The following is a 57671-nucleotide window of genomic DNA, read 5'->3' on the forward strand; positions in this document are numbered from 1 at the left end:
CACCTGCGGAACGCGGGGAAGAGCTTGGGGACTTGCCCTCAATAGAGGGAGGAATGAACCAAGAAGCCACTCAGTCTTTAGCTGAGTGGTAGTTCACTACTTGATACTTCAACCTTCTGTATTTGGAATAAGTAGTATTCGAAAGTATTTGGTAGTATTTCAGGCTACCAGACAGCATTTGTAATGAATACAATATTGATTTAGGCAACTAAATCGAATTATAGAGGGAATTACATTATATTAGAAGGTTTGATGCACATTATTAGAAGGTTTGATGCACATCGAAGCCACATAAGATTATTATTGGAAAGTTAATATTATATTAAGAGAATTGTATTTATAGATATATCAATAATATTATTTAGCTGTTAACTTCTACCTTTCCTCTTTCCTGCCCATTTTTCAAGCTACTCAAAATTATGAGAACCATGAATGCATTTTGATTTTTAGATCTGTGTCACCCGGAAGAGTCTGTGAAAACAAGAAATATTTACGTAATAATCCTTCATTTTTGCTTTAATGTTTTCCTCATATTAAAAATAGTTGAGTTTATATAAATCGATCTGGAAAATTATTTATAACAATAAAAGCCAATCATAATTCGTATTTCTGCGGCGCAGAAATACGTGAAAAGTTCTTCGCTGCCATTACGATCATCACTCCACCCTGGCGTTATATGAGTGAATCGTTTCATAGATGGGCGAAGGACTGCAAGAAAAAAAGGGCAATAGATGATTAGAAAGTGGTAGACTAAGGCTAAAAGCCTTATATTAGATGCGGTGGAAAGGCAAGACCGGTTTGATGAAGTCGTATCCAGATTGATGCCTCATCATGTATCGTATGATATGCCTCAACATTATGCGATACCCGGATACATACATCTTGACAGCTGTTTTTAGCCTTTCCACCATTTCCACTAAATCCTGGACTGTTTTTCAGCTTAACAAAAAGAGGATATCGCCTTTTTTATTCCATGCATAAGCACTGTATGGATCAATTTCCAATACTTTTCTATAAAATTTAATGCTTCGCTATCTCTGTCACTTGTGCGGATCCCTATCTCTGTCACTTATGCGGACCCATAACACATATTTACACTTTAGATTCAACTTTCAACTTTTTTTCGATTTACTACATCCACATAAAATTCAGCATATCCACAATCTAAACAAACATGCACTTTAAATTCGCGTATGGGACCGGTAAAATAGCATTCGCTATCAGACTCATAACCTATACGTTCTCCAATTATATGGCCTATATCGAGATTTTCGCTCCCGCATTTTGGACATTTTCCCTTTTTCATTTTGCATTACCCCACGTCATCAATGAGATCTGGTTTTGTAGAAATCCTCAAAAGTACTTTTTTTACGAAAAAGTAAAAAATCTGATTGTAAAATTTTCCCTCATTTTTTGCCCCCACAAAAAAGAATGAGCATTTCATATTCGCATTGAATAATTATATTTGTCATCGAATAATTATATTTGTCTTCAAATAAATATATTCAATTTGTTGAGGTTCCATTCTATTAGCATCTCCATACGAGTCTAAAAGCTGAAATGCAGCTTTTCTCAACCCTTTTTGTCATTGTTCATTTCCCAAGTCGTCTTCTCGACTCTTGAAGAACTGCTCTTTCCTTCAATGGTCCAGATGGGACAATAAAAGGTTCAAATGAATCTGCAGATTAAAAAAAGCATAAATAAGATATAATAGAGAAAAATAAAGGATTAATGAAGGAATAAGCAGGATATTAAAAAAATAAATTGAACCGTAAACAGAAGAAATCAACTCGGAATCAAAAACAGGAGAAGTCAATCCGGAATATAATACAGGAGAAGTCGATGAGAAAACTGAATATGCTCTTGATATTATCTGCACTAGCCCTGCTCCTTTTGGCTCCATGCCCTGCAGCAGCCGAATTGATTCCGGAAGCTGCCGAAATACCCTACCAGATTAACACTTCAGACAGAATAGTGATAGGAACCGTCAGTGGGATTGATGTACACTATGACCATACAATCTTCACAATTACAGTTGAGGAATGGCTCTATAATCCCCTGCAAGCCGAAACCATTAAAGTGAGAACCGAAATAGGCAGCAATTTTTGGACTGAAGACCAGGCAGAGTTCACCCTGAACGAATCCGTGCTCCTCATGCTCAGGGACGAAGAGTCCGATAAGCAGCTTTTTAGCGTTTCCGGAGGCTTTCCAGGAAAACACCCTGTATCAGACAGGGGTGCAGTAATTGAGGAACTGAAAGTTCAGGGAAAATGGCAGGAAGAAAATCAGATAGAAAACACAGAGACTGCAAGTGAACAGCCAGCAGATTCAAACTCACCCTCAGATACGGAAAGCACTCCTTTCACAGGTATTCTATGGGTAGTTATGGCAGTGATCGGAGCATTTGTGTGTGCAGGGAAGAAAAAGTAATATTATCCGCTTCATTCAGATTATCCATAATAAACCCGGAAGTGCCCGAATTAAGAGAAAACGAATAGTATGCATGCGTCTTCGGTTAAGTGAAGAATCTTGATAAATTGCTTCCACTTCCACAACAGTTATTAAATGTTTGGTACATGTTGTAGCTGGAACAGGGTATCGATTTGAGGAAAATAAAGTGAAATTAAAGGCAGACTTATGGTACAAAATCGATAGCCTTCAGGCAAGAAAATTCCTTAACCGATGACCAATGAAAATGAATTCCATGATCCATTAGAACTTTTTTCGGGTTATCAAAAATATTTATTGATGTTCTTAATTCAGAGTTCGGAACTTGGGTTATTCGGAACTACTGATCTAATTTAAAGCTTTAAATGCTGTGAATTGAACTAAAAAAGTGAATAAACCTTTCTATTTATACACTATGCAAATTACTTTTTTTTCTTTAGATGTATAGTTTTCTCCAACATAAAAATTTTTGGTCAATCCTTGCATGAAAAAGATTTGAACCTGTTAGTTCACTGAACCTCGACCATCCACATGGCCGTTTAGCCTTCAAATCCCTAACATTTCGATTAATTCTTTCGCCCAATTCAGCTTCTTTTTCTTAATCGGGTTCACTAAGGGATCTTCAAAATCAAATCCAGCCAGCCTGATGCTTTTAGCCCCGAACTCCCGGGCTACAAAAACGCAGCGGTCCCCATCACTGAACCCACCAAAGTTGTAAACGTTATCTAAAGGCCGGGCCTGGGTAGTTGCAATAAAGCGCCTGAACCGCGGAACGTATTTTTCCAGCTTATCCATGTTATCCCCATGGGCGTGGATAAGGACTATTGAGCCCCGTGTGCAGGCGAGAATCTCTTTTTCAATGTCAGCTTCGGAATTACCGTCAAGGTCGGTACAGATGACCTCAGGCACGCGGCCCATATCCATAAGAACGGCGGCTGCTCCGTCGGCTGCAACAATCACAAAAGAAGAAAGATCGAGCTTCAAAAGCTCGTTTCTGAGTCCCGGAGCATTCCCGCAGACTAGAAGAGGCTTTTCTGAGATCGTATCCTTAATTTCGGAAAGGCTCGCAGTGTTTTTCTCAGTCAGCTTTTGGGAAAGAAAGCGAGCTGCCTCTTCATCACCTGTGCGGTCGAACCCGAAGTCTTTAAGAATTCGTTCATAGATAGGCTCCCAGGCAGCAAAATCCATATGAATCACTCCTTTCCTGTTTTTCTTTTCTGAACTTAGATTTTCTTATCGAGTTTTGTTCTTAAACTTAATTGCAGAGTTATTTCTTTGCAATTCCCATCTTCATGGCAATGCCTTCGACATCCCAGTCCTTTACAAGGGCTCCGGAAACCTCAATACCGCTGCCTATGTCAAAGAAATCGGCTCTAACCTCTTCTGCAATCAGATCCTTCAGGGTTTCAACAAGCGTTAAGACCCTTTCGTCTTCGATCCGGACAAAGACACGGATGTTCTCGTCCACAATAAGGTCGAGTTCCTTCCGCATGTCCTGCAGCCTGCGGATGACTTCCCTTGAGTATCCTTCAGCTTCGAGTTCAGGAGTAAGGTTTGCATCCACATAAACAAGGCCTGCATCGGACTCTGCGCTGGCTGTACCTTCGGGCAGGGTTTCTTTGTAGTTCGCCATGCCCGGGGTGACTGTGACAGTAGTCCCATCGGCCAGGAGGAGCTCGAATTCCCCGGTTTCGGCAAAGGCTTTCTTTAAAGCAACGCCGTCGACTTTTTGCAGGGCAGGGATAACTTTTCCGGCATCCTTCTTGAAGACAGGACCGATCTTACCCGGGTCAGGGATAACCTCAAGCCCGAGTTCGTCCCAGCTCTTGCCTACACCTGTAAGAACAATGGCTTTGGAATTGGTCTGGTCCATAAGGACTGAACGCAGCCTGTCAACTGCCTTTGCTGCATCCTCGCTTTCAGGGGAGACAACAATTCTGGATATGGGCCACCTGAGTTTTCTTCCTGCCTTCTGGCGGGCGTTTGAGGCAGCTTCCACAATGGAACGGGCAGTGCTCATGGCTGCTTCAAGCTCGGGGTCAAGATAGGCTTCGTTAACCTTCGGCCAGTCGCACATGTGCACGGATTCGTGAGCTTTCGGATCCACATTCCGGATCAGGTTCTGGTACATCTCCTCAGCCAGGTAGGGCATGAAGGGGGAGATCAGTTTTGTGATGGTTACATAGACTTCGTAAAGCACACAGTAAGCTGCAAGCTTGTCCGGGTCGTCAGCTTCGGTCCAGGTCCTTGGGCGGATAAGCTGGATATACCAGCGCGAGAGGTCTTCCAGAGCAAACTCCAGGATCTCACGGACTGCTTTATGCAGCAGGTACCCACTCATGGCTTCATCTACAGCTTTTACCACGGACTGGGCTCTTGAGAGAATCCACCTGTCTTCTTCACGGAGGGCATCTTTTACAGAGTCCAGGCTGACCTGCATCGGGTCAAACTTGTCAAGCGCCATATACGGAAGCGGGAACCTGAAAACGTTCCAGAGGATGTTAATTGAGCGGTGGACAGTTTCTATCTCCTCCAGGTTGAACTTCAGGTCGTCCCAGGGCGCGCTTGAGGAAAGTACGTAGGCGCGAAGGGTATCTGCCCCGAACCTGTCGATGATGTCCAGCGGGGAAATTACATTTCCAAGGCTCTTTGACATCTTCTTTCCGCCGGCATCAAGAGTAAAGCCGTGCATAAGCACACTCTTATAAGGCGCCCGTCCAAAGCCGACCATGCTTGCTCCAAGCTGGGAATAGAACCAGCCTCGGGTCTGGTCATGCCCTTCGGTAATGAAGTCGGCAGGCCACCATTCATCAAACTGATCCTGCGTCTGTGGATATTTCAGGGTTGCCCAGGAAGCAACAGCCGAGTCAAACCAGACATCAAAAACGTCTTCAACACGCTTTTTGTCTCCACCGCATTCACAGGGAATGAGCACTTCATCCACGTAGGGGCGATGCAGTTCGATTTCCCCGCCAGCATTGCTGGACTTTTCAATGAGTTCTTCCCTGGTCCCTATGACTTCGAGCTTGCCGCATTTCCGGCATTTCCAGACCGGGATCGGGATTCCCCAGTAGCGCTGCCTGGAGATGCACCAGTCCCTTGCGCCTTCCACCCAGGTCCTGAAGCGGGCCGAGCCTGCCCAGTCGGGGTACCAGTCTACTGCATCGATTGCCTCGAGCATTTTTTCCTTGAGATCGGTAATTTTGAGGAACCACTGTTCGGTCGCCAGGTAGATGATAGGGGTCTTGCAGCGCCAGCAGTGCCCGTAACGGTGGGTCACGGTCCCCTCGGCAAGGAGCCTGTCGCGCTCCAGGAGGTCCTCGATGACAACAGTGTTTGCTTCCCTTATGTTCATGCCTGCATACTTGCCGGCTTCTCCGGTGTAGGAACCGTTCGGGCCTACGGGACAGAAAATCGGCAGGCCGTTTTTGACCCCTACGTTAAAGTCGTCCATCCCGTGCCCCGGGGCAATGTGCACACAGCCGGTGTTTTCTGCGGTTACGTATTCGGCCTCGTAGACATTGTGCTTGAATTCAGCCTGGCGCGGGATCAGGTCCGCAAGGGGGCTCTCGTATTCCAGGCCTGCAACGTCTTCCCCGAGCATGGTTTCAAGGATCTCGTAGTCCGTGTACCTGCCCTTCCGGAGCACGTTCTCAATAAGGGCTGTGGCTGCGATCAGGATTTCTTCCTTTCCGTCCTGGCGGACTGCCCTGAACTTCGCGTATTCGAAGGACGGGTGGACCGCAACGGCGATGTTCGAGGGGATGGTCCAGGGGGTTGTGGTCCAGATCACTATGAAGGTGTTTTCCTCTCCCCTGACCTTGAACTTGACATAGATGGACGGGTCGGCCCGGTCCGCATATTCGACTTCGGAATCGGCAATGGCGGTTTCGCAACGGGGACACCAGTTGACCACACGCTTGCCCACGTCAAGCAGGTCCTTTTCCTGAGCCTGTTTAAGGGTCCACCAGGCAGCCTCGATGTACTCGTCCTTGAGGGTCATGTAGGGGTCTTCCCACTGAAGCCAGACCCCGAGCCTCTCGAACTGCTCGGTCATTGCCTGCTTCTGGCTTATGGCAAACTCCTTACATTTCTCAATGAAATTCCCTACCCCGAAACTCTCGATGTCCTTCTTGGACTTGAAACCGAGCAAACCTTCGACCTTAACCTCGATGGGCAGCCCGTGCATATCCCAGCCGGGGCGCTCCATGATATTGCGGTTGTTCATGGAATAATAGCGGAGAATAGAATCTTTAATGATCTTATTCCAGGCAGTCCCCAGGTGGATATGTCCTGTAGTATACGGGGGGCCGTCAACAAAAAAAAGCCTTTTTCCGGTTTTACGGTGCTCCCGGGTTTTCCGGTAGGCATCGCTGTCTTCCCAGAACTGCGTTACTTTATTTTCAATTTGTTCTGCATTGTATTTGGCAGTGATTTCTTTTATCATATGGGAGTCTCCCTGATGAAAAATAAACTGAAGTAAAGGTCGTCGATTCAAGCCCTATCCTGCGGCTGACTGACAACTCTTGATAAATTGCTAATCAGTAAGTGGTGACAATACTAATATTGACAAACCGCTGCTGGCACTGATAACCAGTAAGCGCTGATTTCAGGGTAAATTACTGGTCAGCATACTATAACAAACCTCTGACCGGTAAGGTACCGAATCTACAGTAAAGTATATAATGTCCTTTACCAACCGCTTATATACTTTACTTCAGACAAATATCTTACGTACAAAATATCCTTACCCGGGAAAGCAAATCTACACCTTTCCGACGGATAAAAGGATTCACTGCACGCCAATCAGTTTATTCAGTAATTACTGTACTTAATTTAAGCTTTATTGTAACAGCAGAAAAGACAGTCCATTGTTTTCTATTCATATACTTATTCACAGTACTTACCACGATATTTTATCACGATATATTATCACGAGATTTTTACAGAACTATCCGGGTTAGAAAGTAGAGAATAAAAACTCAAAATCTACAGCAGGATTCCGGTTTTCCGGAAGAAAGAGTTTGAAACAGAAAAAATTGGGATAAAAAAGTAGAGGCTTCTTTCCCCTCCTCAAAAGCTTGAATGTAAAAGTGAACTACTCCTCTCTGCTGCTTCACATAGAGGAAGGAAACTTCCCGCCTTAAAGTTAAAACTTAGCCGTAGAGGAACTGAAAAGACTTCAGCTACCTCTACTACTGAGTTTAATTCGTATAGTACAAGCAAATTTTGAAGTGTATTATTTTACTGCGCCTGTTACAATACCATTTTGCAATATTGTTTTTAAATACCATTTTGCGATATTGTTTTACTTTGACATCTTCTTACTTTTGCTTCAGGGTTCTCCACATTGCAGCAATTCTCCCTATATCAATATGCGTGTAGCCTTCTTCTTTTATGGTCCATTTAAGGCTCAGGACTCCGTCATTACATTCTGCAACAACTCCCCTGTATGTGGTACTTCCCCCAATATCAATTTCGACTTCTTTGCCCATATAATATTTCTCGATGAACTCCTGCTTCATTATTTTCAACTCCCAAACTTTGATTTCCGAATGAGATCCGGAAAGAATATTCGCAGAATATAGTTAGTTTCAGGAAGTATATTATTATTAAAAAAACAGAGTTTCTAAACACAGGTTCTTTGTCCTGATATAAAAAAGAGGTCGGCTGTTAAAATGCTGACCTGAATATCCAGAAAACTCAGGGAGACCGACTCTAAAGTCGGTTCAAAACCCTGAATTTTCTTATATTTAACTCAAACATCAAAATTCAACTCAAAAATTAACCTCAGCTTCGCTTAAACCCTTTTCAGGCTCCTGGACAGGAGCATCAAAAAAGGGAATTTCTGCACCGACAAACCAGGTTTCAAGGAAACTTAAGAGATGGTACTTCATGAAAACGGCAAAGGGTACATTGAGGAAAAGAAGGGCTCCAAAGATCAATGCCAGCTCTATAAGTACAAAGGGAATAAGGAGTATCCAGACAAGGAAATCTGATACAAGGGCTGAAAAAAGGAAGTACAGCATCCCATCGGTAATAAGGAAAATCAGCCCTAAAAACAGCATAGTAATCCCGAAAAGAAGAATTGCAAGAATAGCTATTCCTATGCTGAGTAAGAATCTGACAAACCAGTAAACAATAACTTCCTTCCAGCTTTTCCTGAAGTTTGCAAAGACAAGCCCGAAAGCTGAAAGAATCCCGGTGTTCCGGTAAATTGAAAGAGGAATTGCGAGACTTAAAAAGGAATTTATTGCTACCCCGATCAGGGCCAATATCAGGAGCACAACAATAAACCAGAAAATCCCGCCTATAAGAACAGGCACGGAAACGTCAGAAGGCTCCTCGAGGATAGTGGGAATAAGAGGTAGAAAAGCTATTGCAAAAAACACGAGAAAAACCAGCCCGAGAGCCAGACGCACCAGCAGGAGGTAGAACCCCTTTCCCATAAACTCCCCTAAATAAGCCCAGAACTTAACCTCGTTTTTTACCAGGGACTCCACAAAAACAAACTCCATGATGCTGGAGATGTAGGATATGAGTAGAGCCAGGAGCAGAAGAAAGACTATTACTGCAATAATAGCTCCCGCTGGTTCCGGAAAGTACATATGGTAAGGATCAATTCCATTAACCCCGGAAGGAAATCCGGGGATCTGACCCGGTTCGACATAAGGTAAATTGTTTCCGAAATCTTCGGAGTCCATCCGGTAATTGGTACCCGAGCCTCCATAGTTAGAGGCTGCACCACCCAGCAAAAAGATAATGACTGCGAGTTTTACCCATTTCCAGAAATCAAAAGGTTCAAAGAGAGCTTTTTTTGTCCTTAAAAAAGCCCTGTCTACCGCATCTATTGCATACCAGCTCATAAATATAGAATTTTGCTCAGATAATATATAAGTATCCCGAAAATAAGAATTGCAGCATTATAAGGACTGAGATTTCCTGGATTAACTTCGAACCTCAATTAACTTCGAACCTTAATAGACTTCTATCTGCCTTGAAATCAGATCTTTTTTACCATTGAGATATGCTCTATGCCAGCTTCAAGGAAAGTATCTCCAAAAGCAACAAACCCAAACTTTTTGTAAAAACTTACTGCATGGGTCTGTGCATGAATATTAACCTCTGCTGCTCCAAGTTCAATAGCTTGTTCCAGAAGTTTATCTACAACGAGTTTGCCGACCTGTTTTCCCCTGTATTCTTTCAGGACGGAAATCCTTCCTATAAGCCATATTTCCCTCTCTTTTAAAAGTCTGCCTGTAGCCACTGGTCTTGAATTTGCATACACAATAACATGATAGGACCTTAAGTCTGCTTCGTCAAATTCCTCGTCCTCGGGTATGTTTTGTTCTTTTATGAAGACCTCTCTGCGGACATTGAAGGCGTCTTCCAGAGCTTCAGAGTTTTTTGCATCAATCCATTCGATTCTGAATAAAGGTTCATGTTTCTTTTCCATCCGGGGCCTCTTTGTTCAATTTCGGTGGTTTCTTTTCCTGCAGGAAAAAATCCAGATTATAAATATTTTTTGGCGCACAATGAAAGGATTTTGGTAGAAGTTTGGTAGAATTCTGGTATGCCGTGAAAAGAAAATCTTAAAACACAGAGTGAAAAAACTTTTCAGGAATAAGATTCAGCTGAAGAAAAGACTGTACAGAAGAACACTTATAGCAAAATTGAAGATGCCAGGTAAAAGAATAATTAACGGGCCCGCCGCGATTCGAACACGAGTCAATGGGTATCTTCGTAATAATATTACTTCGAAGCCCATTAGGATATCCTGGCTACCCTACGAGCCCATGGTGCAAGTGTAGTGATAGTAACTACCTATATTAAAGGTTTCTCTCAGAATTAAGAAAAATGGACAGAAAAAGAGAGCAAATTCAAAAGTTCCCCCTGATGAGAATGTTTGTCAAGTGGCACAGGCTAAATAAAATTTAGCATATTGACTGAAGAAAAGAAATTTATAGCTAAATATCAGGTCGAAATTAATAGAAACATCACTGAAATAAAAGAAACACACCACAAACATAACTTTTATATTACAAAAGTTCTTTTAATATATAGAAGTAATTTTCGGCATCATAATATTATACACAATTGAAATATAGAAACCAAATATGATCTTATCATAATCAATAAAATTAAATAGAAAGTTCTTTTATTTCAAGCTATTAAGGAATAGTGAATATGTGTTTTAAGTTAGAAAACTACTAAATAATCCCAAAACTGCTAAATAATCCTAAAACTGCTAAATTTATTTGAATATTTTCTATAACTTACAATACATTGTACAACTAATTCAATGTCACCTGATAGTGCGGGAAGTAAAAGGGGCAAAGTACACAAGAGAATGAGGGTTTACAAAAATGGAGAGGGTTTCAACAGGCATAGAAGAGCTGGACAGGAAATTGATCGGGGGCTATCCTGTGAACAAAGCAACCCTGATTACAGGAGTGGCAGGGAGTGGAAAAACTATCTTTGGAATCCATTTCATTCACAGGAACTGCGTTGAAGGAAGAAAATGCCTGATGATCGCAACTGAAGAAACTCCTGAAGATATCCTCTACCAGGCAGAAATGCTGGGGCATGATATTAAGCCTTACTATGAGAGCGGGCAACTCAGCATAGAAAACATATTTGAGAGCCGTTCAGAAAGCATAGGGCAGACAAGGTACGGATTTAAACCTGAAAGCCTTGATATTGAACTTCCAAACCTTATAGAATTAATACGTGAAGGAACAGAATGCCTTGTCATAGATAACCTGGGCACTTTTGCCCTGAGAGTTTCCCAAAAAAGGCTCAGGGACCAGTTTGACGGACTGAACTATCTCGTGAGAAAAAAAGGCTGCACTACTCTTTTAATCATGGACGAGTCAGCACACAATCTAACTCACCAGCTTGCTGAATACTCGGTCTACGGTTCTATTCGCCTGCTGGTAAAAGAGAACGCCTATCTCGGAAAAATGGAGCGCTATCTGTGCATACCCAAGATGCGCAGCACTCCTATTTCTCCCGATATGTCAATCTTTGAAATTACATCTAAAGGGATCAAGATTCATGAACCCAAGGGAGGAAGCCTTGTTGAATGAGAAAAACAAACCAAAAGTCCTGATTGTAGATGACATGAAGGAAAATATAGAACTGATGGAAGCCTACCTTGCAGTTGAACCTTATGAAGTTATCTCTGCCTATGGCGGAAATGAAGCACTTCAGAAAGTTAAGGACGAAAAACCGGATATTGTGCTTCTGGATGTTATGATGCCTGAGATCAACGGCTATGAGGTCTGCAAAATCCTCAAGGAAAATCCCGAAACCCAGTTCATTCCTGTCCTGATGCTTACAGCCCTTTCGGAACTTGAAGACCGGATCAGAGGGATTGAGGTCGGAGCTGATGATTTCCTTACAAAACCTATAAACAGGCTTGAACTCAAGACCCGAGTAAAATCTCTGCTCAGAGTCAAGTGCCTTCACGATAGATTGGTTGCCGACCGCGACAGTCTCGAAATAAAGAACAGGGTACAGAGTATCCTTACATCCGTAATTCCGACCCTTCTTCAGTCTGTCTCAAATGAGGAAAAAAAGGTTATAATAAATCAGATGACAGGCATGGTAGAAAAGACACTTTTTGATCTGTACCATTTTGAAGACAGAGAAATGGACCTGGCTTACGCAGGGAATGTCTGCGCCGAGATAATGAACCAGATGGGTGGAACCTTTTCCTCGAGCATGGGTGAAAATGAAAACCTCTGGGTAGTCAGGGGAACAAAATGTCCCTGGAAAGGAGAAGAAGCCCGCAAAAACCCCATCCTTTGCACACTGACCAGGAAGATTTTTTCAAACATAACTTTGAAAGTAGATTCGGCCTGCAGTCTCGAGGCTCTAAAAACCATAGGAAATAGGAATGACTGCTGTGAATTTATCATAAAAGCAGCATAACCTTTTTTCACATTTTTACCCAGTTTAATTAATCCTCTAAGGACAGCGGACTGTTGCACTTGCAGTGCAACTCCCGGAAAATCTCCGATTTCCTGAGATCCCGAGGCACAATTCGGGTAGCTGATCATTTGAGGGATGGTAGCTGATCATTTGAGGGATGGTAGCTGATCATTTGGGGATGGTAGCTGATCATTTGAGAGAGGGTTTCATGCCTGAGATTACTCTAATTCCCTGCGGAGTAACATCAAACAGGGAATACTTGACCGGAACTGGAGTATTTCTCATTTTTTCAATGTAGAGATACTGCTTCGTTTTTCCAGAACTGAAATTTTCCTGTGTTATGAGTCTCATCAACCCGAAAACCATGTAACCTGTAAGCTTGTGAGTCAGCTCGTAAGAGTCCTCATCCATTACAAAGAGGCCTGTACATCCATTTTTCAGGAGAATAATGCAGATCGAACTGAACTCATCTGCAAACTCCCTTATCTCGTGATGTATAGCCATTACTCCAATGTTGTCAATGACCACAACATCAACTTCCGAAGACATGGAGCTCAGATATTCGATTATATCCGCATCCACGGCACAGAGCCCTTTTCCGAATTTTGAAACGCTTTTGAGCTTGTTAATCTTGTCTTCGAATATATTCCTGATACTGAGCTGGCCGTTCTCAAGGAAAGGCTCCAGATTAAGATTGAGGCCACGGGCCTGAGTAAGTATATCTTCAGTAAGTTCTCTGGTAAGAATAAGTATGCATTTTTTGCCTTCCTGGCAACTCCTGTGAAGGAAATGAATTCCGAGGATGGTTTTTCCCGAACCCGGAGGGCCCGTGACCAGAATACTCTTTCCTTTAGGATACCCTCCCTCCATCAGCAAATCCAGCCCTTCTACTCCGGTAGACAAACTCTCCATACTATCACATACTCTCCATATTATAACATATATAAGCGTGGTAAGTTTCTTTTAAATGCGAATAATTACTCATTAATTATAAGAAGTTAATCTTTTACTTACTATAAAAAGTAAGTTTCTATTTTATTATATTCTGTTTCAACCAATATATTTGTTCCTGAAAAAAAGTAGAAAGTTATCCGAAAAGCAGGTATCTGTAAAGATTGCAGGAACAGGTAGTTACAGAAACAAATAGAGTTACAGAAACATGGAATTAGAGGAACATGGAATTAGAGGAACATGGAATTAGAGGAACATGGAATTAGAGGAACATGGAATTAGAGGAACATGGAATTAGAAGAACAAGTTCAAATTACCGGAACGGATAGAAAAGGAACTGAAAGTACAGGAACAGATAAAAAAGAGACTTTTTAGTCAAGATATTTCTCCTTAAACTCCGAGATCTGCTTGCTGCTTCCCACAAATGCAACTATGTCTCCTGCCCGGAGTACCGTCTGTTTATTAATAGTAATAGTAACAAGGCCTCCACGCTCAATGCCTATTACAGTGCACCCGATCTTTTTTTCGAGGTCCAGGTCTTCTATTGATTTTCTGTCAAAAAAAGAGCCTTTCTCAATATGGTACTTTTCAATTTCTATGCCTTCGTAAAGCATTATATCTTCATCGATCCTGCAGACTTTTCCAATACAATTTGCGCTCATTTTGGCCAGCATCTGTCCTGCAACTATGGAAAGAGACCCAACATAGTCCGCTCCTGCCTTATAGATCTTATCGATTGATTTTACGGAGTTCGCTCTTGCCACAATTGTAGCTTCGGGGTTGAGTCCCCTGGAAATAAGGGTTGCGAAAATAACATTGGTATCATCATTCAGGGCTACAAACACAAAAGATGCAGTTTTTACTCCAGCTGCAATCAGGACCTCCTCATCCGCCCCGTTGCCCACAAGATGTTCAAACTCCACATTCTCAAAAACTTTTTCATTGGAGTCCACAACTACAAAACGGAACAGTCCTCCGGAGAGTTCACTCACAATGCTCTTTCCAACGTCTCCGTATCCGAGTACCACCAGATGCCCTTTTGACTCCATTATTAATCCCTCATCTATTGAATTTATGATGCCTATAAAAACTGTATACTTCAGGCTGGCAATCAATGAGTAAGTTTCTTCAGTTTTGAGAGCTCCTCAGGAGTTCCCACAGCCAGCAGGACAGAATTGCCCCGGATGATATCATCTTCTTTAAGGTTAAAAGAGAGGGCTCCGCTTTTCCAGATTCCAACGATTCTTGCATCAGTCAACCGCTGGCTGGAAACTTCTTTAAGGGTCTTGCCTATAAGAGGGCTCTTGAGGTAGATCGGGAATTCCGTAACGTGCACTCCTTTGAAAATTTCAGTCGTCCCTGTCACCCTGCTTACAAGCCTGTCCATTGCTTTTTTTCCGATAAACTGCCCGAATATCGATTTCGGAGAAACAACCGTGTCTGCACCTGCGTATTTCAGGTATTTTGAATTGGACCTATCCTCAACGATGGCAATAATATTGAGGTGCTGGAACTCCCGAGCGGTTAGCACGATGTTTGCATTTCTTTCATCGGACTTGTTGGCAATAAGGATCCTGGCTTTTTCAATACCTGCATTCGTAAGTGCCTGCCTGTCACTTGGAGTCCCGAAAATGCAGGGGATATCCCTGTAAACAAGTTCTTTGATTATTTCTTCCTCATCCTCAATTATTATAAACGTTATCTCCTGCTCTTCCAATTCATCAATAAGGGTTTCTACCAGCTGGTTGTACCCACAGATGATGATATGCTCTTTCATGCTGGAAGGGACTTTCCTGGGCATCCTGAACTTGATCACCCTGTCCATCCAGGGAGCAATAACATAAGTTGCAAGAAAACCTGAAATCAGAATAATTCCCATGACCTGTACGACTATGGAAAAGATTCTTCCCGAAAGCGAGGCGAAGACCACATCGCCGTATCCTACCGTTGCAATGGTAGTTGTAGCCCAGTAGATAGCTGTGATAGCGTTTGCATTTTCGGGCTGGTTCTCAAGAATCATAAGATATTTGAACAGCAGAATATAGATGGAAAGCAGGAGCAAAGCTGCAAGTTTGTATGCCAGATTAGGCCGTTTGCGCATGATTTTTCGAAACTTTGATCTGTGGCTCGTCTTTTTTCTACCCGAAGAAAACATTTTTAGCGCCCTGCCTTAGTTCTTCTGCTGAACTAGGTCAAAATACCTTATAATCTTTATTAATATCTCTATGTGTTCATAGAATTTAGCTTGAAGGTTCTTTGAGAACTTATTCTCGCCCGAATTGCGTCTCGCCCGAGTTTCGCTTCGGCACCCGAGTTTCGCTTCGGGATCACAGGAAATCAGAGATTTCCTGGGAGTTGCACTGTAAGTGCAACAGCACGAGGTCCTTTTCGCTGCGCTCAAGAGGACTAATTTATGGGTTTTAGCGGTTATTTTTGGTCAAGAGGACTAAAGAAGATTAAATAACAAATTTTAACCCATAAAACATCATTATATGTATTAAGTCGTTCTTTTCACGCTCGAAGCAAGAGAGCAGTCTTTCAAAGAAAAAAATGAGACGTTGACCCAAAAGTAAAAACAGTGTCCGAAAAAAGACTCATTATTTACTTTTTTTGAAAGTTTTCCCTCCAAACTGGAGGAGATGCTTATGTTTACCTGTAAATTAAAGAGCGGCTTCCTGTGTCAAGGAAAGTATTCTTTCAGCCAGGGGGTATTTCTCAATGTATTTTTTCTCTAATTGCGGTGTCGTTTTGTCGGGAGTTTTTTTATCTGGTTGATGGGTGGCAAAATTCCTTGCTGCGCAGGGAGAGAAAAACAAAAGATCCAGTCTGAGTCTGGATATTCTGAATAATAGCAACTGATTAATCAGGGACCACCAGAATTATCAGGGGCCACCAGAATTAAAAAAGCCAAAAAACGGGAAGAGATTTTAACTTCCCGGCTTTCCAGCAGATTTCCGAATTGACGGAATTAATTTCGATGCTGTTCTCTGTTTTAGCTGTTCAGATCCACTGGCCTATGAAAGGCCCGAATATCATGAAGAGGAATGATAACAGGATCAACATCGAAAGACTTGCTGTGATCGAATTTGAGACCCTTTCCGAGACTGCTTCGTTCCGTGTAAACCGGTATATGAGCGAGTAGCTATAGTCTCTGAATACATGCCCACCATCAAGAGGCACTGCAGGCAGGCAGTTGAACAGGCCTACGTAAAAGTTCAGCCAGCCAATCCAGAGCAGGGAATTTGCAATCCAGAAAATTCCGATTCCCAGGGGCTCTGCCCAGCCAACCGGATGGTAGAACTGAGCGATTGTGCCTGAAAAGCCGCGGAATCCCTCACCTGCAAATCCGTATATCGGAAGCCCGAAAAGGATAATCCAGCCTACCGGTTCGTCCAGAAGGGAAGGGATCTGCTTTAGCGCTTCGAGATAGAATTTTGCCTGGGGCATCCAGATGGAAATTCCGAACATCGGGCACTCCAGGTTTCCTTCATTCCCGTACATCACTCCAAGGAAGCCACTTTCACCACCCGAGGGGTGAGGAGCCAGCTGGACATCAAAGATAGCTGTGCCATTTTCGGTAAGGGCACCCGTATAATTTGCAGAGGGCAACGTCTCTACCTCTATAGTCTGGTTTGCCCTTGTCCCTTCCATAAAGTCAATGAAACTTGCAATGCTTCGCATTCTTGTATCGTTAATCCGGAGCATTGTCATTCCGGTCTCGATTCCCGCAGCCTCCGCAGGACTTCCTTCTACAATCCCTCCTATAGGCACTCCACTGAAACATTTCTCCGGAGAAGAAGGAACTTTTAACTCATAGACTGAAACGACACTGTCTTTTGAGGCATGGATGCGCAAAGAGTCTCCGGGTTCAACTGTCTCGAGATAGGAGAGAAGGTCCATGCCTGTGGTTATGTTTGTGTCATTAACCTGCGTGATTACCATGTCATTTTGAAGCCCTGCAAGCTGAGCTGGAGAATTTTCGTTTACGCCTACGATCATTGCATCACTGAGAGGAGCAATTGCCCCCAGCACAGGCCCGAAAAAGAGCAGTAGAGCGACAAAAGCAACGCAGAAATTAGCCATAACTCCGGCAGCAAGGATACGGGCTCTCTGGTTTCTTGTGGCAATTACTGCTGGTGCAGGATTTGTTTCTTTGTGCCTGGAAACATCTATTTCCCCGTTTTGTTCCTCTTTTAGCTTTTGTTCTTCTTTTTCTCTCTGCTCCCACTCTTTGATTTCCTCAATCGTCGCCGTTAGCGGCAGCTCTTTTTTTATTTCCTCTTTCTTGCCAAAGAGCTGTTCATCATCAGGTTCTGCAAAACCCCCTATCGGGACAAGGGCAAACAGGATTCCCATGGATTTGACTCTGATCCCTTCAACCCTGCACAGAATTGCATGGGAAAACTCGTGCACTACAAGAGTAACTACGAGGGCAATCACTCCCCAGGTAAAGGGAATAAACTCATTTACACCCGGAATCAGCAGGATATTCCTGGGTGCATTGTACTTTCCCGGCTCCGGAACTGTATTGTTCAGAAACGAGGTATAAAGCGCAAGGTCCGAAATAGCAATGACCAGGAACATGGCAATCATGCCTGCAAACATCATAAGGATTCCAATGTTTGCGAAAATCCTCCAGTAACGTCTCGGGCGGGCAAGAATATCCAGTAGTTTAAGACCCTTTGTTGTCCTGATCATGAGGATCGGAAGAGGCCCGAAAGTGCTTATATTATACTTCTCCAGAATACCCTTTCTATCAAGAAAGGAAATAAGGAACCAGTACATTAAAAAAATACCAAGTGCAATGCTTGTGCCACTCAAGGAAATTCTCCAAAATAATTAAGCTGAACCATTTATAAGCTTTGAATTGTGAATGTTAATCGTTTAATATTGACGATTAACTGTTGATAGATTATAACTGTATATAGAACATGCCTTCAATAAAGAAGTTAGCGCCAGCAACCTTTGAATGCAGTTTCTAAATCCCGGGCTATCATTTTAAGCAATAGTCAGGGGAAATGCATACATTCAATTAATTAATGCTGTTAAACCCGGTTGTATATCTTATTATAAAAATGTTTTAGTTCGTCTTTACATAGCATGAGATCCAATTTCTTAATAACACCTTTTTTGAAAATGCCCGTCTCGAAAAATGCACAAAATAATACATCCTAATTATATAAGAACCTATATGGAATTACAGCTTTCAATTTGCCGGAAAGGTAATTTTAAAGGTAATTTTTATGGTCAAAGACAATAGATAATAATTGCACGAATAATGTTCAGTATATCCAGCATATTTGTGGTTATAATAACTTTGTATGAGGTGCCTGTTACATGCTTGGGATCGTATACATCACTGTCGGAGATATGAAGAATGCATCAGAAATCGCAAAAGAGCTGGTTTCAAGAAGGCTTGCAGCCTGCGTAAACATGTTTCCTGTATCTTCAATCTACAGATGGAACGAAAATATAGAGACGCAGAACGAGATCGCAATGCTTGTTAAAACTGACTCTTCACGCCTTGATGAAATAATCACAGTCGTGAAAATCCTTCATACGTACGACCTGCCTGCCATCGAATTCTGGGGAATTGAAGGAGAACAGGAGTACCTCAACTGGGTCCATGTAAACAGTTCGTGAGTGAAACCTGAAGGTCTCAAAACTTGAAGCCTGAAGCCGGAAAGTCTGAAACCGGAAATGAAATGAAAATATCTGCAAAACATCCCCCAGACTCAAAAATTAGCAGGATTAGTCTATTTACAGGATTAGCTTTATATGTTAGTTGTAACTTTACCTATTTGGATTCCGAAAAGCGCGGGAGTAACCAAGCGGTCAACGGTGGCAGACTCAAGATCTGTTCGTGCAGACGTTCAGGGGTTCGAATCCCTTCTCCCGCACCAAACTCATTATGATTTTCTCATTTTCTATTAAGTTCTATTAAGTTCTATTTTGCTTATTTTCTATTAAGTTCTATTAAGTTCTATTTTGCTTATTTTCTATTAAGTTCTATTTTGCTTAATTTCTCTAATCCTATCTCATTGGTCATCGGTTAAGGAATTTTCTTGCCCTAAAGCTATCGATTTTGAACCAGGAGCCGGGCTTGAATTTTGGCCTATTTACATGAAATAGATATCCTGTTCCAGCCCATAAATTTATACAATTTTGGAGAACTGTTGTGGAAACAGATGCAATATATCATGATTCTTCACTTAACCGAAGACGCATGAATCCTATTTACATTTCATCTGAGTTGCGGCAAGAAGCCAGGCCAAAGGTAATGGGTTTGGGCCTATTTTCACAGGATTCCTTGCATTCGAATCATACCTCTTACATCCGCTTTTTTGGTTCTTCACTGTTTCTAGTGGATAATTTACACAATTTCCAAAATATAGAAGGAACATACATAAATTTAGAAACATTTATCGGTATAAATCACATTCAAAGAAGGAGCCAGCCTCGGCATTCCAATCCAGGAAAAGAAGGATAAAAATGAATTTCAATGGGTAAAAAACATTCAACGGGTAAAGACATATGAATAATAACCAGACCCCGGAGCAGCAAGCCAGAGATGCCATCGATAGAAAATTATATGATTCTGGCTGGGTAGTGCAGGAAAAGAGCAGGATCGACTGGAGTGCCTCCAGAGGCATTGCAGTTAAAGAATATCTTACCGATGTGGGGCCGGCTGATTATGTACTCTTTGTTGACAAAAGGCCCGTTGGAATCATTGAGGCGAAAAGGGACGAAGAAGGCCACCGGTTAACCGTTGTTGAGGAACAATCAGCCGAGTATGCTGCAAGCAGGCTAAAGTACCTGAACAATGACCCGCTTCCTTTTGTGTACGAGAGCACCGGGGCACTTACACGCTTCACAGACTTCCGTGACCCGAAACCAAGGTCAAAACCTGTTTTTTCTTTTCTGCGGCCTGAGACTTTTGAGGAATGGCTCAGAAAGAAGCCTTTGAGGGAAAGGTTACTTGAGATACCTGAATTGCCAACCGAAAAGTTACGGGACTGCCAGATAACAGCGATTTCAAATCTTGAAAAATCCTTTAAGGACAACCGCCCGAGGGCTCTGGTCCAGATGGCAACCGGTTCCGGAAAGACCTATACTGCCATAACCTTCATCTACCGATTACTAAAATTTGCGGATGCCAGAAAAGTGCTGTTCCTTGTTGATACCAGGAATCTGGGCGAACAGGCAGAGCAGGAATTCATGGCTTATGTGCCCAATGATGATAACCGTAAATTTACCGAGCTGTACAATGTGCAGCGCTTACGTTCCAGTTATATCTCCTCGGACAGCCAGGTGTGCATTTCCACAATTCAGCGGCTTTACTCTATTCTGAAGGGCGAGGAGCTGGACGAAAAAATAGAGGAAGAGAACCCTGCCGAGAGGGGCTGGCAGCCAAAGGAACCGCTTCCTGTGGTGTATAATGAGAAGATTCCCATTGAAGAGTTTGATTTTGTAGTCATAGACGAGTGCCACCGCTCCATTTACAACCTGTGGCAGCAGGTGCTGGATTATTTCGATGCTTTTTTGATAGGCCTGACAGCAACACCTGATAAACGCACTTTTGGGTTTTTCAATGAGAACGTGGTGAGCGAGTACAGTCATGAAGAAGCTGTGGCAGACGGCGTGAATGTCGGTTATGATGTGTACACCATTGAGACCGAAATCAGCAAAAACGGAGCAAAGATAGCTGCAAAGGAGTATGTGGACAGGAGAGAGAAACTTACCCGCAAAAAACGCTGGGAACAGCTGGACGAAGATTTCACCTATACTTCCAAAAAGCTGGACAGGGACGTGGTCAACCCCAGCCAGATTCGAAATGTGATCCGGACATTTAAAGAGAAGCTGCCTGAGATCTTCCCGGGCAGAGAGGAAGTTCCAAAAACCCTGATCTTTGCCAAGAACGACAGCCATGCCGATGATATTATCAATATAGTGCGGGAAGAGTTTGCAGAAGGCAACGCTTTTTGCAAGAAAATCACGTACAAAGCTGAAGAAGACCCAAAATCAATATTGTCAGATTTTCGCAACGGTCCCCGCCTCAGAATCGCGGTTACAGTAGACATGATTGCTACGGGCACGGATGTCAAGCCGCTGGAATGCCTGCTCTTTATGAGGGATGTAAAGAGCCGTAATTATTTTGAGCAAATGAAAGGCCGGGGTACACGCACCCTGGGCTACGATGACCTTGTAAGGGTAACAGGATCGGCTGTTTCTGCCAAGACCCATTTTGTAATTGTGGACGCAGTTGGCGTTACAAAAACAATGAAAACTGACAGCCGGCCTCTGGAACGCAAGAAAAGCACATCTCTAAAAGACCTGCTGGCAGCAGTAACCTTTGGCGCTCAGGACGAAGACCTTTACGTTTCCCTGGCTTCCCGCCTGGCAAGGCTGAACAGGCAGATAAGCGATGACGAAAGAGCTACTTTTGCTGAGAAGGCTAACGGAAAAACTATCAATCAGGCTGTTAAGGACCTGCTCAGTGCATATAACCCTGATATCATTGATTCCGGAGCTTCCGAGATTAAACAACGCCAGCCGGAAATTCAGGAAGCCGATGCAAAGAAAAAGGCACAGGAAAATCTGATTGATGTTGCCAGGTCCACTTTTTCCGGCGAACTGAACGAATACATCGAAAATGTCCGCAGAGTCCATGAGCAGATAATCGATACCTTGAACATCGATACCCTTAACAGAGCCGAATGGGACAAAGACGCTGTTATACGGGCGGATGAGCTGGTTAACGACTTTAAGGCATATATGGAAGCTAACAAAGACGAAATCACAGCCCTGAGAATTTTCTACAACCAGCCCTACCAGCGCAGGGAAGTCACCTTTACGATGATAAAAGAAGTGCTGGACAAACTGAAACTGGAAAAGCCCTATTTTGCTCCTTTCAGGATATGGCAGGCTTATGAGCAGCTGGAAAAGGTAAACGGAAATTCCCCGAAGAATGAACTCACAGCCCTGGTTTCCCTGATCCGCAGGATAACCGAAATCGACCCTGTGCTGACCTCCTATGACCAGACCGTAAACCGGAACTTCCAGGACTGGGTATTCAAAAAACAGGCGGGAACCCTGAAATTCAATGATGACCAGATGAACTGGCTCCGCATGATAAAGGATTACGTTGCCACGAGCTTCCATCTGGAAATAGACGATCTTGCCTACTATCCCTTTGACGTTCATGGCGGAAGCGGCAGGATGTACCAGCTTTTCGGGGACGAGATGAATATGGTTATTAGTGAATTGAATGAGGCGCTGGCGGCATGAGTTCGGAGAAAAGTTCGGAGAAAGGTTCGGAGAAAACTGTGGGGAAACTGTGGGGAAAAGTTGGGAGAAAAGTGGGGTGAAAACTAGCATCCTGAGGAAGTTCATAGACGTTCTTTTGCTCACCGTTTTCAGTTACTGGTGGACACGACCTCAAGTACGTAAGGAATGTATATTATTAATGAATTGTTATTATTAATGGGGCGGTTTATGATGGGCAGGCGGAGAGCATGGAACGCTTCTCTGTACTTTTGAAAGGGATAAATAAAGACAATAAGTGAATAATATATTGGGAGTTGAGGTGTATGGGAGTAGCTGAAGAAACGCAAGTTCCAAGGCACATGACTTTTGTGCCGGCAAACGAAATAAAAGGATCTAAGATCCTCACCATTAAAGATGAAGAACTCGGAAAGATTAAAGAAGTCATGATTGACACTGAACGGGGAAGAATCGCATACGTAGTATTTGCTTGTGATTGTTTTCTTGGTATGAAGTGTAAATTCTTTGCCATTCCCTGGGGAGCTCTTCAAGCAAGTCGAGGAGATTATATCCTTAAAGTTGAGAAGGAAGCATTCAAAACGGCAGAAGGCCTGGATAAAGATGTGTGGACTTTAAATCATAATGATCTGGCTAAAGTTTATGAACAGTATAATCTTCAGCCTTACTGGGAAATTTAAAAGCTCATTTTCGGGTAATGGTATGAAAATTGTTGTTTCCGATCCGATTTTCTTACCGAAGAATACAGGAAAGACTTGAGGTTCCCGGAAACCTTACTATTTTTGAGAATATGCCCTTTTCCATTGAATAATTTATTTCAGTTGAATAAGACGCCGTTTAAAGAATGGAAAAAATAGTGAAGCATTTAATGTAAAGCCTGATCTACAGAGTACATTACTGATGATTTACAGGCAGCCCTGGCAAAAAAACGAACTGCACATATTACCCAGAGTTATACGACCGCCAGTAATTTATACGATAACTTACATATTATATATTGTTCACAAGGAACTAAGCTGTAAAATGAAGCAAATTCAGGACAGAGTAAAATCTGACCCGCAATGAACTTCATTGACGTACAAGCTTAAAATGAAGCAAATTCAGGACGGCTTGAAAACCGATCCCGAAATCTACTTCATTGACGCGTAAGCTTAAAATGAGGCAAATTCAGGACAGTCTGAAAACTGATCCCGTAATATACTTCATTGGCGCGTAGCTATAAGGTGGAGCAAATTCAGGACGGCTTGAAAACCGATCCCGTAATATACTTCATTTATGGCGTAAACTGCGAGATGAAGCAAATTCAGGACAGTCTGAAAACTGATCCCGTAATAAACTTCATTGATGCATAAGCTTAAACTGCGAGATGGAGCAAATTCAGGACAGAGTAAAATCTGATCCCGTAATAAACTTCATTGACGCGTAAGCTGTAAAATGAGGCAAATTCAGGACAGATTAAAACCTGATCCAGAAATCTACTTCATTTTTGCGTGTCAAACCTTGTGAACCCCTTACTAAGTCTTTTAATCAAAGTTAAAACGTATTTACCTCATTTCTCTTCCTTTACTACTTTTCTTAGCTTTTCGTTTTAGATGTTTAACAAGCAACATCATGATACTGTTTTGAAACAAAGTGAACAGAATGGTGGTTCCTGCTTAATCGATTGGTATTATTCAGAATATCCTGAGATGAAATCATTTGTTTCTCTCTTCTGCGCCTTGCAAGGCTGAAGCCGTCTCATCTGCCCGCAAAAACAAATAACAGGTGAATTCCTGCTGGTATTAAGAGAAAAATAGATTATAGTGAAATTCCTTCCTGGTCCGAAGAATACTTTCCCTTTACCCCGAAAATCGCTTTTTAATTCACAGGTAAATATCGGACGCCTCCGCCAGCTTGTCTGGCGGCCCTGCAAAAAAAGTAGAAAAAAGAAGAAAGATAAAATGAGAACGAAAAAACAGGAGGTTAAAATCTCCAGTAAAAATCAATAAAAAAAGACGTGGAAAGAGCGTTTTTCAGGTGTATTTTTATCCGGTTCTGACCGTATCCCCCTATTTTTTACTTCAATTTTACTTTATGGCTTTTCTTGCGGATCTTTTTTCTTCTTTTTTGTCTGAAAGCCGCTCTCCTGCGTCGAGCATGACAAAAAAGACACGGTAAGGCGAATAAGGTTTTATGGGTCCGAGAAATCGTAATTCAGTCCTCTTGAGCGCAGTTCACTGCTAAAACCCATAAATAAGTCCTCTTGAGCGCAACGAAAAGGGCAGCGTACTGCAGAGCCGCAACTCTGCCGAAAAGGACCGCATACTGTTGCGATTACATCGCAACTCCCAGGAAATCTCTGATTTCCTGTGATCCCGAGGCGCAATTCGGGTTTTTCAAAAATATCAACCATGTAACGGTGGACGACCAACAGAATACTGGTCACTGATATACTGATTATTTTATCGGGTGCCATTATTTTCATCAACGCATCCACTAAAAATAATAAAGATTATCAGAATAAATATTAACATTCGCAATCCCAATCATCCCCGGTTTGGTTTAAATTTTGATTACATCCCTGAAATACACAAGTAGACAATTATTTAATCAACTGACATCTTAAAAGTACTCCAAAATTGATAATGAAAGGTTCGGAGAAAGGTTTGGAGAATACTCCGGCTCATGAAAGATATTATTAACAAATTAAAAGAGGCTTTGACTGATTAAGATGAAAACGATTAAATCTCTAACTGAAGTCGAAATAGCCGAATTTCCCAAGCTGCCAGAGGAATGGAAATGGGCAAGACTGGGTGAAATTCACATTTTAAAATCAGATAAACACAAGGGATCAGGAGAGTCTTTATTCTACGTTGGTCTAGAACACATAAAAAAAGACCAAGGAACTTTGACAGAAGATGTTAAGGTTGATGTGATTAATACTGTAAAAAATAGTTTTAAAATAGGTGATCTTCTTTACGGAAAACTTAGACCTTATTTAAATAAAGTGTATTTAGCTAATGAAGATGGAGTATGCTCTACAGATATTCTTGTTTTTGAATCAACTCCTTCCTTAAACCTTAATTATTCAAAATACTTTTTTTTGTCATATAAGTTTGTTAATGATATGACCCACAACTCAAGCGGTGTAAATTTACCAAGGGTCTCAACAAAATATTTGCAAGAATATCCATTCCCCTTAGCCCCACCCCCCGAACAACGCGCTATAGTCTCCAAAATCGAGCTACTCTTCAGCGAACTGGACAATGGCATTGCCAACCTCAAACTGGCACAGGAACAGCTCAAAGTTTATCGGCAGGCGGTGCTGAAGAAAGCATTTGAGGGGGAGCTTACCAAAAAATGGCGGGAGCAGCAGACAGATTTGCCGGATGCGGGGGATTTATTAGAGCAGATTCGCAGGGAGAGGGAAGAAGCAGCAAAGGCTTTCAATAAGAATAAAAAAATCACTAGCCTCCTCAGCAATACAGAATTAGCGAATCTGTCCATTCTGCCAACTGGATGGAAATGGGCAAAGATAGATGAGATTTTGCAGCCCAATCGAGAATGTGCTTATGGGGTTTTACAACCGGGTGATGATTTACCTGAAGGAATTCTTTTGGTGAGAGTTGGAGATATATTTAACGGAAAAGTTGATACAAGTGGAATGAAAAGAATTTCTCCTGAGATTGCAAATAAGTATCAAAGAACCTTCTTAGAAGGAGGAGAACTATTAATATCTCTAGTTGGTGCGATTGGGAGAACAGCAATTGCACCAATTCAAATAAAGGGTGCAAATGTTGCAAGAGCTGTAGGTGTAGTCCCAATATCAAAAATCTTAAACCCTTATTATATCGAGTATTTCTTTCGTCGAGCAGAAAAAGTGCATGAATTGACATCCCAGTCTCATGAGGTTGCAAGAAAAACTCTTAATCTTGAGGATGTAAAGAAGGCGACTGTTACTATTTGCTCCTTTCCTGAACAACAAGCCATCGTTCAGGAAATCGAAACTCGCCTTTCAGTCTGCGATAAGATAGAGCTGGATATCGAAGAAAATCTGGAAAAAGCCGAAGCACTGCGGCAGAGTATTTTGAAAAAAGCGTTTGAGGGGAAGTTGCTTAATGAAAGGGAGCTGGCAGAGGTTCGAGGGGCAGAGGATTGGGAACCGGCTGAGGTTTTGCTGGAGAGGGTGAGGGTGGAAAAGGCAGACAGCGGCAAGAAGGGTAGATCATGATATCTGAGCAATTAAAGAGCATCATCCGAGATGGTGAAGGGCTGACTGTGGAATTTAAAGAGTGCAGAACTCAGATAAACCGTGATGTGTACGAAACTGTCTGTGCTTTTCTAAATCGCAATGGAGGACATATTGTTCTTGGAGTTGATGACAATGGGAATATCACAGGAATTGATGCGGATGCTCTGCCGCAGATCAAAAAGGACCTTGTTACTGCGCTGAATAACCCGCAGATTATCAATCCTCCTTTGTACATATTGCCGGAGACTGTAAACATTGAAGGAAAAATCCTTCTCTATCTCAATATTCCTGAAAGTTCACAGGTTCACCGCTGTAAAGGAAAGATATTTGACAGGAATGAAGATGGGGATCTGGATGTTACCAATCATCCTGATGCTGTGGCTCATCTCTATATTCGCAAGCAGAGCTCATTTTCAGAGAACCGCATTTATCCCTATGTCAGACTGGAAGACCTCAGAACCGATCTTATCCAGAGAGTGCGGAAAATGGTTCGTGCCGAGAATCCCAATCATCCATGGGCAACAATGAATGATGAGGAACTTTTAAGCAGTGCTCGTTTGTATCAACATGATTACCAGACCGGCAAAGAAGGTTATACTCTTGCTGCAATTCTTTTGCTGGGGAAAGACGAAGTTATCCAGAGCGTACTGCCCCATTTCAAGACTGATGCCATTCTTCGCAGAGTTAATCTTGACCGTTATGACGACAGGGACGACATCCGCACCAACCTGATCGAAAGTTATGACAGACTCATGGCTTTTGTTGCAAAACATCTACCTGACCCTTTTTATCTGGAAAAGGATCAGAGAATCAGCCTGAGAGACCATATTTTCAGAGAAGTTGTTACAAATATGCTCATCCACAGGGAATACATAAACGGTTTTCCTGCAAAATTCATAATTGGAACTGATCAGGTTGTTGCAGAGAACGCAAACCGCCCACATGGGCATGGTAGAATAAATCCTTCCAATTTCACACCATACCCTAAAAATCCGGTAATTGCTCGCTTTTTCAAAGAAATCGGAAGGGCGGATGAGTTAGGTTCAGGTGTCAGGAATCTCTACAATTACACAAGGATTTATTCCGGTGGAGCTGATCCACAGCTTCTTGAAGGGGACATTTTTAAGATCATTGTTCCTGTTACCCCGCAAGCTACCCCCCAAGCTACCCCCCAAGCTGAAAACGATAAGATCAGCGCATTATTAGAGTATTGTATTGAACCAAGAAGTCGAGAAGAAATTCAAGAGTTTATGGGATTAAAAGATAGGAAGCATTTCAGATTAGAAATCTTAAATCCACTTATTCAAGAAGGAAAACTCTTCCTCACCATTCCTAATAAACCGAATAGCCCTAACCAAAAATATTACTCTCATCTCAAGGATCCAAACCATGTCTGAAAACACCTCATCCATCGTTTCCAAAGTCTGGAGCTTCTGCAACGTCCTCAGGGACGGGGGCGTGAGCTATGGCGATTATCTGGAACAGTTGACCTATCTCATATTCCTGAAAATGGCTGAAGAGTACAGGAAGCCGCCGTACAACAGGGATATTGGCATCCCGGAGGAATATACCTGGGATAATTTGAAACAGCAGCGTGGAGCAGAACTCGATATTCACTACAAGAAGCTGTTAGAAGAGCTGGGGAAAAAGCCGGGGATGCTCGGGCAGATCTTCCTCAAAGCCCAGAACAAGGTCAGCGACCCTGCCATGCTCTACAAGGTCATTGATATGATCGACAAGGAAAGCTGGGTCATGATGGGCGTGGATACCAAGGGAGAGATCTACGAAGGGCTCCTGCAGAAGAATGCAGAAGATACAAAAAGCGGAGCCGGCCAGTACTTCACCCCCAGGCCGCTCATCTGGGCGATGGTTCAGTGCCTCCAGCCCGGACCCATGAAGACAATCGGCGATCCCTGCTGCGGCACAGGCGGGTTCTTTTTAGCAGCTTACGACTTCCTTACCTCGCACCACCGGCTGGACCGGGAACAGAGCCGCTTCCTGAAAAACAAAACCTTTGGAGGGAACGAAATCGTCGCAGGGACCCGCAGGCTTGCCCTGATGAACATGTTCCTGCACAACATAGGGGAAATCGACGGGGAGCCCATGATCTCCAATTCCGATGCTCTCATAGCCGATCCTGGTTACCGTTACGATTACATCCTCACCAACCCGCCCTTTGGAAAAAAGAGCAGCATGACCTTCACCAACGAAGAAGGGGAGCAGGAAAAAGAAGACCTCACTTACAACCGGCAGGACTTCTGGACCACCACAAGCAACAAGCAGCTAAACTTTGTGCAGCACATCCATACCATCCTCAAAACCGGCGGGCAGGCTGCAGTGGTATTGCCCGACAATGTCCTGTTTGAAGGCGGAGCAGGAGAGATCATCCGTAAAAAACTTCTTGAAACCACCGACCTGCACACAATCCTGCGCCTGCCGACAGGCATCTTCTATGCAAATGGCGTAAAGGCAAACGTGCTTTTCTTTGAAGCTAAATCCGCAGCGAAAGAGCCCTGGACAAAAGAAGTGTGGATCTACGATTACCGCACAAATGTGCACCACACATTAAAGAAAAATCCACTGAAGTTTTCAGATCTGGAAGATTTCATCAAATGCTACAACCCGGAAAACCGCTTCAGCCGCAAAGAGACCTGGAGTGAAGAAGCTCCCGAAGGCAGGTTCCGCAAATTCAGCTATGATGAAATTGTAGCAAGGGATAAAACGAACCTGGATATATTCTGGCTCAAAGACAAAAGCCTCGCGGACCTGGACAATCTTCCGGACCCCGATATTCTTGCAAATGAGATTATAGAGAATATGGAGGCTTCGCTGGCAAGTTTCAAGGAAATTATGCTCACAATTAATGGAAACGGTGAAAGTGAAGAGAAGTGAACTACCCCTCCCTGCCTGATGGCGAGGAAGGGGCTTCTTGCTTCATCCCTCGAACTACTGTTCGCAAGTCCACAAGCCCATCCCCTACGTTCCGCAGGTGTCAGATAATTATAAGATTTTGATCTTGAAGAGAGAATTTTTTGATATTGATAGCGGCATTGATGTCTCGATCATGTTTTGTCTTACAATCGGGGCATATCCATTCTCTATCTTTCAAGGTCAGATTACCATTATGATAACCACAAACATGACATATTTTAGAGGAAGGTTCAAATCTTCCGATCCTTAGTATAGTCTTTCCTAACCATTCAGCTTTATACTCAAGTTTGGTTACGAAACTACTCCATCCGGCATCAGAAATTGATTGAGCCAGACAATGATTTTTTATCATACCTTTAACATTCAGAGTTTCCAACGCTATTGCTTGGTTCTCGCTAATCAGTCTAAAAGAGAGTTGGTGTTGGAAATTGTTTCTCTGATTGCTAATAGTTTCATGGATTTTTGAAAGATGGTGCCTTGCTTTGTTGCGGTTATTAGAACCTTTAACCTTCTTACTCACTCTTTTCTGCAAACATTTCATTCTTTTTAGAGAGTTATTCAGGTATTTTGGATTCTCAACTTTTACCCCATTGGAAAGGATTGCAAAATCTTTGATACCTACATCAATTCCTATGGTACTTGATTCTGATATCCTCTGTTTAGCAGGAAGTTCATCTCCGTCATCCACAAGAATAGATATGAAGTATTTCCCTGTACTCGATCTTGAAATGGTTGCGGTTTTCATAGCACCTTCAAACTTTCTATGAAGTACTGCTTCGACTTCCCCAATCTTAGGAAGTTTGATGATATTTCTTTCAAAATCTACAGTATAATGTTGTGGCATTTGATAAGATTGCACTGGATTTTTTTTAGATTTGAAGTTAGGAAATCCAGATTTTTCTCTAAAAAATTTCGTAAATGCTGATTCTACATTTACTAAAGAGGCAAGTAGAGCCTGTGAATTAGCTTCTTTCAACCATTCGTTAGAAGGTTTTACTTCGTGAACTAAAATGTGCTGTAAATCAAACCTTGATATTGATTTGTTATTTTGCTGATAAGTTTTAATTTTCTGCTCTAAAGCCCAATTATAGACAAATCTACATGCACCAAAATTTACTTTTATGAACTTTTCTTGGTCTTTATCTGGGTAGATTCGATATTTGTAGGCTTTTAACATGCTATAGATCATACGTTTTAAAGATATATACAAGTTTTGTTAAACTTACTATAATAAAGTTGACGGCTTTCATCCCCCACCTGTCGCTTCGCTCCGAGGAAGGGGACTTCCCGCCTTAGAGTTAAAAAAGAAATTCCACATATGTCTAAAGATGACAGAATATTCTTGAGATTTTTTTATCATCGCCAAATCCAAAAATTCAGGTTTTTCAATAAAATGTTGTGGTGGATATCCACCACTTATATATCCACCACTTACTTTACTGTAAGATTTTCAGGTCCGGCTGCAAGGTCGCATAAGTAGATATCATTGCCAGCCATACTATCAACATAGTTCTTGTCCATTCCCCACACAAGAGTGTTATTGTATACTTCCGGTGTCGTATAAACTTCTTCAGGATACTCATATACCAGTGTGCTTTGTCCCGTAGATATGTTATATACATATACTCCAGGCTTGCCTTCATAATCATCAACACATTTATTGTATACAATTTTATCATTTTGTATGGCAATGTGTGTCCCTGTACTGGCGCCGTATTCATTTCCATCTGGATCGGTGTCAAGTTGATGTGTGACGTCCAGGGTTTTCTTTGTTGAGGTATTATACATCGCAATATATCCCTGATGATTATATACATCAGACCAGATGACGTTAGTACCCCATATATGCGGTATGTTCGGATCTCCATATGAATTGACAGTTATTCTTTCCGTCGTATTGATGTCATACATCCTGATAGTTATATCCACTTCCGGATCTTCTGAATATGAGTAATACACCACTTTTGTGTCATATATGTCGGGATTACTGCCGTTTCCTATTTTTGTCTGTGTGGATGTAGATATGTCCCTCAGATATACACTATCATTTTCACTCCAGACGATTCTGTTGCCGTAAATAGCAGGTTTGCTATATTGGTCTACGTTCTTCGTGATGTAACTTTTTGTGGCTGTTGGTATATCGTACACAGCAAGCCTTGGTGTTCCACTGCTTTCATCATGCCACACTAACTTATTGTCGTAAATATCCGGACTGGAGGCCCCAGAAGAACTAAACGTAGTGTCTGTTCCGTTGGTCAGGTCGTATAGATGAATAACAACCCCATTTGTCCATACTACCCTGTTACCATAAACAGCAGGATCGTATCCGGTGCCAATTTTCATAACTTGAGCCGCTGAAGCTGCGGCTGAGATTAAAATCAAAAAAACAAAAACCAGGAATGCTGAAGCTAAAGCTATGGAACATAGCTTCCCCTTATTTATCATTTATTTCCCCCAGGTAGCTTTATTTTTCAAAGTTAATGTACAGTTTATAGTTCGGATATTTTTCAGGTTCTGTAATAATATCTGAATCATCTATTACTAAAATCACATTAATCCGAACCTGGACTATTTGCCCAACCAATTATGTGATAAATTAGTAGAGACTAAGTAATTATATAATTTTGCGAATAAAAGATTTTCTAACCTTTGTTACATATCTATTTTTGTTATGAACTAAAATTACAGACTTCAATTCGACATCATAAATTGCTTTAAGACCTGAGGTATTTTCACAAACAAGCCCGTTGATTTAAGTTCAAAATGATTCTGTGTTGCCCGGGTTATTTCGTAACATACCCTAAATCAAAACCGGACAAAACAGAGGTTCATTCAAAGATCCGCACGTCCACGACCACATGCAGGACACCCGGAGAATATTTTTTTATCCTCCGGATTGCCAGGACCTCAACTTTTTTCCCCAGGCATCCGGCAGCTTTTTTGATCCGTTCTTCAGGCCTGGTTCTGGCGAGGTTTTCAGGTACCGTTTCATGATAATGCAGGATCCCTCCGCTTTTTTTCAAAGCTTTAATAGCCGGTTCCAGATAGTGGTGTGTTGTTCCCACATAACCCATAATCACCCTGTCCGCCTCCCCTTCAGGGGCAGCCTGTGAACAATCTCCCGGAACAGGGGTAATAATGTCTTCCACATGGTTCAGCCTGACATTTTCCTTCAGATAGGCAAAGGACTCCGGGTTTATTTCTATCGAGACGATTTTTTCCGGCCGCGCATGGACAGCCATGGGAATTGAAAAGTACCCTATCCCTGCAAACATGTCCACCACGACTTCCCCGCTTCCGAGTTTGCTCATCCGTTTTCTCTCATCCAGGTTGCCTTTGGAGTACATCACTTTTGTTACATCCTGCTTGAAGAGGCATCCGTGTTCTTTGTGGATAGTTTCGGTGGAGGTTCCGAGGAGAAGTTCCCTTTTTGGCTGGCGGAACTGCCCTTCGATTCCGAAATCTCTGACAACGCTCCTGCACTTCGGGTACATGGAGAGCAGAGCCCTGGCTATCAGGAGCTTTTTTTCATCGAGGCTTTCAGGGATACTGACTATTACTATATCCCCCAGGATATGCCAGCCTGCCGGAACACTTGCAAGTTCGGTTTCGGAAAGGGAGTCTTTAAGGTATTCTTTCAGGGACCCGGTTTTTTCCAGAAATTCAGGATTTTCCTGTTCAATTACCGGAAAATCTCCTATTTTTTCTCCTGCAGCCTCAGTGACAGGGATTTCAAGGAAAGTGCCTTCTTCGGTCTGGAGCTTTCGGATTTTTCGGGTATCGTCAAAGAGATCCGCAGTTATAACTTCCAGCCGGGCTTCTTCACCTTTTTCGAGCGGAACACGGATAGTTCTGTACATTGGAATTGAAGGATATCCGGCATGTGATTAATGTTTTTTGTTCGTGAATCTAATTCTGCAGATAATAATTTTCTGGTGATTTATATAATTATGATGCCATAGATATTGGGATGAATTCCAGAATATTTTTTTCAGCATCTTAATATAAATGGCATTTATATTATTGGGTTAAAAATGTGGTGTGATTAAATTGACGAAATCAGGAAAAACATCCGGAAGCAGCTTATTGCGCTGGATTGTTGGTATAATATTTGTTTTAATAGTTATCGCTGGAATAAACGCGGGAATGAAAGACGTTCCGCTTGCTGAACAGCCCCAACAGTCCACACAGCAGGCAGGAGAAACAGACCTTGAGGCGCAGGTTCGAGCTGAAGGAAACGCATCAGGTCAGGACACTGGGCTTGCAGAAAATAACCTTGAGGACACTGGGCTTGCAGAAAATAACCTTGAGGACACTGGGCTTGCAGAAAATAACCTTGAGGATACTGGGCTTGCAGACAATAATCTTGCAGACAATAATCCTGCTAACGGTGGAAACCCGACAGATGAAAACTTAACAGTTCATTTTCTTGACGTCGGCCAGGGAGATTCAATTCTCCTGGAATATAATGGAAAAGCTATGCTGGTAGACGCAGGGGAACGAAACCAGGGGTCGGGGGTTTCGGCATACCTTCACGAGCATGATATCTCCGGCATTGATTATGTTGTTGCAACCCATCCTCACGCGGACCATATAGGCGGCATGGATGAGGTACTGAGCAGCTTCCAGGTTGAACATTTCATTGACAGCGGCTTTCCGCATACCTCAAAAACCTATGAGAATATGCTAACCACTATTGATAAGAAAAATATTCCTTTTGAGGTCGCTGAAAAAGGAAAAGAAATAGAATTTGACCCTGCTGTTGATGTGGAAGTTCTGAACCCCGGACCTGAATACTCCGATGAGCTGAACGAAAACTCCGTGGTCCTTAAAGTAAGCTACGGGGAAGTTTCATTCCTGCTTATGGGCGATGCAGGGCTTGAAACTGAAGAAAACCTCATGAACACCGGGTATGACCTGGATTCTGATATTCTCAAAGTCGGGCACCATGCCAGCCGGTCAGGCAGCGGAGGAGCCTTTATTTCAGTTGTAAGCCCCGAAATAAGCGTGATCGAAGTTGGAGCAGGCAATGACTATGGGCATCCCCATCCTGAAATTCTTGAAAGGTTACAGAAGGTTTCCAGGGTTTACAGAACCGATCTTGACGGCTCAATTACAGTGACAACAGATGGCTCTGCCTATACAGTAACTGCTCAGAAAACCGGCTCCGGAGAAGGAGTGGTCAAAACAGAGCCTGCTGAAAGTGGAGCTGAAAGTTCTTCGGCTTCGATGACGACTAAAGAAAATGAACCGAAAGACTCTGAAGCCGAAGAAACCGAAGCCGGAGAAGCCGAAACCGAAGCCAAAGAAGTTGAAGTCGAAGCGAGTGTAACCTCCGGCTCTGCAGAATCAACTGTCTATGTTAGCGATCTGAGCCTAAAAGATGAATGGGTAAAGATTACAAACAGAGGGTCCTCTCCTGTTTCATTGACAGGCTGGAAAATCGAGGATGACGGCAGTAAGCATGCCTATACGTTTCCTTCCTGTACACTGGATTCCCAGACTACTGCAACTCTATATACAGGAGAGGGCGCAGATACAGCTACCGAACTATACTGGGGGTCAGGCAGCCCTATCTGGAACAACGATGGTGATACGGCATACCTCTTTGATGACAGCGGAAATCTGGTCGCTTCGCTGGAGGGGTGAAGATGGGAAACTTTAAAGTTACTCTTGACAGGATAGAGGGCAGTACTGCAGTACTGCTTTTAAGGGATGAGGAGTCGATAAAAATTGACATCCCTCTTTTTTTACTGCCTCTGGAGAGCAGGGAGGGTGATATACTGAATTTCAGCATTGTCAGAGACTCTCAAGAGACAGAAGCCGCTAAAGAAAGAGTGTCAACTTTGCTTGATAAACTTAAAAATAAAAATAAAGAGACAGACTGAATGAAACTATTTTATCGGTCTCCTTCTTCCAGATTTGAGAGAGCTCGCACATTTATTTTCCAGACTGGAGAAAAAACATATCAGCTCCTGTGCCTGTAAAATGTGTCCCTGGCTGTGGGGGGCCGGGCGGCCTTTCCCTCGTCCCGGGAACATCTCCGTTGTGGATTTCGGCCTGGTTACTTACATATCCGGTCTGTTTTTCTCTTCCCCTTCCGGAATTCGCATCATTTGTTAACATTATTTATTTTTTCACCTGGCAAATCTCTTTATACAAGATAAAATAACATATGTTATATAACATATGTTATTCAAAGGGATCTGTATGCCGCCCAAAACAAAATTTGACACAGAAGCCATTGTAGAAGCCGCTTTTGCAATCACAAAAGAAGAAGGCTTTGCCGGCATCACCGCGCGCAGCGTGGCGAAACGTCTTCGTAGTTCGGTTGCGCCGATCTATCTCAATTTCGGAACGATTGATGATTTGATTAAGGCAGTGGTCGAGCGTGTTTTTGCCCTTCTGGATGAAATATTGAAAAAACAAAAAGGGCCGGACCTTTTTGAAAACATCGGAAAAGCCAGTTTAGTGTTTGCGCGGGAGTATCCTGTCCTTTTTCGTGAACTGGTAATGCAGCAAAATCCGTACATGGCTTCGTATGAAACCTTTCAGGACGCCATGGTTGAAGCACTGGCTGAAGATGAAACCATGCGTGGCTTGACGTATGAGGAACGCAAGCGCCTGCTTTTAAAGATGCGGATCTTTCAAACGGGGCTCTCGGTCATGGTCGCAAACGGCCATCTGTCGTTCTGGATTGATGAACATGCCGCTGAAGAGCTGCTTCTGGAAACGGGGGAGGATCTCCTGCGTATACAGCAAATAAAACAAAAGGAGAGGGGGAAATGAAAAAAATAATTATCATAGGTGGGGGTATTGCCGGATTGAGCGCTGGCATCTTTGCCCAAAAAAACGGCTTTGAAAGCGTAATCCTTGAGATAAATCACAATTTAGGAGGGGAATGCACTGGATGGGATAGGCAGGGCTACCACATAGACGGATGCATTCACTGGCTTGTTGGGACAAAACCAGGAACACCGATTCATGACCTCTGGGTTACCGTTGGTGCTCTCAATGGGGTTGGAATTTACCATCCCGAGAGTTTTTTAGCTTTTGAGCACGACGGCATTATCGTACATTTTTATCGCGACCTTGACCGGCTCAGGTCCAGCTGGCTTGAACTATCCCCGGAAGATAAAGCCGCTATTGAAGATTTTTGTCAGGTGATCAGGAAGCTTCAATCGTATGAAACCCCCGTTGAAAAACCTGAGGACTTGATGACGCTTATGGAAAGAATCCGGTTGATGATCTCGTTAAAAGATGCGGGAACTGTTATGCAAAAATACGGCAAGGTCAGCTTAAAGGACTACTCCAATACCTTTAAGCACCCGGCGCTGCAGGCTGCTCTTGCTTCATTTTTACCGGAAGGTTATAGTGCCTCATTCATTTTTTTTGCGCTCGCGGCCTTTACCAGAGGCCAGGCCTCCATTCCCTATGGTGGCTCTAAGGCGCTGGCAACGCGCATGGTTGAACGTTACCTCACCCTGGGTGGAGCCATCGAAGCTCCGTGTGAAGCCGTTGAGCTGACCATAGCCCACAACAAAGTCAACAGCGTCATCTGTCACAACGGCAAAACCTTTGAAGCCGACTATTTCATTGCAGCATGCGATGCGCACGTACTTTATGAGAGGTTACTGAAAGGCGAGTACCCGGATCGCGCCTTCCAAAAACGATATAGTAACCCAACAGATTATCCGCTGGTCTCACAAATTCTGGTAGCATTAGGCTATGAAGGCACAATCGGCGCCCTTCCGCGGAGCCTGTCCTTTCCGGCGGTCCCATTTGAGATCCATCAATCAACTATCAACCGTTTAACAATGACGCACTACCGGCATGAGCCGGCATTTGCTCCAGAAGGCCACACCCTGATCACCTGCAGCATCAACCAGTTCCATGAGGATTACGAAGCCTGGAATGCCCTCGCCCGGGATCCAGAGGCCTATACCCGGGAAAAAGAGAAGATAGGCAAAGCGGTTCTCCGGGCAATTGAAACACGTTTTCCCCGGATGAAAGGAAAACTCAAGGTACTTGATGTTGCCACGCCGAAAACGTATGAGAGGTACTGCAATGCCTATCGGGGAGCATTCATGCCGTTCTCACTGACCATTCGCGGAAAAATGATGGAACATACAGGGCGAATCAAAGGCCTGGACAATCTCTTTTTAACCGGCCAATGGTTACAGCCGCCAGGGGGACTGCCAGTAGCAGTTATTACCGGAAAAGACACAATCATGAGGCTTTGTAAACAGGAAAAAAAGCCGTTTGTAAGCGTTTAACAGCCTGGTAAAATTGACTTTGTTACCTTTGCCCTGAATTTTTCTTCTTTCCTGGGGGCATATTCTTTGATATTCGCGTCGCGCTAGACATGTTTTACTAAGAGATTGATTTTGATTGAACTTGTTTCAAAATTACCTTCAACCCCTCTGAATAAATATTCCGGAGGAGATAAATAATTTTATAAAAGAACAAAAATCAGCCGATTCAGGCTTCTGCGATTCCTGCATTGATCTTTTCAGTAGTCTTGTAGGCATCGTAGATTCCAATTGCCCAAACAATCGGGTACGTGATAAATCCCACGACAATAAATATTAGAAAGCAATTAATTATCTGGACAACTATGAATAAAAACCCCTTTACAAATTCGCCGTTGTAGATTTGTCCTAACCCTGCAAACAGGAACGAAGCCACCGCCGCAAAACCAGGATTTTTTGGGGAGAGAGTCGAAGCATTATTTTTCTGTCTCACTCCACAATGCGGGCAAATTTCGGCATCGGACCTGATTTGCTTCCCGCAGGATCGGCAAAAAACGTTTTCATTTATTCCAGTCAATTTCACAACCTGATTATCCTGAAAAACACCCTCATTTTCTTCCATGAATCCAAATAATGAGAGTGTAGAATATAAAACTTTTTAATTTTTTTCATTATTTTATAATAATGATTTTTAAAAAATACAGTGACCTCTTCCTTGAAATGTAATCTTCTGCCCCTTTAGGTTCTTCACTGTTGAGTATGGGTTGAAAATCCATCAATACATTTCATCCGTTTATTCAGTTTACAACTTTTAATTTTTTGGAATGGACTTACACTGTTTCTGCATCTCCAATATAACAGACCAGCGGGCATGATATTGAAAAGTATCCTCCAGCCGAAGGAATCTATCCGCTTAAAATATGGAATCTTCATCTTGACCGAGTGCAGGAGGACCTAATAAAAAGGAGAGCAATAGGCATATAACAAAATATTATTAAATAAAGATTTTTGAGTACATTCAAAAGCTTCCCTATTATCCTCTTTCTGTATCTTCGTAATTTCTCTAACCAAAGAGTACAATAAAGTTTTAATTGAATACAGTACTGTTATTTTTGAAAAAAATTGTAATAATTCAGAGAGGGAAACTATGAAGATAGTCGGGATATCATCAAGCCCAAGAGGCAAGAACAGTAATACCTTAAAACTGCTGGATGCAGCTCTGGACGGAGCCGCAAAAGCAGGCGCTGAAGTCGAGTCTATCGACGTTGCAAAGATGAAAATCAAATACTGCACAGCATGCGATTCCTGTTATGAGACTGGCGTATGCTCAATAAAAGACGACTATAACGGTGTGCTGGAAAAGCTTCTGGATGCAGACGGCATAATCTGGAGCAGCCCGAACTACATAACAAATGTGACAGCCCAGCTCAAGACAGTCTTTGATAGAAGTCCGCTTGTTATTCATGAGCAGCTCTTTGACGGGAAATACAGCCTTTCCTTAACAACTGCAGGCAGTGACGAGCTCGATTTTGTCCTTGGCATTATAGATAATTTTATGGTACACTGTGGAGGGAACTCTATCGGAGGAGTGGGCTGTTCAGTAGCCCGGGGTCCCGAAGCAATGGAAGCAGCAATTGAAAAATCGCGTGAAATGGGTAAAGACCTTGCTGAAGCGATAAAAGAGAAGAGGCAATACCCTAAACAGGAAGCTGCACATGAAGCCTTCAGAGAACACTTCAAATATGTCATCCTTGCCAACAAAGCCAACTGGACGCACAACTGCGATCACTGGATCGAAAAGGGCTGGATCTGAATCCCGGCATTGAATTTCCGAAAAAAACGGGATCTACTTGTAAAAAAGATCTGTTTGTAAAAAAGATCTGTTAATGCAGAAATTCAGGGATTCAAATCCCTCTCCTGCATAAACTTATTTTGACTCTCCCGTATGGCAATAACAGAACCTATTGATATTTATTTCATTTTCCTTTTACTGATCAGCTACTTTTTTTCAGCCAATTTTTTCAGCCAATTTTTTCAGCCACTTTTTTTCAGCTACTTTTTTTCTGAACAATTTTTCTGCTACCCTCAAGAGTGCATATTATTATAATAATTATTATAAAAATAACTGGATTTAATATGGCGGTTAAAAGACTTTTAAGCATTTACTTGGAATTTAAAAAATTTATATCTTATATTTAAAAGAGGTCAGGGGTATGGGGGAGAAAGAAAATTCAAACGTGGAAACCGGAGTAAAGGAGAACATCGATGAACTGTGCCTAAATAATTATGAGTTAATAAAAGATGAAATCGTCTCTGCCATAATGAAAGGGGTCGAAGAAGGGGTCAAAGAAGGAGTTAAAAACGGGATACTGAGGGGACTGGATGAATGTTTTGAGATTGGATTTCTGAACGTTATGAACATACGTGAAAAAAAGATCGGAGAAATAGTGGAAGAAGTGGCTTGTGAGACTACCAAAAATCAGGTAAAGGACCAGGTAAAAAAGGAGACGTGCCCGATTTTGGAACACAGGGGAGACATGATCTGTGAGAAAATATTGAATGAAATAAAAGAAGAAAGCGAAGGGATTCCCGAAGCAGAACTGGATTTAATACGGGCCCTGAATATCAAGAAAATTTGCAATGACAAAGCAAACGAAATAAAGCAGGATGTCAGAAAAAACCTGCCACAAAACTTTGTTTCACTTGTTTTATTCGATGGAATGCTGGAAGCAATATCCGAATGTATGACTGAAAACGTTGAAAGTTGCAGCGAAAAAATCCAGGAAACTGCCAGGCAAAACAGATCTGTCTAAACAAGATATCCATCTGATTTGGTGAGGGGAGATTATGGGGGATACTCAGGATCATGAAGAAATCAAAGAACCAGTTAAAGACCTGGCAAAAGAAATAACGCAAAAGTATACCCAGGAGCTAACCAGAGAAGCAATTAAAAAAGCCATAAAAAGTAAAAGAAAGGATCTGAGTGAAACCGAAATCAAAAGGTTAGAAAGCCAGCTTAAGAAGTTGACCGACTCAGAGAAAGCCACCCGGTTCAAAGAAGCCTCTGAAGAGATATCCAGAGAAATTCTTGAGGGCAACATAACTGCCGAGAAAGCAATAGAAGAAATAAGTACAGTCCTGGAAAGCTCCCTTGAAACTAAAGTATCTTTTTTAGCCAGAGCGGCACTTTCTTTAAAAAATATACCCCTTCCGGTAAAAATCGCAATACTTATTATATTCCCCCTTACGGCTGCCATAGCTCTTTTTATCCTGCCCTCACTATCAATGTCTCCGGGCGATCTTAACTTTGATCTTAATGAAGGAGAATCCGACTCAGACCAGTTCCATGTATCAAACACCGGAGGCGGGGTTCTTTTATGGACAGCAAACTCGGACCAGCCTTGGATATCCCTGAACCCAGAAAGAGGAGCAAATGAGGGTAATGTTATCGTTCTGGTTGATGCAGAGAATATGGAAGAAGGAACGTATGAAGGGACTATTACCATAGAATCACTTGCAGGAACCGAACAGTGCCAGGTTAATCTTGTGGTTGGAAGCGAGTATCCGGGAATGATTGTAAATCCACATTCCATCGAATTCTATCTGGCAGAGGGAGAAGTAGCTTCCAGGGAATTACAGATCTCAAAAGAAGGGAGTGGAACCCTTGAATGGCATATAAGTCCAGGCCCTGAATGTCCATGGATATCCTTGAGCCGGGAAAGCGGGACAAATTCCGACACATTAACCGTTACAGCCAATACAGAAGGACTTGAACCGGGGACATATGAAGGGACCATTACAATAGAATCGAATGCAGGAACCGAACAGTGTCCGATGAGACTGGTAGTGGGAAGTCAGCCTCCTGTCCTGGCTATAGATCCTCTTTCCATTGATTTTGAATTGGAAGAGGGAGAATCTGGCGAAGAAGAACTTAGGATATCAAATGACGGAGGGGGAATGCTCAAGTGGGAAGCAAGTGCCGATGAATCATGGATAACCCTGAGCCCCGAAAGCGGGATAAATTCAGGCACTGTGACTGTCACAGTAGACACAGATAACCTGAGCCCGGGGGAAGAATACGAAGGAACTATTACAATAGAATCAAACGCAGAGAATGAAGAATGCATAATATATCTAAACGTGCTGCAAGAAGGAGAGGACAAAGAAGACCCTATTTTAGCTGTAGATCCGGACCCGCTATCCTTTAATTTCAATTTGGCTGAAGGGGAATCGGACTCAGAGGAATTCTACATATCGAATGACGGAGGGGGAGACCTTAAGTGGAATATTGTCCTTGACCCCGACTGGTCTTCATGGATATCGATAAATCCAGATGCTGGGATAAATTTGGGGACTGTTACCGTCAGCGTGGATTCGAGTGATCTGGATCCCGGGAAGTACACGGCAACTTTCGAAATTAACTCGAATGTAGGGGCTGAAGAAGGGACAGTAAACCTTACGGTATATTCGGAAGAGACGGAAGGGCCCGACCTTGTGGCTTTTCTGGAGGTCACAGGGGATGCGACCACTGAAGTAGAAGAAAATGATTATTATCTCGCAGTACCCATAAGTGTAACAGTAAGGAATCAGGGCGATGAGGCTGCTGACATCTTAAAAATATCAACAGAATACACCAACTTGTCGGGCACTTACTCGGTAGCTTTCAGGGTTCCTGGAGAAAGCAGTATCTGGTATCCTTATACAGATGCTCCACTTGCTCCAGGGGAACAAAGAACTTTCAACGGGGATGTTCTTTTCAGGGTGTCATTGGATGGTGAAACAGTCTCTTTAACAGCTGTGGCAGACAGCTGCAGCGAGGATGAATTTAAGCCTGCTTATTGTCGCGTTGAAGAAAGTAATGAAGAAAACAACCAATCACCGGCAGTAGAGATACATTTCTAATTCCAAAGAGAGCAATAAATCATCAGGCGAGAAAGTAACACACATTTTCAGAGAAGAATGAACGTTTTGTTACGAGGGAAGAACTTGATACTTTCGATACAGGAGGTGTCACTACTTTATTTTTCCCATAATACTTCTTACATAAATGCTTCTTTATTCGCCCATATATTAAGTCAAAATACCAACCCAGCTCATGCAAATAAGTGGAAACAGTTCTGAATACCCGGGCGCTCGATATTTAAACATTAAATGCAAAAGACCTTCCAGGTATTATAGCCCTTAAGGACCTTACTAGCTTATTGAATGCCTCACTAGCTCCATTACATACATACATACATTCATTACCTGCATTCATGTTTATCCATCAAATTAAAGAAATTATTTCCTTTCCATGGTGGTCTTTTGTCTTCAAAAATTAACCGTGAAACCTTCATCCGGTCTATTGCAGACCTTCTCAGAAAAGCGGAAATCGAACTTCCCGACGATGTGGTTGACGCCCTCAGGAAAGCCGAAGCTCGGGAAGAAAGCCCGGTTGCAAAGTCCCAGCTCCAGGCAATCCTGAAAAACATTGAGATTGCAAAAAAGCATGGGGTTCCCATGTGCCAGGACACAGGCATCCAGATCTTTTTTGCCGAGCTCGGGTCCGAGTTTCAGCCTGGCTTTGACCTGGAAGCTGCGATCAGGGAAGCAGTTGTCCTTGCAACAGCCGAGATTCCTCTCCGCCCCAATGCCGTGGACCCCCTTACCCGCAAGAACAGCGGGGACAATACAGGAGTCGGAATTCCGGACATCCACTGGAAACTCGTGCCCGGAAAACAGCTCAGGATCACGGTTGCTCCGAAAGGTGCAGGCTCGGAAAACATGAGCGCACTCAGGATGCTGAATCCCACCGAGGTTGGTAGTATCAAAAACTTCGTGCTCGAAACAGTGATTAATGCAGGCGGAATGCCCTGTCCCCCCCTGACTCTTGGAGTGGGGATAGGAGGTTCCTTTGACAAAGCCGCCAGGCTTGCAAAAGAAGCCCTTCTTGAACCTCTCGACACCCGGATGAGCAGCTTCGAAAAAGAAATCCTTGAAGCGGTAAACGCTCTCGGGATTGGCTGTATGGGCCTGGGAGGCAGCACAACCGCCCTTACCGTACATGTGAAAACCGCACACTGCCATACTGCTTCCCTTCCTGTTGCCATAAACATCCAGTGCTGGGCGAACAGGCATGCTTCAATCGTGTTCGGGGGGGAGGAATAATGGAGTATCACCTGCAGACCCCACTGAAGATTGAGGATATTGAGAACCTCAACGCCGGAGACATAGTATATATCTCAGGAGAGATCCTGACAGCCCGGGACGAAGCCCATGCCAGAATTCTTGAAATTGAAGAAAAAGGAGAAAAACTTCCTTTCTCCCTCGAAGGAGCCGTAGTCTATCACTGCGGCCCCCTAATGCAGCAGACCGAAAACGGCTGGAAAGTCGTCTCCGCAGGCCCCACAACCAGCGGCAGGATGTCAAAAATGACCCCTCCTCTCCTGAAAGCCCACAATGTTCGGGCAGTTATCGGAAAAGGCGGAATGAAAGGCGTTGCCTCTGCACTAAAAGACAGATGCGTCTACCTTGCATATACAGGAGGCTGTGCAGCCCTTGCCGCCGAACTGATAAAAGAGGTGAAAACCGTCCACTGGCTTGACCTTGGTATGCCTGAAGCTGTCTGGGTGCTCAGGGTTGAGAAATTCGGGCCTCTTATTGTAGGAATTGACACAAAAGAGAAAGATATTTTTGCAGAGGTAAGAGAAAAAGCTGAGAAAGTGTATGAAGGGATGCAGAAGTAAAACCAGCTCTCTAAAGTGGTGCAGTCCTAAAGTGATGTATCTTAGGCAGTACATTCTTCCCGGTCTGCACAGGTTGTCTCAAGTTGTCTCAGGTTGTACCGGCTCTCCCGGCCAAGACCTGAGAAATAGTTTCTTTGCACCCTGAAACCGCTGTTAAATTCTCAGGTAAATATAAGCGCCTCCGCCAGCTTGTCTGGCGGCCCCTCCCAAAAAAGAGAGAAATAAAAAAAATCTGCAAAAAGTGAATTTCAGTATTACTTAATTCAGATGTCTATTTTTCACCATCACAGGCTTTGTAAATTCTACTTTTTCCTTTTTTGTCTCTTTTTGTTTCTGGCTTCTCTTTTCACCCTCTTTTTTCTTCTAATTTTTGGGCAAGACCACTCTCCTGCGTCGAGCGGGACAAGATCGACACGATAAAGTGAATATGGTTGTAAAGCTCAGATAGATATTATAGTCTGCTTGAGCGAAGTGAGATAAAACTCATGATCCCTTAAGCTAAACTTGGGTGGGACAGGTGCTTTTAGAAAGGCTTTTGTCATCCGAACCTTCTCCCCTGCTGGCTTCAAGATATAACTGGTTTGACGGCTCAGGCCCAAGAGGTTCAGCCAGAACCCTGAAATGTTCGAAAAGTTCTTTTCCCCACTTCACGGCTTTTTCTCCGAAACCGACCATACTGTTGTCCTCGCCGTCATCCACTTTCCCTGATGAAAAGTACGTTAGAACCATTGTATCGGTTACAGCAACGGTAGGAGGAGTAATATCGTTATCCAGGACATATATGTCAGAGTTTTCAAAAAGAAGCAGTGTATCAATTTCTTCTTTAAACTCTTCTGCGAATTTTTCAAATATCAGTTGAGTAAGTATGACCGATACCTTCAGCCCTTTTTTTGCATGCTCTGCACAGATGGCCGGGTAGCTAAGATCAGGGTATGAAATAATAAGGAAAATCTGTTTTGAGCTGCAAAAAGCTTCAGTCACTTCCTTATACATTGAAGAAGCATCATCGCCGTAATAGCGGGAAGGGAAATATGCCATAAGTTCTTCCATTAGCTTAAAAAATACGGGGGAAATTCCACCGGGCTTAACGCCTGGACAGTAATCGTAATCGTCCTCAAGCAGCCTGAAAGCTGTTACAAGAGATTCCATTCTTCGAACAAGGATTTTTCCCGGAAGGGAGAGGCTGTATACCCTATCTTCCTGAACAACAAGCCCGTTTTCATTTAACCTTTTGAGCTGGAACAGGATTGCAGCCGGATTGGTGCCAAGTTTGGAGTTGATTTCTTCGATGGTTCTGGGCTTCTCTTTTAGAAATAGAAACAGATCTGTCTTCCTGGAAGACAGGAGAACTGTGACCAGAGAAGAGCTCATCAGTTTTACTGCAAAAGCTATGGATATATAGTTTTTCTTCAATAATATTATAATTCAAGTATAAACGGAATAATTGCGGAAGTAAGGGAACAGGCTGGAAAAGTGCTTGCAAAAATAAAGGTGATGAGCTAAAAAGATGAGCTAAAAAGATGAGCTAAAAAGATGAGCTAAAAAGATGAGCTAAAAAGATGAGCTAAAAGGATGAACTAAAAGGATGAGCTAAAAGGATGAATTAAACACCGGACTCAAATCCAGAGCTCAAACACTGTTTCATTCCTGCTGGGAGACCAGAATTTCGGGCGGCAGGAAGATTGAGGCGATTATGCCGAAGATTACGAAAATCACCAGTCCCCAGAGAGAAGTTTTTATCCCCTGAATGCGGGCGATTTCGTTAATCCTTAAGATTTCCTGTGTAAGGTCAGGAGGGGCATCTTTCAGGACAGCCTGAAGTTCTTCATCGCTCAAAAAGCGCACATTCTCTTCTACTGCCGATATCAGGTCGGGCTTGAGTTCCTCCGGAATGACAGGGCTTTCTTCGATCATGGAAATAGCTCCAACTGCCAGGCCTGCAACAAGGATAGAGCCCATCAGGGCAGTCCCGAGCGCCATGCCGAGGTTCTCGGAAGTGCTCATCAGGGCAGCCGTCTCGCTTGTCCTTTCGGAAACTACCTGGGAAAGTACGAGGTTCATCACCTGGGACGCTATGAGCCCTCCGCCTATTCCTATTAAGGCAAACCCGATCATCAGACCGAGCCCTCTGACCTCCACATCAATGGTTGCGATAGACAGTAGAAGCCCTGCGATAATCACGAGCAGTCCGGACTGGATGATGCGCTTCGGGGCTATAAAGGCAGATAACCGGGACGCTGCTAGCGAGGCAATTAAAAGAGGTATTGAAAGGGGCAGGTAGACAAAGCCGGTCTGCATCGCGTTGAGGCCCAGGACGATCTGGAGGAAGAGGGCCATGCTGAACAGGAAACCTCCAAAAAGGAGGGTCTGGACCAGCTGGATGAGGATTCCCGATGTGACCCTGCGGTCCCTGAGCACGTCGAGCTTTATGAGCGGCATCTTCCCCCGCGTAATGACATAGCTTTCCCAGGCGACAAAGCAGAGCAGGATAATACCTCCTGCTGCAATGAACACCGGAGTTGGGGAAAGGCCGAACGGGGAAATTTCAATCCCTGCTATGGAGAAAGTCTGGCGTGCATTCCACCAGCCGTAGGTTCCTGCCAGCAATATGCCAAAAACGATAAGTCCCAGCCCCAGCGCAGAGAAGATCGATCCGACTATATCCAGCTTCGGCTTTTGTTCGATCTCAAGGGGAGCATCCAGAATGTACCGGCTTAACCACAGGACAAGGAGCACGACCACTACCTCTCCGGCAAAGGCAAGCCTCCAGGTGTATGCAGTTGTCAGCCAGCCTCCGATGATAGGTCCAAGAGCAATTCCGCTCGCAACGATTCCCCCCAGTATCCCATAAGCCATGGCACGGTCCGCCCCTTTGTAGTTTGAGGTCACGAGGGTCTGGATGGCAGGCATGACAAGGGTTGCCCCAAGCCCTTCAAGGATCGACCAGCCCACGAACAGTACACCTATTGTCGGGCTGATTGCCGTCAGGAACGAACCCGTCCCGTATATCACCAGTCCGAGCGTGAATGCCCGTTTTCTCCCGATAATATCCCCTATCTTTCCTCCGGTGATCATCAGTGAAGCCATTATGAGTGCATAAAGGGTAATGGCAGCCTGGACGGTGGTGACGTCCGTATTGAAGTCACTGATAAGTGTCGAAATCGAGACGTTCATAATAGTCGTATCAATAACGAGCACGAACATTGCAAGCAAGAGTGCAACAAGTACAATCTTCTTTTCCACAGTAACCACTTCAGAATTGGAATAATAAGGGCAGCCTGATTACACCCTGGATAAGATGCTCCTTCATGGCAGTTCTACCCGGAAAAACTGGTAGATCTACTCAACCGATAGATCTACTATCAACCGGTAGGTCTACTATCAACCGATAGATCTACTATCAACCGGTAGATCTACTATCAACCGATAGATCTACTATCAACCGATAGATCTACTATCAACCGATAGATCTACTATCAACCGATAGATCTACTATCGTTACTCACCGGTTAAGATATTCTTCATACCGCGATGGGTCCTGGCAAAAAGGAAGAAAATGAAATCCGAAGCTCTTTTCCATTTTTGGGATCATTATCGTTTGCTGTCAGTTGAATATGTTTAATCATGCCCGAATGCTCCCCTCACCCCCGGAAGCATAATATAGATGAGAATAAGGGAGTTCAGAATAACTGAAATGTTAACGTCATACCATGAACCTCCGGTAACCAGCACCACAAAATCCACGCACAAATTAAATACCGAAATAACAGCCAGAAACATCCAGGCCTGCGGATCTACCTGCCAGAGCATCTGAGCCAGCCACACCCATATGTAGGCAAGCAGGCCGTACAATAGTGCATACCATAGGTTGAAAATACGGATGTTCAGAGGCCCCAGAAAGGGTAAAAATCCAAGAAACCGGAGCATTACAATACTGTTTAAAAACGCCAGAACTACAGCCACAAGGGCCAGAAGAGTAACACCGATAGGTCTTTCCATATTCCTGTCTCCTTATTTTTGTCTCCTTGTTTTTGTCTCCTTGTTTTTGTCTCCTTGTTTTTGTCTCGAAAACTCCTTCTTCAGGTTCGCATTTTTAGTCCTCCGATGACTGCCCCCATTCCCCCGACAATAAGGAAAAATCCGAATATCCACGGGAGAAACAGGGCTCCTGCCAGAGAGTTGGTTAGAAGGAGTATGCCGAGAATTATGGTCAGGACACCAAGGATTCCCATTCCCCATCCTCCTCCCTTAAGTCCCCAGACAAGTTTTATAGCCCCATTGATAATAGCCCATGCTCCTATGAAAATAACGAAGAATGTGAGAACTATGAAAGGGCTGAAAATAGGGTACATCAGTATAACGATTCCTGCAATAATGCCCAGGATACCTGAAAGCAGTTTCCATAACCGATTCCCTGAGAATATAAACGCCCCTAAAACGGAAAGAATTCCCCCTGCCAGCCAGAAAAGGCCCAGGATCTGTAAGAGATAGATAGTGGTTACTGCAGGTTTGTATAAAAGAAATAAGCCAATAATAATAGCAATAACCCCTTCTAGAAGAACTACCCACCAGGGTGCCTGCAGTATTTCATACCCCATCTCTTTATCAGCATCAATTGGCTGTTTTATAACATCAATTGGTTGTTCCATATAATTTATCTCCCCAATTTATTCAGTGCTTCAATCGATAATTCTCGCTACCAGAATACAGGTGTGAGCACAGCTAAAGAGACATCACTCATCCTGAGCAGGAAATTCCTGTTTCAGGATAATTTCCGGCACACTCAGGAATAGCCAGAGTCAAAGAAAAAATAGCCTTCCCCCTCCACAAAGAAGAGCAATTTCTTCTTTCCGGGGCAGTTCATTAATGAAATTCACATCTGTACAGCTTACCCTTAATTAATCCCAAATAATCTCGTTGTAAAAGGTGCTGATTGAGTGCATCTAATTCCATCATTGAAAGCCCGGATATGACGCAGGCTGAAATAAACTATTCATTTATCACTGCAGCATATGAAGACAGGATTCTTTTGGGATCTCAAATTCAATGTTAATTTCAATGTTAATTTCAATATCAAGATTAAGATTAATCCCCTTTCCCCATTCGACAGAAGACGAAGCAGTGATATATATAAATTATATACAAATCATCAGATATAAACAAACTTATTATTAAATCTCAAAATAAAGGCTCTTTTATCCGGGAATAAAGGCTCGGTACCCACACACAAAGAAAATGAGAAAAACAGGTAAACAAGAAAACATATAAAAGAGAAAAATAGGTAAACAAAGAAACATATAAAAGAGAAAAACAGGTAAACAAAGAAACAAGTAACAAGGAAACTGTTTAAATAGAATCCCATATTCCAGAGGATCAGTGATGAATCCGACAAAAAACCGGGATATTCCCCTTTATATATACCATGCCGGGCAGTGTGACCCGAAAAAGTGCACAGGAAGAAAAATGGCTCGCTTTGACCTTGCCCATATGTACGATAGGATTTCAAGGCTGCCTCGTTCAGCGATTCTGCTCGACCCTATGGCAGAAAAGGCCTTATCTCCTGCCGATAACCCCGGAAAGGGGATTATTGTACTTGACTGCTCCTGGGAAGAAGTCGAAAGGGTTTTTCCTGAACTGGAAAAGCTACACCTTGAACACAGAGCTCTTCCCTATTTGCTTGCAGGCAATCCTGTGAACTTCGGAAGGCCCTTCAAACTCAATTCTGCAGAGGCATTTGCAGCATCCCTGTACATTTTTGGATATAAAGAGCAGGCCGAAAAAGTCATGTCCAAGTTTAACTGGGGGCACAGCTTCCTTGAACTGAACAGGGAACCGCTTGAAGAGTATTCAACCGCAAAAAACAGCACTGAAATTGTGGAAATGCAGAGCCATTACATCTGAAGGCGGCTACATTTAAGAGAAAGGCAAAAGAGAAAGGTAATTATCCCGGAGAGAAAAGCAATTATCCCGAAGCCACTCAAATAAAGGAGCGCAATCTGACCGGATTTCAATTAAAAGGGCTAAAAGGACTAAAAGGGCTAAAAGGAGTTATGTACAGTGAAAACGTCAGTAAGAAAGCAGATCGGGGTTATAGGAGCCGGGACCTGCAGCAGTGAGACCAGAGCCCTTGCAGAAGCTGTGGGAAAAGAGATTGCAAAAAGGGGAGCTGTTCTTCTTTGCGGAGGCCTTGGAGGAGTAATGGAAGCAGCAGCGTGTGGAGCAAAACTGGAAGGAGGAATAACCCTGGGAATTTTGCCCGGAGCACTTCGGGAGGAAGCAAATCCCTGGATAGATATAGCCATTCTCAGCGGAATGGGGCATGCCAGAAACGCCCTTATATCCCAGTCCTCAGATGCTCTTATTGCGATTTCCGGGGAATATGGGACTCTTTCGGAAATAGCTCTTGGCCTGAAGATGGGAAAGCCGGTGGTATTGCTTGAGTCCGGATGGAAAATCGAAGGCACAGAGAGCGCAAAAAGCCCGCGGGAGGCTGTAGAGCTTGCTTTCAGACTCATTGAAGAAGGGAATAAAGAAAAATAGAGAAGAGGTATAGAGAAGAGATATAGAGAAGAAGTGTGAAAACCTTAAGTAAAAATTCGGAGTAAAAATAGTCAGGTAAAAAGGAAAAACAGGTAAATCAGGAATACCTGAACCTGATTATAATTACGGATATCAGAATATTTAGAGATTTGATCCAAAAATATATATTGCAAAAGGAAACTTCAAGAATTAGGAGGCAGGCTTCGACTCAGACTGGCATAAATTTAGGGGTACGCCAGCATTCCTCCACAAAATGTAATGAAAGCTGTACTTACAAGAAAAGTTATACCGGAGTTTTAAATGCACCTTATCGTAACGGAAAAAAATATAGCAGCAAGGAGGATAGCTGCGATTCTGGCTCCAAAAAGTCCTAAGAAGGAAAGAGTCAGCGGAGTAGATGTATACCGGTACGAGATCGGATCCGGCGAAACCAGGCAGGAGACTGCAGTGGTAGGGCTTTCCGGCCATATTGTCGGGATAGATTTTCCAAAAGAGTATAACAACTGGCAGAAAGTTGATGCTAGAGCCCTGGTCGACGCCGAGATTACAACAACTCCAATTAACCGGAAGATAGTGACTGCTTTAAAGAGCCTGGGAAAAGAAGCAGAAAGGGTCACGATTGGAACTGACTACGACCGGGAAGGAGAACTGATAGGAGTCGAAGCCCTCAATATCATAAAAAAGGTAAATCCGGATATCCCTTTTGACAGGGTCCGCTACAGTGCAATAACCCCGAAAGCAATCGAAGCCGCTTTTGCAAATCCCACAAATGTTGATTTTAATCTTGCAGACGCCGGGCATTCAAGGCAGGTCATTGACCTGGTCTGGGGCGCAGCCCTTACCCGTTATATTTCCCTGTCAGCTGGCAGGCTTGGGAAAATGTTCCTCTCGGTAGGAAGGGTGCAGTCGCCGACCCTCTCACTTATTGTTGACAGGGAAAAGGAAAGGAATCTATTTGTCCCGACTCCTTACTGGGAGATCCACGCTGAACTTGAAACCGCATCAAAAGAAACCTTTTCCGCACAGCACTCAACTCGCCGCTTCCTGGACAAAGAGGAAGCTGCAAAGGTGTTCAAAAAACTGGGGAAAAAAGCGGAAGTAAAGGAAATAGAAAAAGGGACAAAGGTCGACCAGCCCCCTACCCCATTTAATACTACAGGCTTTATCAACGCGGCAAACTCTATAGGGCTCAGCCCCTCAAATGCTATGCGCATAGCTGAATCCCTTTATACTAACGGATACATTTCATACCCAAGGACAGACAATACGGTTTATCCTGATACTCTGGATTTGAGGGCTCAAATTGAGATTTTTAAGGAAGGGCCTTTTAAGGAGTATGCAAACGCCCTGCTTGAGAAAGCCGAACTTGTCCCCACGCGCGGGAAAAAAGAAACAACAGACCACCCTCCTATCTATCCGGCGTCCCTTGCAAAGAAAACTGACCTGAAAGAAGAGGAATGGAAGGTCTATGAGCTTGTGGTCAGGCGCTTTTTTGCAACCTTTGCCGGACCGAGCACCTGGGAGACTCTGCGCCTGAGACTCGATATTGAGGAGGAAGAGTTCAGGGCAAACGGAGCAAGGCTGCTGGAACACGGCTGGCGCTGGTATTATCCCTACAATGCCCCTGAAGACAGGCTATTTCCGGAACTCAGGGAAGGAGATCCCCTGAAAGTAATAAAGAAAGAGATGCTGGACAAGGAAACCCAGCCTCCTGGACGTTACGGGCAGGGCAGGCTAATCAATATAATGGAAGAGCTGGGGCTCGGCACAAAGGCTACCAGACACGAGATCATAAGTAAGCTCTATTCCAGGGCTTATATCCACGGAAACCCGGTACAGCCCACAAATACTTCTTTTGCCGTAATGGATACCCTTGAGAAGTATTCCCCTACGATTACAAAACCGGATATGACAAAGCTGCTTGAAGAAAATATGGACCTGATTGCAGAGGGCAAAATCAAGGAGGAGGCTGTCCTTGAAGAGTCCCGGGAGATTCTGAAGCAGGTCTTTTCGGAACTCGACAAAAACAGGGATAATATCATAGAGTCCCTGCAGGCAGGCCTCAGGGAAGATAAAATAATAGGCACCTGCTCAGCATGCGGAAACGACCTGATGATCCGCCGTTCGAAGAGGGGAAGCCGTTTCATAGGCTGCAGCAATTACCCTAATTGCACTTTCTCCCTGCCCCTGCCAAAGAGCGGGCAAATCATTGTCACCGATAAGTCCTGCGAGACTCACGGGCTGCACCATATCCGCATAATCAATCAGGGAAAACGAGCCTGGGACCTTGGCTGCCCGCAGTGTAATTTCATCGAGTGGCAGAAAACCCAGAAGGAAGAGCAGGCCCAGCAGCCGAAAAAGGAAAGACCGAAATCCATCAAGGATATCGAAGGCGTGGGAAAAGCAACCGCAGGAAAACTCGAAGAAGCAGGAATAAACAGCATAGAAGCCCTGATAGAAGCCGATGCAATTGAGCTTGCGAAGCTTATAAAGGTCACCGTAAAGAAGATTAAGAACTGGCAGATTTCATGCGGCAGCACAGTTGAGGACTTGTGAAAACGGTCCTCATATAATGTTTTTTCATTTTTATTTATTTTTTAGAACTCACCCTAAAACTCAAAATAACTTCTCAGAATCCTGAATTTGGAATAATCAATCGAGTTTCGGATCATGAAAAACAGTTCTGAAACTTTACTGATTTAGGAATGAAATTGGTTTTGGGACGAGCTCAAATAAAAATTTTATTGTTAACCTATACAATTTCATTTTCTTCTTTTACGAAAAACAAATAGAATACGCAGAATGTCAAAATGAAGACGAGAGTTAATACAATAAGTGATCCCGTATGATTTGGTTAGAGGGACCTACAGCAGATGAGCTTATAACAGAACTTATCATGTTTTTTTAAATGTTGAATACCGTTAAATATTTTCCTTACCAATACTCCCTCCATGTCTTATTACTTTCCGCATTTCTCCGGAAGCAGCTTAATATTTAACCTGTTGTTATCCTGTATCAAGCTCTGAATATGAACCGCCTGCTTATGAATATTCTCATTTAGCTTTTCTATCTGCTCAGCCTTGGTGTGCAGCTGATCATAAAGTACCTGGACCTGAGTTTTCAGGTCTTCGATTCTTGCCTTTTGTTCCTGTGATACTTCCTTATCCTGAAATGTATGCTCCTGTATGTCACACTGCCTTATTTTGCCGGCTTCTGTATGAAATTTGCCCTTTTTCGATTCTCTAAACTTTCAGCAAATATGTGAAACTTACTTTTTCCCATACAATTTGAAGAGAATACAGAAAACTCGGAGAATATATTGAACAAAAGATGAAACTATTTATAGTACCTAACTGTTTTATAATTATTAATTTGTAAAAAAAATAACCAGAGGTTTATAACTTGGCAACCAAGAAACAAAAGGCAGCAAAACGCGAAAAGATGGATAAGGAAACGAACGACAAAATTAAAAAACCAGTTGAGGAAGTTAAGGAATCAAAAGACAAAATAAAAGAACCAGATAAGAAACAAGATAAGAAACAAGATAAGAAAGGAAAAGGAAAATAAAAAGAGGATATTTAACTCAGGCCTTCCTTTTTCATCTTATCTATAAACCATTTTTTGCATTCTCGAATATCCGAAAATTAAAAAATAGCTTTCTGGGTATTTCTGTATTTGTTTTTCTATTGCTACAAACTGATTCTTTTACACTTTCCTGTCCCCAAGGGATTTAATTTTATCAAGTATTCTTTATGAATTTCCATGCAAATACTCTAAAATCCATGCAAGGAGCATATCAGTCCCGAAAAAATCGAAAAGGCTTCTGAAGGAAGCCCCTCAAAACTACATCAGATATGATACAGAAACCAATATAAAGGGAATGGATAGAGAGATAGAGTATCATACTCCTCTCCCTTTCTTTTCTGGCATTGCTTGCCTTATTCCGAAACCTCGAAGCTTGAATTTCCGATGCTTTTTACCTTTTCCAGTGCAATGCCGGATTTCTCAACTTTTTCGAGAGCCTTTGATGCAGCTTTTCTTACGGCAGTGTCAGGATTCTCAAGTGCTCTTGCAAGACCTGAAATTGCTTCAGGCGTGCCTATTTTTTCGAGTGCAGAGATTACCGCTTTATGTATCAAAGCCTCAGGGTCTTCAAGGACTTTTATCAGTTCAGGAACAGCTTCTTTTGCCTTCAGGTCTCCAAGTGATGCTGCCGCCGCCTCCTGCACAGTACTTTTTGTATCATGGAGAGCTTTCAAAAGCCCTGGAATAGCTTCTGTTTTTCCTGTCTTTCCAAGTCCCAGAGCTGCAGCCTCCCGGACCGAATTGTCAGTGTCATCAAGGGCCTTAACCAGACCTTTAACGGTTTCAATCGTCCCGATTTTCCCAAGGGCACTTACTATTATTTTCCTTACAGGACCATCGTAGATATCAAGGGCTTTTACAAGGCCCAGAGCGGCTTCAGGGGAAGCGATATCCGCAAGTGCATCCGCAGCCCGGCTTCTCAGATACCAATCTGAATCATCAATCTCCCTCAAAAGGGCGGAAACGGCTTCAGGTGTGCCTACTTTCCAGAGAGCTTCTATTGAAGCCTTTCTTACGTTTCTGTCAGAAGAATCCAGTGCCTTTACAAGAACGGGTACTGATTCTGATGCACCTATTATTTTGCGGAGGGCTTCTGATGCCGCCTCCTGTACTGGTTGTCTTGAATCCTTCAGTGTTTCCATTAGATTTGTAAGGACATCCGGATTGCCTCTTTTTCCAAGGGTTTCGACAGCTTGCTGCCTTACCCTGTTATCCGGGTCTTCAAGCGCTTTTATAAGCCCGCAGGCTGCTTCATAAGTATTTATTTTCCCAAGGGCCATTATTGAGATTTTTTTCAGGGGGCTATCTGAACAACCAAAAGTTTTCGTAAGCCCTGAAACAGCTTCTGGAGACCCAATTCTCATCAGAGCTTTTACCGATTCTTTCTGTACGAACTTATCCGAATCATTGAACCCTTTAACAATTCCGGAAACTGCCTCTGGCGTGCCTATTTTTCCGAGAGCAATTATTGCAGTCTTTTTGACAGAACTTTCAGGATCGGCAAGCATTTTTGTCAGCTCCGGTACCGCTTCAGGGTCATTAATTGTTCCCAGAGCTTCTGCAGCAGCAGTTTTTACCTTCGGGCTGGAGTCTTCAAGTGCTTTAAGTAGAATGGGAACCGCATCAGGGTCTCCGGTTTCCCCCAGATCTTTTGCAGCAGCTGCCCTGTTCCCCGCGAAAACAGAGCGTTCTACCTTCTTTTTCAAATTCTTTGTATTCTCATTCATTTCTTTCCATCCCCAATAAATGTAAAGACCCATCTATAAATCTTGAAAAATTTCAGGCTATTTTTAATATATATTGTAAGCCATTAAAAAATAATTATTTGTACAATGTTATTATTAGAAAGTTAGTGATTTAGTAAGTTGAAGTTCTATTATGTGAACATTTAATTTAGAGCATGAAAATCTGCAAATTCCCCTATTAATATTTTAGATAGCTTATCCCCTAACACACTCTATTTTTTAATATATTACACTCAAAGATATAAGAACTTTTAGATTGTTGATTCTGAATAATTTAAAAACATAAAGGCTTTCAAGTCAGGCTTTCAAGAAAGGAAAGATAATATTGAAAGATAATATTGAAAGATAATATTGAAAGATAATATTGAAAGATAATAAGGAACGATTATTTAGGAGATTCTTTCAGTAAAGGATACTGAAAACATCAATAGAGAGAAATGGTGAATGAAGGAAAATAATAGTAAGCTCCGAGTAGAATAAATAAGCTAACTGCAGGTACTGTGATATTGTCGTCCATATTTTCTATTCTTTCCACGAATGAGCATACTATTCCTGCAAGAACTCCTGCCATCCCCATTTTTGCGCCGATAATTATGCACAGCACGAGCATACCTGCAGTCCCTTCCCAGGCTTTTGTCCTTTTATTGTATTTCAGGTTCCTTATTATTCCAGTAATCCCATCCCCATATGCCATGAAAAGCACCGGAATCACTCCAAGCCAGAAAGTCCTGTCAATATACCAGGTAAAAAACACTATCAATCCCCAGCTCAATGTGAAATCCACATCATAAATGTTTTCCGGGTCCTGGAACCAGTACATCCGCCTGTTAAGTTTATGCGGCACATATGTCGCAAGAGCAAGCCCTAAAGCCATCACTGCCGGCAGGATAGGCTCGTGAGCAACAAAGGGAAGCAGCATTGCCGTCAACCCGCCTGCTAAAAAATGGATTGCTTTTCTGGAAAAGTATATTGAAGAATTGATTGACCTTCCCTTTTTTAGAGAAGATTCGTACACTTTTTTTGAGATAACAAGGAGAACAAACAA

43 protein-coding genes and 2 tRNA genes (1 of these 45 running past the window's edge) are annotated in these 57671 nt (G+C 43.0%); 23 read left to right on the top strand and 22 right to left on the bottom strand.

The window, feature by feature from the left end:
• Positions 1–1105: 1105 nt before the first annotated feature.
• Positions 1106–1306, bottom strand: coding sequence for a hypothetical protein (locus EO92_RS12165; protein WP_048171920.1), 201 nt, complete (start codon positions 1304–1306; stop codon positions 1106–1108).
• A gap of 536 nt (positions 1307–1842) precedes the next feature.
• Here EO92_RS12165 and EO92_RS12170 point away from each other — a divergent pair.
• Complete coding sequence (locus tag EO92_RS12170) at positions 1843–2430, top strand: hypothetical protein (protein WP_235283322.1); 588 nt, start codon at positions 1843–1845, stop codon at positions 2428–2430.
• A gap of 564 nt (positions 2431–2994) precedes the next feature.
• Here EO92_RS12170 and EO92_RS12175 read toward each other — a convergent pair.
• The 6 genes from EO92_RS12175 to EO92_RS12200 form a co-directional block, all read right to left on the bottom strand.
• A complete protein-coding gene (locus tag EO92_RS12175) occupies positions 2995–3636 on the bottom strand; it encodes a 6-hydroxymethylpterin diphosphokinase MptE-like protein (protein ID WP_048171923.1) in 642 nt (213 codons plus the stop codon).
• A 79-nt stretch (positions 3637–3715) separates the two neighbouring features.
• Positions 3716–6895 carry an isoleucine--tRNA ligase gene (gene ileS / locus EO92_RS12180; RefSeq protein WP_048171925.1) on the bottom strand — a complete coding sequence of 1060 codons (3180 nt, stop codon included), beginning with the start codon at positions 6893–6895 and terminating at the stop codon, positions 3716–3718.
• Between the two features lie 877 nt (positions 6896–7772).
• Positions 7773–7973, bottom strand: coding sequence for an MM0924 family protein (locus EO92_RS12185; RefSeq protein WP_048171927.1), 201 nt, complete (start codon positions 7971–7973; stop codon positions 7773–7775).
• A 252-nt stretch (positions 7974–8225) separates the two neighbouring features.
• Positions 8226–9314 carry a hypothetical protein gene (locus tag EO92_RS12190; protein ID WP_048171928.1) on the bottom strand — a complete coding sequence of 363 codons (1089 nt, stop codon included), beginning with the start codon at positions 9312–9314 and terminating at the stop codon, positions 8226–8228.
• Positions 9315–9451: 137 nt separating this feature from the next.
• On the bottom strand, positions 9452–9904 hold the full coding sequence (locus EO92_RS12195) for a GNAT family N-acetyltransferase (RefSeq protein WP_048171930.1): 453 nt from the start codon (positions 9902–9904) through the stop codon (positions 9452–9454).
• A gap of 246 nt (positions 9905–10150) precedes the next feature.
• Positions 10151–10244, bottom strand: a tRNA-Arg gene (locus EO92_RS12200).
• 570 nt (positions 10245–10814) lie between these two features.
• On the opposite strand from EO92_RS12200, the gene EO92_RS12205 reads away from it, so the two are divergent.
• Both EO92_RS12205 and EO92_RS12210 read left to right on the top strand, forming a co-directional pair.
• Positions 10815–11537: an ATPase domain-containing protein gene (locus EO92_RS12205; RefSeq protein WP_048133628.1), complete on the top strand. Its 723-nt coding sequence runs from the start codon at positions 10815–10817 to the stop codon at positions 11535–11537.
• Complete coding sequence (locus tag EO92_RS12210; protein WP_235283323.1) at positions 11530–12384, top strand: response regulator; 855 nt, start codon at positions 11530–11532, stop codon at positions 12382–12384. Before EO92_RS12205 ends, EO92_RS12210 begins: the two co-directional genes overlap by 8 nt.
• A gap of 189 nt (positions 12385–12573) precedes the next feature.
• On the opposite strand, the gene EO92_RS12215 is transcribed toward EO92_RS12210, so the two are convergent.
• The 4 genes from EO92_RS12215 to EO92_RS12230 form a co-directional block, all read right to left on the bottom strand.
• A complete protein-coding gene (locus tag EO92_RS12215) occupies positions 12574–13296 on the bottom strand; it encodes an RAD55 family ATPase (protein WP_048133626.1) in 723 nt (240 codons plus the stop codon).
• Positions 13297–13706: 410 nt separating this feature from the next.
• Positions 13707–14384: a TrkA family potassium uptake protein gene (locus EO92_RS12220; protein WP_048163563.1), complete on the bottom strand. Its 678-nt coding sequence runs from the start codon at positions 14382–14384 to the stop codon at positions 13707–13709.
• 62 nt (positions 14385–14446) lie between these two features.
• A complete protein-coding gene (locus tag EO92_RS12225) occupies positions 14447–15436 on the bottom strand; it encodes a TrkA family potassium uptake protein (RefSeq protein WP_235283324.1) in 990 nt (329 codons plus the stop codon).
• 899 nt (positions 15437–16335) lie between these two features.
• Complete coding sequence (locus tag EO92_RS12230) at positions 16336–18156, bottom strand: site-2 protease family protein (RefSeq protein ID WP_048171935.1); 1821 nt, start codon at positions 18154–18156, stop codon at positions 16336–16338.
• A gap of 516 nt (positions 18157–18672) precedes the next feature.
• Here EO92_RS12230 and cutA point away from each other — a divergent pair.
• From cutA to EO92_RS12265, 7 genes are all read left to right on the top strand, one after another.
• Entirely contained in the window at positions 18673–18978 is a 306-nt protein-coding gene (gene cutA, locus EO92_RS12235) for a divalent-cation tolerance protein CutA (RefSeq protein ID WP_048171937.1), read from the top strand.
• Between the two features lie 174 nt (positions 18979–19152).
• Positions 19153–19238 (top strand) — tRNA-Leu (locus tag EO92_RS12240).
• Positions 19239–19869: 631 nt separating this feature from the next.
• The gene (locus EO92_RS12245; RefSeq protein WP_048171939.1) at positions 19870–22623 is read left to right on the top strand and encodes a DEAD/DEAH box helicase family protein; all 2754 of its coding nucleotides are present in this window, start codon (positions 19870–19872) and stop codon (positions 22621–22623) included.
• 302 nt (positions 22624–22925) lie between these two features.
• Complete coding sequence (locus EO92_RS12250) at positions 22926–23297, top strand: PRC-barrel domain-containing protein (protein ID WP_048171941.1); 372 nt, start codon at positions 22926–22928, stop codon at positions 23295–23297.
• 2030 nt (positions 23298–25327) lie between these two features.
• The gene (locus tag EO92_RS12255) at positions 25328–26827 is read left to right on the top strand and encodes a restriction endonuclease subunit S (RefSeq protein WP_052734352.1); all 1500 of its coding nucleotides are present in this window, start codon (positions 25328–25330) and stop codon (positions 26825–26827) included.
• Positions 26824–28245 (top strand): RNA-binding domain-containing protein, encoded by a 1422-nt coding sequence (locus EO92_RS12260; protein ID WP_048171942.1) that lies wholly within the window; start codon positions 26824–26826, stop codon positions 28243–28245. The genes EO92_RS12255 and EO92_RS12260 overlap by 4 nt, the downstream gene beginning before the upstream one ends.
• Positions 28238–29740, top strand: a complete 1503-nt coding sequence (locus tag EO92_RS12265) for a class I SAM-dependent DNA methyltransferase (protein WP_048171944.1) — start codon at positions 28238–28240, stop codon at positions 29738–29740. The genes EO92_RS12260 and EO92_RS12265 overlap by 8 nt, the downstream gene beginning before the upstream one ends.
• Positions 29741–29840: 100 nt before the next feature.
• Here the strand turns inward: EO92_RS12265 and tnpB are convergent, their stop codons facing one another.
• From tnpB to EO92_RS12280, 3 genes are all read right to left on the bottom strand, one after another.
• Positions 29841–30956 carry an IS200/IS605 family element RNA-guided endonuclease TnpB gene (gene tnpB, locus EO92_RS12270; RefSeq protein WP_048171946.1) on the bottom strand — a complete coding sequence of 372 codons (1116 nt, stop codon included), beginning with the start codon at positions 30954–30956 and terminating at the stop codon, positions 29841–29843.
• A 254-nt stretch (positions 30957–31210) separates the two neighbouring features.
• Positions 31211–32224 carry a hypothetical protein gene (locus EO92_RS12275; protein WP_048171948.1) on the bottom strand — a complete coding sequence of 338 codons (1014 nt, stop codon included), beginning with the start codon at positions 32222–32224 and terminating at the stop codon, positions 31211–31213.
• A 383-nt stretch (positions 32225–32607) separates the two neighbouring features.
• Positions 32608–33639: a class I SAM-dependent methyltransferase family protein gene (locus EO92_RS12280; RefSeq protein ID WP_048171949.1), complete on the bottom strand. Its 1032-nt coding sequence runs from the start codon at positions 33637–33639 to the stop codon at positions 32608–32610.
• Positions 33640–33820: 181 nt separating this feature from the next.
• Here EO92_RS12280 and EO92_RS12285 point away from each other — a divergent pair, with 181 nt between their 5' ends.
• A complete protein-coding gene (locus tag EO92_RS12285) occupies positions 33821–35428 on the top strand; it encodes a lamin tail domain-containing protein (protein WP_369793151.1) in 1608 nt (535 codons plus the stop codon).
• A gap of 2 nt (positions 35429–35430) precedes the next feature.
• Complete coding sequence (locus tag EO92_RS12290) at positions 35431–35667, top strand: DUF3006 domain-containing protein (protein WP_048162682.1); 237 nt, start codon at positions 35431–35433, stop codon at positions 35665–35667.
• A 52-nt stretch (positions 35668–35719) separates the two neighbouring features.
• On the opposite strand, the gene EO92_RS12295 is transcribed toward EO92_RS12290, so the two are convergent.
• The gene (locus EO92_RS12295; protein ID WP_048162683.1) at positions 35720–35905 is read right to left on the bottom strand and encodes a hypothetical protein; all 186 of its coding nucleotides are present in this window, start codon (positions 35903–35905) and stop codon (positions 35720–35722) included.
• 84 nt (positions 35906–35989) lie between these two features.
• Here EO92_RS12295 and EO92_RS12300 point away from each other — a divergent pair, with 84 nt between their 5' ends.
• Positions 35990–36568, top strand: coding sequence for a TetR/AcrR family transcriptional regulator (locus tag EO92_RS12300; RefSeq protein ID WP_048162684.1), 579 nt, complete (start codon positions 35990–35992; stop codon positions 36566–36568).
• Positions 36565–38055 (top strand): NAD(P)/FAD-dependent oxidoreductase, encoded by a 1491-nt coding sequence (locus EO92_RS12305; RefSeq protein WP_048171953.1) that lies wholly within the window; start codon positions 36565–36567, stop codon positions 38053–38055. The genes EO92_RS12300 and EO92_RS12305 overlap by 4 nt, the downstream gene beginning before the upstream one ends.
• A 205-nt stretch (positions 38056–38260) precedes the next feature.
• Here EO92_RS12305 and EO92_RS12310 read toward each other — a convergent pair whose 3' ends face one another.
• Positions 38261–38653 carry a zinc-ribbon domain-containing protein gene (locus EO92_RS12310; RefSeq protein ID WP_156165818.1) on the bottom strand — a complete coding sequence of 131 codons (393 nt, stop codon included), beginning with the start codon at positions 38651–38653 and terminating at the stop codon, positions 38261–38263.
• A 525-nt stretch (positions 38654–39178) separates the two neighbouring features.
• Here EO92_RS12310 and EO92_RS12315 point away from each other — a divergent pair.
• From EO92_RS12315 to EO92_RS12335, 5 genes are all read left to right on the top strand, one after another.
• Positions 39179–39844: a flavodoxin family protein gene (locus tag EO92_RS12315; protein WP_048171958.1), complete on the top strand. Its 666-nt coding sequence runs from the start codon at positions 39179–39181 to the stop codon at positions 39842–39844.
• A gap of 400 nt (positions 39845–40244) precedes the next feature.
• A complete protein-coding gene (locus EO92_RS12320; protein ID WP_048171960.1) occupies positions 40245–40844 on the top strand; it encodes a hypothetical protein in 600 nt (199 codons plus the stop codon).
• A 34-nt stretch (positions 40845–40878) separates the two neighbouring features.
• Positions 40879–42933, top strand: a complete 2055-nt coding sequence (locus tag EO92_RS12325; RefSeq protein WP_048171964.1) for a BACON domain-containing protein — start codon at positions 40879–40881, stop codon at positions 42931–42933.
• A 402-nt stretch (positions 42934–43335) separates the two neighbouring features.
• Positions 43336–44178 (top strand): fumarate hydratase, encoded by an 843-nt coding sequence (locus tag EO92_RS12330; protein ID WP_048171965.1) that lies wholly within the window; start codon positions 43336–43338, stop codon positions 44176–44178.
• Entirely contained in the window at positions 44178–44756 is a 579-nt protein-coding gene (locus EO92_RS12335) for a FumA C-terminus/TtdB family hydratase beta subunit (RefSeq protein ID WP_048171966.1), read from the top strand. Before EO92_RS12330 ends, EO92_RS12335 begins: the two co-directional genes overlap by 1 nt.
• 498 nt (positions 44757–45254) lie before the next feature.
• Here EO92_RS12335 and EO92_RS12340 read toward each other — a convergent pair whose 3' ends face one another.
• The 4 genes from EO92_RS12340 to EO92_RS12355 all read right to left on the bottom strand — a co-directional run bounded on the left by EO92_RS12340 (position 45255) and on the right by EO92_RS12355 (position 49405).
• Positions 45255–46127, bottom strand: a complete 873-nt coding sequence (locus EO92_RS12340; protein ID WP_048172120.1) for a winged helix-turn-helix domain-containing protein — start codon at positions 46125–46127, stop codon at positions 45255–45257.
• A gap of 270 nt (positions 46128–46397) precedes the next feature.
• Entirely contained in the window at positions 46398–47999 is a 1602-nt protein-coding gene (locus EO92_RS12345) for an MFS transporter (protein WP_052734353.1), read from the bottom strand.
• 375 nt (positions 48000–48374) lie between these two features.
• Positions 48375–48755: a hypothetical protein gene (locus EO92_RS12350; RefSeq protein WP_048171968.1), complete on the bottom strand. Its 381-nt coding sequence runs from the start codon at positions 48753–48755 to the stop codon at positions 48375–48377.
• An 80-nt stretch (positions 48756–48835) separates the two neighbouring features.
• Positions 48836–49405 (bottom strand): HdeD family acid-resistance protein, encoded by a 570-nt coding sequence (locus EO92_RS12355; RefSeq protein WP_200896778.1) that lies wholly within the window; start codon positions 49403–49405, stop codon positions 48836–48838.
• Positions 49406–50135: 730 nt separating this feature from the next.
• On the opposite strand from EO92_RS12355, the gene EO92_RS12360 reads away from it, so the two are divergent.
• From EO92_RS12360 to EO92_RS17870, 4 genes are all read left to right on the top strand, one after another.
• Positions 50136–50657, top strand: coding sequence for a DUF367 family protein (locus tag EO92_RS12360; RefSeq protein WP_048141018.1), 522 nt, complete (start codon positions 50136–50138; stop codon positions 50655–50657).
• Between the two features lie 156 nt (positions 50658–50813).
• Complete coding sequence (locus EO92_RS12365) at positions 50814–51296, top strand: TIGR00725 family protein (protein ID WP_048171971.1); 483 nt, start codon at positions 50814–50816, stop codon at positions 51294–51296.
• Between the two features lie 300 nt (positions 51297–51596).
• Complete coding sequence (locus EO92_RS12370; protein WP_048171972.1) at positions 51597–53852, top strand: DNA topoisomerase I; 2256 nt, start codon at positions 51597–51599, stop codon at positions 53850–53852.
• An 846-nt stretch (positions 53853–54698) separates the two neighbouring features.
• The gene (locus EO92_RS17870; RefSeq protein WP_156161045.1) at positions 54699–54863 is read left to right on the top strand and encodes a hypothetical protein; all 165 of its coding nucleotides are present in this window, start codon (positions 54699–54701) and stop codon (positions 54861–54863) included.
• Positions 54864–55234: 371 nt separating this feature from the next.
• Here EO92_RS17870 and EO92_RS12375 read toward each other — a convergent pair whose 3' ends face one another.
• A complete protein-coding gene (locus tag EO92_RS12375) occupies positions 55235–56608 on the bottom strand; it encodes a HEAT repeat domain-containing protein (protein ID WP_048171974.1) in 1374 nt (457 codons plus the stop codon).
• A gap of 442 nt (positions 56609–57050) precedes the next feature.
• A protein-coding gene (locus EO92_RS12380) for a hypothetical protein (protein WP_048171976.1) crosses the window boundary here: on the bottom strand, positions 57051–57671 show its 3' portion. 78 nt of this gene lie beyond the right edge of the window; 621 of the gene's 699 nt are visible here — the last part of the coding sequence; the start codon falls outside the window, past its right edge — the gene reads right to left on this strand; its stop codon occupies positions 57051–57053.

This window comes from Methanosarcina sp. 2.H.A.1B.4 (assembly GCF_000979385.1).
GTDB lineage: Archaea > Halobacteriota > Methanosarcinia > Methanosarcinales > Methanosarcinaceae > Methanosarcina.

Excerpts from the sequence above, each read along its gene's own strand:
- EO92_RS12165 (WP_048171920.1), bottom strand. The coding sequence starts at position 1,306 with ATGAAAAAGGGAAAATGTCCAAAATGCGGGAGCGAAAATCTCGATATA.
- EO92_RS12170 (WP_235283322.1), top strand. The coding sequence starts at position 1,843 with ATGAGAAAACTGAATATGCTCTTGATATTATCTGCACTAGCCCTGCTC.
- EO92_RS12175 (WP_048171923.1), bottom strand. The coding sequence starts at position 3,636 with ATGGATTTTGCTGCCTGGGAGCCTATCTATGAACGAATTCTTAAAGAC.
- ileS (WP_048171925.1), bottom strand. The coding sequence starts at position 6,895 with ATGATAAAAGAAATCACTGCCAAATACAATGCAGAACAAATTGAAAAT.
- EO92_RS12185 (WP_048171927.1), bottom strand. The coding sequence starts at position 7,973 with ATGAAGCAGGAGTTCATCGAGAAATATTATATGGGCAAAGAAGTCGAA.
- EO92_RS12190 (WP_048171928.1), bottom strand. The coding sequence starts at position 9,314 with ATGAGCTGGTATGCAATAGATGCGGTAGACAGGGCTTTTTTAAGGACA.
- EO92_RS12195 (WP_048171930.1), bottom strand. The coding sequence starts at position 9,904 with ATGGAAAAGAAACATGAACCTTTATTCAGAATCGAATGGATTGATGCA.
- EO92_RS12205 (WP_048133628.1), top strand. The coding sequence starts at position 10,815 with ATGGAGAGGGTTTCAACAGGCATAGAAGAGCTGGACAGGAAATTGATC.
- EO92_RS12215 (WP_048133626.1), bottom strand. The coding sequence starts at position 13,296 with ATGGAGAGTTTGTCTACCGGAGTAGAAGGGCTGGATTTGCTGATGGAG.
- EO92_RS12220 (WP_048163563.1), bottom strand. The coding sequence starts at position 14,384 with ATGGAGTCAAAAGGGCATCTGGTGGTACTCGGATACGGAGACGTTGGA.
- EO92_RS12225 (WP_235283324.1), bottom strand. The coding sequence starts at position 15,436 with ATGCGCAAACGGCCTAATCTGGCATACAAACTTGCAGCTTTGCTCCTG.
- cutA (WP_048171937.1), top strand. The coding sequence starts at position 18,673 with ATGCTTGGGATCGTATACATCACTGTCGGAGATATGAAGAATGCATCA.
- EO92_RS12245 (WP_048171939.1), top strand. The coding sequence starts at position 19,870 with ATGAATAATAACCAGACCCCGGAGCAGCAAGCCAGAGATGCCATCGAT.
- EO92_RS12250 (WP_048171941.1), top strand. The coding sequence starts at position 22,926 with ATGGGAGTAGCTGAAGAAACGCAAGTTCCAAGGCACATGACTTTTGTG.
- EO92_RS12255 (WP_052734352.1), top strand. The coding sequence starts at position 25,328 with ATGAAAACGATTAAATCTCTAACTGAAGTCGAAATAGCCGAATTTCCC.
- EO92_RS12260 (WP_048171942.1), top strand. The coding sequence starts at position 26,824 with ATGATATCTGAGCAATTAAAGAGCATCATCCGAGATGGTGAAGGGCTG.
- EO92_RS12265 (WP_048171944.1), top strand. The coding sequence starts at position 28,238 with ATGTCTGAAAACACCTCATCCATCGTTTCCAAAGTCTGGAGCTTCTGC.
- tnpB (WP_048171946.1), bottom strand. The coding sequence starts at position 30,956 with ATGTTAAAAGCCTACAAATATCGAATCTACCCAGATAAAGACCAAGAA.
- EO92_RS12275 (WP_048171948.1), bottom strand. The coding sequence starts at position 32,224 with ATGATAAATAAGGGGAAGCTATGTTCCATAGCTTTAGCTTCAGCATTC.
- EO92_RS12280 (WP_048171949.1), bottom strand. The coding sequence starts at position 33,639 with ATGTACAGAACTATCCGTGTTCCGCTCGAAAAAGGTGAAGAAGCCCGG.
- EO92_RS12290 (WP_048162682.1), top strand. The coding sequence starts at position 35,431 with ATGGGAAACTTTAAAGTTACTCTTGACAGGATAGAGGGCAGTACTGCA.
- EO92_RS12295 (WP_048162683.1), bottom strand. The coding sequence starts at position 35,905 with ATGTTAACAAATGATGCGAATTCCGGAAGGGGAAGAGAAAAACAGACC.
- EO92_RS12300 (WP_048162684.1), top strand. The coding sequence starts at position 35,990 with ATGCCGCCCAAAACAAAATTTGACACAGAAGCCATTGTAGAAGCCGCT.
- EO92_RS12305 (WP_048171953.1), top strand. The coding sequence starts at position 36,565 with ATGAAAAAAATAATTATCATAGGTGGGGGTATTGCCGGATTGAGCGCT.
- EO92_RS12310 (WP_156165818.1), bottom strand. The coding sequence starts at position 38,653 with ATGGAAGAAAATGAGGGTGTTTTTCAGGATAATCAGGTTGTGAAATTG.
- EO92_RS12315 (WP_048171958.1), top strand. The coding sequence starts at position 39,179 with ATGAAGATAGTCGGGATATCATCAAGCCCAAGAGGCAAGAACAGTAAT.
- EO92_RS12320 (WP_048171960.1), top strand. The coding sequence starts at position 40,245 with ATGGGGGAGAAAGAAAATTCAAACGTGGAAACCGGAGTAAAGGAGAAC.
- EO92_RS12325 (WP_048171964.1), top strand. The coding sequence starts at position 40,879 with ATGGGGGATACTCAGGATCATGAAGAAATCAAAGAACCAGTTAAAGAC.
- EO92_RS12335 (WP_048171966.1), top strand. The coding sequence starts at position 44,178 with ATGGAGTATCACCTGCAGACCCCACTGAAGATTGAGGATATTGAGAAC.
- EO92_RS12340 (WP_048172120.1), bottom strand. The coding sequence starts at position 46,127 with ATGAGCTCTTCTCTGGTCACAGTTCTCCTGTCTTCCAGGAAGACAGAT.
- EO92_RS12350 (WP_048171968.1), bottom strand. The coding sequence starts at position 48,755 with ATGGAAAGACCTATCGGTGTTACTCTTCTGGCCCTTGTGGCTGTAGTT.
- EO92_RS12355 (WP_200896778.1), bottom strand. The coding sequence starts at position 49,405 with ATGGAACAACCAATTGATGTTATAAAACAGCCAATTGATGCTGATAAA.
- EO92_RS12360 (WP_048141018.1), top strand. The coding sequence starts at position 50,136 with ATGAATCCGACAAAAAACCGGGATATTCCCCTTTATATATACCATGCC.
- EO92_RS12370 (WP_048171972.1), top strand. The coding sequence starts at position 51,597 with ATGCACCTTATCGTAACGGAAAAAAATATAGCAGCAAGGAGGATAGCT.
- EO92_RS12375 (WP_048171974.1), bottom strand. The coding sequence starts at position 56,608 with ATGAATGAGAATACAAAGAATTTGAAAAAGAAGGTAGAACGCTCTGTT.